Source organism: Vibrio sp. 10N.261.55.C5, assembly GCF_041470505.1.
Classification (GTDB): Bacteria; Pseudomonadota; Gammaproteobacteria; order Enterobacterales; family Vibrionaceae; genus Vibrio; species Vibrio crassostreae_C.
On the sequence record NZ_JBFRMS010000013.1, the window covers coordinates 1 to 57,671 of the forward strand.

The following is a 57,671-nucleotide window of genomic DNA, read 5'->3' on the forward strand; positions in this document are numbered from 1 at the left end:
TCGGCGCACCATAAAAAAGCCCGTCATCAAGACGGGCTTTATCATTTCAAAACAAGCTGTTGTTTAGCTTAAACCTGTGTGCGACCTAAAGAGATCACAACACGTCGGTTCTTATCTTTACCAATTGGCGAGTTATTGTCCGCAATCGGACGACGCTTGCCATAGCCTTGCACTTGGATACGATCTTCTGGCAGGCCTAGAGATTTGAAGTACTCTCTTAACGATTCTGCTCTGCGCTCTGAAAGGTTTTGGCTAATCCCTTTGCTGTCGACAGAGTCGGTGTACGTTGCCACCAGCACAAGGTCGATGTCTTGGTTATAGCGAACGTAATCGGCAATCTGGCTCAGCCTTTTGCGCGACGACTTGTTCAGCTGGTCGCTGTTGCGGTCGTAATGCAAAATAGTGAAAGAGATATCTTCAAAGCTGTAAGGCAGCAGGTTAGCAACACAGTCACTGAACACATTGTATTTTTCTTGGAACAACACCGACGACAACGACACTTCGATACGTTGATCTCGGCTCTGCCACTCTTGGTAGCTGAATGTCGGATAACGCCCTTTCTCCAACTCACTCAAGATGCCCCAAGCTGTTTGACCGCCGACATAGCCGTCAAATTGCTGGAAGAACTTAATGGTTGTCATACGATCAGCACTTTCACCCGGACGCCAAGGTGGCGGCATAGAGATCAAGTTTACATTGCGCGTCGCACCCATTGGACGGCGCATTTTAAGCTCAAAGTCCAAAATGATTTTTTTACTCGCGCGAGATGAGAACTCAGCATCACCAAAGTTTGGAATTGGGTGGACCAAGCGACATTCAAGTGGCGTGTTGGCTACCATCTCCCATGTCGACTGTTGAGGAGATGCTCCGTAACGCTTTTCTTGTGCCATGACCGATGACGACACAAGTAGCGAAAATAGCATTGAACCTGTTATGAGTTGTTTCTTCATAAAGTGGAGTATCTCTTAAGCAATTCGTTTAACAATGCAGCCAATTGCCGCATTTTTCTCTCACGTTTAAATATGCAATTATCAAGCCGCAATGGGTTAGGTAATTTAAGATTTATTGCCCTTCCCTAGTTTTTATCACTGCTATTATCTGCAATAATGCAGCCTTAATCACACTTATTTGGGCTAACATGACTGTAGAAAACGAAGCTCTGACCCTAAAAAAACGCTTTCGCGGCTATTTTCCAGTGGTCATCGACGTGGAAACCGCAGGGTTTAACGCTGAAACCGATGCATTATTAGAAATCTGTGCCATTACATTAAAAATGGATGAGAACGGAGATCTGCACCCTGCATCAACGCTTCATTTTCACATTGAGCCTTTTGAAGGCGCAAATATAGAGCAGGCAGCATTAGACTTTAACGGAATTAAAGACCCATTTAGCCCATTACGTGGTGCTGTGTCGGAACAAGAAGCCCTTAAAGAAATCTACAAGCTAGTGAGAAAAGAACAAAAAGCTTCAGATTGCAGTCGCGCAATCATGGTTGCTCACAACGCTACATTCGATTTGAACTTCGTTAATGCGGCAAGTGAGCGCTGTAAGCTTAAACGCGTCCCTTTCCATCCATTTGCTACTTTTGACACTGCAGCTCTTAGTGGTCTTGCCTACGGTCAAACCGTTTTGGCTAAAGCTTGCCGCACTGCAGGGATGGAATTTGACAACAAAGAAGCACACTCTGCTTTGTATGATACGCAAAAAACCACAGAGTTATTTTGCGGCATTGTAAACAAATGGAAAGCCCTTGGTGGTTGGCCTCTTGTTGACGAAGAATAAAAAATAGAGTCGGTAAACGTTTTTTCGTATTGCCTTCATAAAAAACACAACATCCCGAGAATAATATGAATCCTGTTGTAATTTCAGTTTGCATCATGCTTGTTTTAGCTTTGATGCGCGTAAACGTAGTCGTTGCTCTGACGTTCAGTGCAATTATCGGTGGCGTAGCCTCTGGTATGAGCTTGAACGACGCAGTCGCGGCTTTCGAAAGTGGATTAGGCGGCGGTGCAACGATTGCACTTAGCTACGCTATGCTTGGTACATTCGCTGTTGCTATCTCACGTTCTGGTATCACAGATCTCCTTGCTCAAAGTGTTATCAAACGCATTCACGGCAAGGAGAACAGTGCGGCATCGACTGGTCTTAAATACGGCATGCTTGCGTCGTTGATCTTAGTGACCATGTCTTCGCAAAACGTGATTCCAGTACATATCGCCTTCATCCCAATCTTAATCCCACCTCTACTAGGCGTATTCGCAAAAATGAACCTAGACCGCCGTCTAGTTGCGTGTGTACTTACTTTTGGTCTGATTACACCTTACATGGTGTTACCGATTGGTTTTGGTGGCATCTTCCTAAACAACATCCTGCTTAAAAACCTTCACGACAATGGTCTTGAAAAGGTTGTAGCAAGCCAAGTACCTATGGCAATGTTGTTACCAGCAGCAGGCATGATCTTCGGTCTCCTTACTGCAGTATTCTTTACTTACCGTAAGCCTCGCCAATACAAAGAAACCTCTCACACTGTTGTTTCAACAGAAGTGAAAGAGATCAACAAGAAGCACATCCTAGTAGCAGCAGCTGGTATCGTAGCAGCGCTAACAGTTCAACTGTCGACGGGCTCTATGATCATCGGTGCTCTAGCGGGTTTCATGGTATTTACCTTCGGTGGCGTAATTGCTTGGAAAGAGACACAAGATGTCTTCACCAAGGGCGTTCACATGATGGCAATGATCGGTTTCATCATGATTGCAGCAGCAGGTTTCGCGGCAGTTATGAAGCAAACAGGTGGCGTTGAATCTTTGGTTGAAGCACTTTCAACAAGCATCGGCGACAACAAGCCTCTAGCAGCACTACTTATGCTAATTGTTGGTCTATTGGTTACTATGGGCATTGGTTCTTCGTTCTCTACGATTCCAATCCTTGCAACTATCTACGTTCCACTAGCAGCAGCATTTGGCTTCTCGCCAATGGCAACAATCGCTCTAGTAGGTACAGCTGCTGCACTTGGTGATGCGGGCTCTCCGGCTTCTGACTCAACATTAGGTCCAACGTCTGGTCTAAATGCTGATGGTCAACACGAGCACGTATGGGAAACCGTAGTACCGACGTTCCTGCACTACAACATCCCACTGATCGTATTCGGTTGGATTGCAGCCATGGTTCTGTAATTAGGTTCTGTAGTTAAACAGTCCTACGCTCACTTTTATAAAGACCGCCTCGTGCGGTCTTTTTTGTCTCTGAGATTCATTCTACTCTTCCTTCCGCTCACTCTCATTGAACTAGCGACACCAAACAAAAAAGGCTTACTCTGATGAGTAAGCCTTAGAAATCATTGCGAATACAGATGACTCTCGCTGAATTACGCAGCGGGAGCATTACTCACTAAAATTTCGCGAATAGACTTAAGCGTCGCTTCCGTTGAATGATAATCCAATTCAACTTCACTAAAGATGCCGTTCACTTCAAGCATTAAGGTCGGGTAAGAAAATACACCCATCGCTTCTTTAAAGCCTAGCTGGTCATCTAACTCACTTTCCAATAACTTGCTAGAAAGGTCATTTTCAAACTGTTGAACATTCATACCTAGCTCTTCAGCCAACTGCAAATGTGTGTCTTGGCTATGTGGCAACATCGCACGAAGGTAGTAAGCATGTTTAATCGCTTCAAGCATCGCTTCGTAGTGGTCTTGAAAACCTGCAGCAATCACGGCACGGCACGCAGGGTAAGTACTGCGAACAGGTTGGCACTCTGTCCAAAAATCATGGTTAAACTCAGTACCCAACTTAGCTTCGATCTGCTTCCAAATCGCTTGCAGCTTGCCTTTCATCTCTTCTGACATTGGCTCATCAGAATCCGGGGCCAAACCACCCACTACATAGTTAAACTCAATGCTCGCAGGCAATTGTTGTTTCAATAACTCAAGTGTTGGCTTGTAACCCCAACACCAGCTGCACATTGGATCATGCACATAATGAAGTTTTACGTTCATTGTTCATTCCTTATCGAGTCAATGATTCGATCAATTCAAACAAAAAAGGAGCCTGATTAAGGCCCCTCATTTTAACTATTCAGCGCAAAGGCTAGAACTTATTCAGCGTCATCGCCAGCAACTTTAGCCGCTGCTTCTTTGATGATTGGCTGAAGTTCGCCTTTTTGGAACATCTCAAGAATGATGTCACAACCACCGATTAGCTCACCTTCAACCCAAAGTTGTGGGAAAGTTGGCCACTGTGCGTAAGCAGGAAGCTCTGCACGGATATCAGGGTTTTGTAGGATATCTACGTAAGCAAATTTTTCGCCACATGCCATTAGAGCTTGAGACGCTTGAGAAGAGAAACCACAGCTAGGTAGCTTAGGAGAACCTTTCATGTACAGTAGAATAGTGTTTTCTTCAATTTGCTGTTTGATTTTATCGATAGTTTCCATTGCTTCCTCGTTAATGGATTACGGCTTTTATTGCCTTTATTCTACCCCAAACTAAAAGAATAAAAACCATATAAAAAAAGCGGTTAACAAGCTAAGCTAACAATTCACACAAAAGTAATGAAATAAGCTTTTAATAAAGTAAAAACTTGCTAAACTATATCGCAAGTCAGCAAATTGACCATGGTTGGCAGTATAGCGAGCCATGAATAATAATATCACTGGAAGCAATCGAAAGAGTTAAATCTTTCATATCAATGGAGAATTGAGCAATGGCATTTGAACTACCGGCTCTTCCTTACGCGAAAGACGCGCTAGAACCACACATCTCAGCAGAAACGCTAGATTTCCACCACGGTAAGCACCACAACACTTACGTTGTTAAGCTAAACGGCCTTATCCCAGGTACTGAGTTTGAAGGCAAAACACTAGAAGAGATCGTTAAGACTTCTACTGGTGGTGTTTTCAATAACGCTGCTCAAATCTGGAACCACACGTTCTACTGGCACTGTCTTGCTCCTAAAGCGGGCGGCGAACCAACTGGCGCTGTTGCAGAAGCTATCAACGCTGCATTCGGTTCTTTCGAAGAATTCAAAGCGAAATTCACTGATTCAGCAATCAACAACTTCGGTTCTTCTTGGACTTGGTTAGTTAAGAAAGCTGACGGTTCTCTAGACATCGTTAACACTTCTAACGCTGCTACTCCTCTAACAGAAGAAGGTGTTACTCCACTTCTAACTGTTGACCTATGGGAACACGCTTACTACATCGATTTCCGCAATGTTCGCCCTGACTACATGGCTGCATTCTGGAACCTAGTAAACTGGTCTTTCGTAGAAGAGAACCTAGCTAAGTAATTATTGCTTACGCTGCGCTATTTATAGCGAGTTATCTATTGAAAGCTCATGCCTCGGCGTGAGCTTTTTTGTATCTGTCGTGTTCCACAAAATCTAAACATTTCGTAATAAACCCGCCAATAGCGCTTACTTCTCGAACTATTGATAGCCTTCTTCCCAACCCTACATAAATTCCCTATTTGCCTGTAATTAAACACTAAAGTTTGCCGACTCCATGCCGTTAAAGGTGTATCCAATGAGAGGCGACATGCAAATACATACTTTAGACAAAGCAGGAATCATCAACGAACTGAAGTTCGGCATCGGGATCAGCCAAGCGGTTGAGCAAGGTCGCCGTGCAGATTTCGCGTTGCTGTTATCTATGTTTTCTAATGATGTCCGTGATTGCACGCCAATTGACACCATTGAAATCAAAGAGACAAATGAAGATCGCCTGCGCAAACAATTTGGCGTAGCAGAACCTCAACAACTGCGTTCAAACCAGTCTTCATATGAGATTTCAGCTCAGCAATCTAATCATTTTCATCAAGCTAGCCTTGCCAGCGCCAAACTCAGCCATTACTTGAAACCTGAAGCGCTTGCCTTCATGCCTGAAGATACAGCCGACTTACCCGAAGAGGTTTACCAAAACCTTTCTGGTCATGACCGACGCAAACTCGAAAACAAGCATTTACCTGATTTGCCACATGCCACGCTCTACAATGAGCTAACCACCGCGCAACGTCGGTATCAAATTCAAGCTCAAGTATAGCGATCACCTACCTTTCCCTTTTTCGCTGTCTATCCATAGCTATTCTTCGACTAACTCGCACACTTCAAAGTATTCACACGAATGATATGAACCACTAGCCTTAGGCAACCTAAAAACACCTGATGTCGGTTACCGCTTGAAGTTACTACAAAATGTGACGTGCCACTAAGTTCATAAAAACTTATTAATTGGCACACCTTAGTTTGAACCAATTCACACCCGTTGTATAAATTTTAACCCATCCTTATCCGACATGGACGATTTGTTTAGGTACTGGGATGGAAATAAAAAGCTCAATCATATTGGTGACATCTGCCGGCTCGCGACTGGGGGGGGCGATTGCGAACCACTTTGTTAACCTTGGAGCCACCGTCATCCTTTGTGATAAAGACACGGAAGCACTTAAAGCGACGTATCTACAGTGTGCCCGGTTTTCTGACTCTGTTTACCACTACACGCTCAAAGGCAATGACAGCCAAGCGATTCTCAGCGTATATGATTTTATTCAAACCACCTTCAACACGACACCCGATGTGCTGGTCAATAACTGGATAAGCTCCCCAATGCCTAGCCTAATTGGCGATCAGCCTGTGAGCAGCTTTATTAATGATCTCTCATCGATGGCATCGACCCTGTTCGCATTTGGGCAAATCAGTGCTGAGAGATTGCGAGAGGAAGATAAGGAAGGCGTGATTGTGAATGTGATATCTCATGATGACTTTCACGATGTGTCTGGCTTAGAGAGCGCAAACTCAATGATAACTGGCTTTACCCATAGTTGGGCGAAAGAGCTGACTCCCTTTGGCATTCGAGTCGGTGGCGTTGTTCCCGCCGTTCATAACTCCGATGGCAAGCTCAACCGATGTCACTGGGCGCAGCTGCAAGACGAGCTGACCAGAACAACCGAATACATTGTCTCGAATGACTACTTCAGTGGGCGAGTTGTCGCGGCAGAGGTTTAACTCCCTATTCCAATTGAACATGACTGGCTCAGCTCATATTAAGTAGCAGAGCTATTGCCTCTCAATCCGTTTTACAAACGAACCAAACATAAAAAAAGCCCCAGTCTCTCGACTGGGGCTTTCATCTTTTCCCGATAGATAAGTATCGTGCTAGCGAAAACTTATCTCAAAACTAATGCTTACTTATTATGCGTTAGCTTTTTCTTTTTTAGCTTTTGGCGCTTTCGCTTCAGCTGGCTTTTGGTCTGCTTTCTTAAGGATAACTGTAGTACCTTCGAAAGTTTCGCCTTCAACGTATGGTTGGCCGAAGTAAGAAGTTGTTAGAACTTCTTTTAGCTCAGTGATTAGAGGGTAACGTGGGTTAGCACCTGTACACTGGTCATCGAACGCTTCAACAGCTAGCTCGTCTAGTTTAGCGATGAAGTCAGACTCGTTAACACCCGCAGCTTGGATAGATAGTGGGATATCTAGGTCAACTTTAAGCTCTTCTAACCAAGTCAGTAGACGTTCAATCTTCTGAGCTGTACGGTCACCAGCTTGGCTTAGGCCTAGGTGGTCAGCAACTTCAGCGTAACGACGACGTGCTTGTGGACGGTCGTACTGAGAGAATGCAGTCTGCTTAGTTGGGTTATCGTTCGCGTTGTAACGTACAACGTTTGAGATAAGTAGTGCGTTAGCAAGACCGTGTGGTAGGTGGAACTCAGCACCAATTTTGTGAGCCATTGAGTGACACACACCTAGGAATGCGTTCGCAAATGCTACACCAGCGATAGTTGCTGCGTTGTGTACTTTCTCACGAGCTATTGGGTCAGCCGCACCATTTTTGTAGCTTGATGGTAGGTATTCTTTAAGCATCTTAAGAGCTTGAAGAGCTTGACCGTCTGAGTACTCGTTCGCTAGAACAGATACGTAAGCTTCAAGAGCGTGAGTTACTGCATCGTAACCACCGAACGCTGTTAGAGACTTAGGCATGTTCATTACTAGGTTCGCATCAACGATAGCCATGTTTGGCGTGATTTCGTAATCAGCTAGTGGGTATTTAGCACCAGTCTTGTCGTCAGTAACAACAGCGAATGGAGTAACCTCTGAACCTGTACCTGAAGTTGTAGTGATACATACAAGCTCAGCTTTTTGACCCATTTTAGGGAACTTGTAGATACGTTTACGGATGTCCATAAAGCGCATTGCTAGTTCTTCGAAGTGAGTTTCTGGGTGCTCGTACATAACCCACATGATCTTAGCAGCATCCATTGGAGAACCGCCACCTAGAGCAAGGATTACGTCAGGTTGGAAGCTCTTCATTGCTTCAGCGCCTTTCTCAACAACAGATAGCGTTGGATCCGCTTCTACGTCGAAGAAAGTTTGAACTTCGATGCCTTGTGCTTTAAGCAAGCTAACTACGTCATCTGCGTAACCGTTGTTGAATAGGAAACGGTCAGTTACTAGGAATGCGCGTTTCTTACCTTCTAGGTCGCTCATTGCGATTGGAAGGCTACCACGACGGAAGTAGATAGACTTAGGTAGTTTGTGCCACAACATGTTTTCAGCTCGCTTCGCTACAGTTTTCTTGTTGATAAGGTGCTTAGGACCTACGTTCTCAGAGATAGAGTTACCACCCCATGAACCACAACCTAGAGTTAGAGAAGGTGCAACGTTGAAGTTGTACAGGTCACCGATACCACCGTGAGTAGTCGGGATGTTGATTAGGATACGAGCAGTCTTCATCTTGTCACCGAAGTAACGGATGCGGTCTGCGTTAGTATCTTGGTTAGTGTAAAGACCAGATGTGTGACCGATACCACCGATTTCAACCATAGTTACCGCTTGAGCAACTGCGTCTTCGAAGTCATCTGCGCGGAATAGACCTAGAGTTGGAGATAGTTTCTCGTGAGCGAATTCGTCATCGTAAGAAACTTTACCAAGACCTTCACCTACAAGTACTTTTGTATCAGCAGGAACTTTAACACCAGCCATTTCAGCGATTGCTGGAGCAGGTTGACCTACGATTTTAGCGTTTAGGTTGCCGTCGATAAGCAGAACTTTACGTACTTTATCAGCGTCAGCTTTAGATAGAACGTGAGCTTTGTGAGAAGCGAAACGCTCTTTAACTTCGTCATATACTTCGCTAACTACGATTGCAGCTTGCTCAGAAGCACATACTACGCCGTTATCGAAAGTCTTAGACATAAGGATAGATGCTACAGCACGTTTGATGTCAGCTGTTTCATCGATAACGACAGGAACGTTACCAGCACCAACACCGATAGCAGGCTTACCTGAAGAGTATGCTGCTTTAACCATGCCTGGACCACCAGTAGCAAGGATAAGTGCGATACCGTCGTGCTTCATAAGCGCGTTAGAAAGCTCTACAGATGGTTGGTCGATCCAACCGATGATGTCTCTTGGAGCACCAGCTGCAACAGCTGCGTCTAGAACTAGTTTCGCTGCGTCGTTAGTTGAGTTCTTTGCACGTGGGTGTGGCGAGAAGATGATGCCGTTACGTGTCTTAAGAGAAATTAGAGATTTGAAGATTGCTGTAGAAGTTGGGTTCGTTGTTGGAACGATACCACAGATGATACCTACAGGCTCAGCGATAGTCATTGTGCCTAGGTTGTCATCTTCTTCTAAGATGCCACATGTTTTTTCGTCTTTGTATTTGTTGTAGATAAATTCAGATGCAAAGTGGTTTTTGATAACCTTATCTTCAACAATACCCATTCCAGATTCAGCAACTGCTTGTTGAGCAAGTGGAATACGAGCGTGGTTAGCAGCAAGAGAAGCTGCGCGGAAGATTGCATCTACTTTCTCTTGAGAGAATGTTGCAAACTCTTCTTGTGCTGCTTTAACGCGAGCTACTAGAGCATCAAGTTCCGCTAAGTTAGTTACAGGCATGGTGGATCTCCTAAAATAATAAATATTAAAAACTTTTTATTAAACTCGCTGCTTGCCGTTAACCTTAAACACCAACGTTCTTAGTAAATTGCTTTCAGGGCTGAGTATATTATTTCACTGTGTGAAAAAAATTGACCCAGATCAGTTACCCAAAAAGAATTAACCAGAAAGTAGTAAGGCAATCGCAAAAATGAACTTAAGAGCATGATTCATATAGATTAAACTCACACTTTTCGTTCGCGAAAAAAACAAGCAAACAGACAACTTTTTTCTACATAGCGTAATAAACTGTAAAAAAGTTTCATTTTTAGTCCGTTAAATTACATGTATACAGCTATATTCGTGCTACTGAGAGTATATCCATACCGTTGTACGGGCTAGATTCTGACATAATTTTTATTAATTTCGTGCGTCGGTTAACAGTTACTCAATAATAAATTACAAAATCAAACACTACCAACTAGCTTGCAACAGGCTTAAAACAAAAGTGAGATTCAATTAGTTTTTCTAAAAAGAATCACCCATTTCAAGTTAGTTTTTTTCATTCGCGTAAATCGAGTTTGTCCCTTACATTACGCGCCTAAACTATTCACAGATCAACCCTTCAACCTTAAGTACGCTAACTGGAGATCGCTCTCATGCAAGGCTTAGAACTCGCAATTTTTATGCAATTCTTCCTTGGGCTTGTTGCTGCCGTAAACCCAATCGGCATCATGCCTGTTTTTGTTTCTCTTACTGCTCATATGCCGCCAGAAGAGAGGAACAGGACAGCCTTACAAGCAAACATTGCTGTTGCCGTGATCCTCATTGTCTCTCTTGTTGCGGGGCAAATGCTGCTTGATATGTTTAGTATCTCGCTGGACTCATTCCGTGTTGCAGGTGGTTTACTATTACTGAGCATCGCATTTTCGATGATGAGCGGTAAGCTCGGTGAAGATAAGCAGAACAAACAAGAGAAGTCTGAATACATCAGCAAAGAGCAGATCGGCGTTGTTCCACTTGCTATGCCGCTAATGGCAGGCCCAGGTGCAATCAGCTCGACCATTGTTTATGGTTCTCGCTACCCTGCTGCTATTGATACGGTCGGCATCGGCATTAGCATCATCGCATTCGCAACGTGCTCTTGGCTTTTGTTCCGTTCAGCGCCAGTTATCGTTCGCTTTTTAGGTCAAACGGGTATCAACGTGATCACTCGTATCATGGGTCTGATTCTTGGCGCATTGGGCATCGAGTTCATCGCCAATGGCCTACGTAATCTGTTCCCAGGCTTGGCATAACGTTTAACAACATTTCGGTTGCTCTATAAAGGGCAACAATATTGAAATATAGATGAGGCGAGTAAAGCAATTGGGCTTTCACTCGCCTCGTTATTATGAAGCTTGTATAATGACTGTTAATGCATTTAACAGAAGACGAACCTCTCCTTATGTCACGCAAGCCACTCAAGCATCATTTGTACGTCATTATCTTTGGTACTCACACGCCAGCCGGACGTGCATTTGATATAACTCTGATCGTTGCAATCTTGGCTTCGCTGTTGGTTCTGATCTTAGAATCCATCCCTAATGTGATGACCGAATGGTCACAACAGCTGCGTTATATCGAATACACCTTCACTGCACTCTTCACTCTTGAGTATTTGTTAAGGCTCTATTGCTCCCCAAAGCCAAAATCTTACGCCACCAGTTTTTATGGTGTCGTTGACCTATTGGCGATTCTTCCGACCTACCTAGCAATCATCTTCCCAGGCGCTTCATTTATGGGTGTGGTGAGACTGCTGCGTGTGATGCGTATCTTCCGAATTCTAAAGCTGGTTCGCTACCTGCAAGATTCCAATATTCTGTTGCGCTCACTATTAATGGCACGACGAAAGATAATGATCTTCTTTAGCACCGTCGGCATCTTGGTGGTTATCTTTGGCGCCTTGATCTTTGTTATTGAAGGTCCTGACAATGGCTTCACCAGTATTCCTCACAGTATCTATTGGGCCATCGTGACTATCACTACGGTAGGTTATGGTGACATGGTGCCGCAGACCGCGCTTGGTAAAGCCATAGCATCACTGACCATGCTATTGGGTTACTCTATCTTAGCAGTGCCAACCGGGATCATTACTGCAGAACTCAGTAATGAGATGAACTCGCACAAAGAATTGGTTAAGTGCCCGAACTGTAACCGAGCGGGTCATGATTCAGACGCCATGTATTGCAAGCACTGTGCTAGCGAATTAGCGGATCCAGACAAGCGTGTCGTCACCGACGAGAAATAAAAGCAGACACGAGATTCGAGTAGCGAGATGCGAAGAGATTTAAGGGCAGTTTCGAGGGCCGAATAACGAGGTAGCAATAAACTAAAAAGGGTTGACGTTTGTCGTCAACCCTTTCGGTTTATCAGCTAATAGAATTTAAGCAATCTTGCCTATTACGCTTTCTCAGCAAGGATAATGCGCAGAGTACGACGTAGTGGTTCTGCAGCACCCCAAAGTAGTTGGTCACCAACCGTGAAGGCGTTTAGGAAGTCGTTACCCATCGACATCTTACGCAGACGACCGACAGGTACAGACATTGTGCCTGTTACTTTCGCTGGTGTTAGCTCCTGTGCCGTGATGTCGCGGTCATTAGGAATAACTTTAACCCAATCATTGTGCGTTGCGATGATCTCTTCGATCTCGTCCATTGGCACGTCTTGCTTAAGCTTGATCGTTAGTGCTTGAGCGTGACAACGCATTGCACCGATTCGTACACAAGTACCATCAATTGGGATTGGCTGACCATCTAGACCAAGAATCTTGTTCGCTTCAACACCGGCTTTCCACTCTTCTTTACTCTGACCGTTTTCACGCTTCACATCGATCCAAGGAATCAGTGAGCCTGCAAGCGGAGCACCAAATTGGTCTGTTGGGAATGAAGATGAACGAATCGTATCAGCCACTTTCTTATCGATATCAAGAATTGAGCTTGAAGGGTTTGCTAACTCAGAACTTACGCTGTCGTTGATCACACCCATTTGTGAGATCAGCTCACGCATGTTCTTAGCACCCGCACCAGAAGCTGCTTGGTAAGTCATGGCACTCATCCACTCAACCATGCCTTTCTCGTACAGACCACCTAGAGCCATAAGCATTAAGCTCACAGTACAGTTACCGCCAACGAACGTGTTGGTGCCGCTGTGAATGCCTTGCTGGATTTGAGCCAAGTTAACAGGATCAAGAGTGATGATTGAATCAGCATCCATACGCAGAGTAGATGCTGCATCAATCCAGTAACCTTTCCAACCTGCTTGACGCAGTGCTGGGTATACTTTTGATGTGTAATCGCCGCCTTGACAGGTAATCACAGCATCAAGCTGTTTTAGGCTATCAATATCAAAAGCGTCTTGAAGTAGACCCGCATCTTTACCACCTAAAACAGGGGCAGGAATACCAATCTGAGATGTGCTGTAATAAACAGGCTCAATCAAGTCGAAGTCTTTCTCTTCAACCATACGTTGCATCAGTACAGAACCAACCATACCGCGCCAACCAACTAGACCTACTCTCATCGCTCACTCTCCATGTATAAATTAAAAATTGCTCTCCCCCATCTATAAGTTTTTCAGAAACAGAACTCAAGTGCTTTTTGTCAAAAAGTGTAACTTTTTCGTTTCTTTTAAGTGAACGTAATGAATCGTGCAGTTATCTCTGTATCGACATTCCATCTCCACCTCATTGATTAAGCGTCCATTATCGTCAAATTCAAACATTTACATCGCCAAAGTCGATTCAATCGACGCTCATCACAAACAGTAAATCCCTCTTTTAAACCAAGGTTAATCAGAGTTTTATTTTACAAAGCGAAAACAACGTGCGACAGATTTCAACATGTAACAATCATGAATGTAACAAAGATTTAGATTATGAAACCACAATTGATTGAGTTAACAGTCAAATATCACAACTTGGGCGTATTTTTTCGATATAATAAACTAATTACTGTAGTGTCCGTTTTGCACCACACACTATAACGAAGCACTATAAATGCTCGAAATCACAAGAGGCTTTTATGAAGCAGAGTAAAACTCGCCTACCGAACCTATTGCAGGTATTCATCGCGTTAGGACTATTTCTATCCCTTGCTTTTTCCTTTACTGCAAAGCTTGACCTTCCAATTCAACTTGCCTTGTATATTGGCTGGTTCATTATCATGGTTCTTGGTATTCGTCTTGGACACCAATACAAAGACTTAGAAAAAGCAGCACTCAAAGGAATATCCAATGGCTTAGGCGCGGTTTTAATACTTTTAGCCGTTGGCGCTCTTGTTGGTACTTGGATCTCAGGCGGGATCGTACCTACTATCATTTACTATGGTCTGAAAGCTATCCACCCTTCTATCTTCCTTTTAGCGACCATGATCATCTGTTCTCTAACTGCATTGGCGACCGGTACTTCTTGGGGTGCTGCGGGTACAGCAGGTATCGCGATGATGGGTATCGGCCAAGGCCTAGGTGTTCCAGCACCGATTACTGCAGGTGCCGTGCTGTCAGGCTGTTACTTCGGTGACAAGATGTCTCCTCTTTCTGATTCAGTGATTCTGGCTTCTTCAATGTCTGGTGTTGAAGTGGTTGAACACATCAAGGGCATGCTTCCAGTTGCGTTAATCAGCTACGTGATTACAGGCATCATGTTTACTGCGTTTGGTTTCCACTACGCGGGCAACGTTGACATGAGCCAAGTAGACTCTGTCATCAAAGCGATGGAAGTTCAGTTCTACATCACGCCTTACTCATTCGTTCCGGTACTTATCGTGCTTGGTCTGTTGGCTTTCCGTATGCCTTCATTCCCGGTCATCAGTTTTGGTTCTCTGCTGGGTATTATCTGGGCAGTCATGATCCAAGATATCGACTTCCTAACGGCATTCAACACTGCTTGGGCACCGTTCTCAATCTCATCTGGCGTAGAGTTTATTGATTCGATTCTTAACCGTGGCGGCATGTCTTCAATGCTAGGTTCAGTTGCGGTTATCGTATTTGGTCTAGGTTTCGGTGGCTTACTGGATAAAGTGGGCGTACTAGAGACAATCGCTAAGGTGTTTGAGCGCCGCGTAAACAGCGCAGGCTCACTAGCGACGAGCACAATTGGTACGGCCTTCATGGGTAACGTGTTCGGTTCTGCAATGTACGTATCGTTAATCCTTACGCCAAAAATCTGTGCGAAAAACTACGACCGTTTAGGCTACAAGCGTAAGAACCTATCTCGTAATGCTGAGTTTGGTGGCACGTTAACGTCGGGTATGGTTCCGTGGAGTGATAACGGTATCTACATGGCGAGTATTCTTGGTGTTGCGACGCTGTCTTACGCACCGTTCATGTGGTTAAGCTTCATCTGTATCATCGTGACTATCGTGACATCTTACATGGGTTGGTTCGTTGATAAGTGTGAACCAACAGCACCAGCGTTTGAAGCTGAAGAAGCAACAGAGTTAAGCAAGCAACAAGCTTAAGTTCAGGAGCTAACGCTTTCGAACATAACTCAAAACGTTAATGGTTAAATGCAAAAAGAGCGCCCTAGGGCGCTCTTTTTTGATCTGCTGATTTACTTATTTGTTGGCGGTTCGTTTACCCAACCAGTAACCGATGCCTAACGGTGCAAAGAACACTACTAAGATAAACAGGATGAAGTAGATAATCACACCTTTGATTAACTCCATCAGTTTATCAATCGCCAGTACCACCACCTCTTGAGAGACGCGATCAAGGTCTTGCGTGAACAGTTCTCTTTCTGAAGTCACAATGCCGGCAATCTCGATGCGCTCTTTCGCAATCATCTCTACTAGAGCTTCTCTCTCACGTGTCACCATTTTTTCTAATGCCACACGTTCATCGCTCAACATCGCCAGTTTTTGGTCTGTTTTGTCACTAAGATCATTGAGCAATGGCTGCATTTCTGTCGACATAATAGAGGCTAGCGTTTGCATGTATTCTGGGTTGTTCTCAATAAAGTCTTGCATGCTTGCTGATGTTAGACGAAGGCTTTCTAGCGTCATCGATAGGTCTTCACCCGTTAGCGAGCTATTCAATGCAACCAACTCAGCTTTCCACGTCATCAGTTTCGGTGTCTGGTCAGCCATTAAGCTTAAGCGGTCTGATGCATCGCTCATTGCTTCTGGCATGGTGCCTAAACTCTGGACGATTTGCGACTCGTCTTTACCAAGGTAACTTAGCCATTCACGGTAAGCAGGCGTGCTTCTGAATGTGAGATCTTTAAATGGGTGGCTAGCGGCAAACTGAGCAACGAACGCTTTGCTTTTTTTGAAATCACTGGAGTTCAATACACCCTTTGCCAATTTCTCTGCTTCTTGGTCAAGAAAACGAGCAGCCTCTACTGCATTATCCGTCACGAACAGATCCGCGCCATCGCCTTGGCTATAAAACTGATTCATTTGGGCAGTGAAAACCCACGAATCAATTAACGCAGACATTGGGGAAGTTTGGTAAGCCGCTTGTTGTAATCCCTGCTCTGCATGGATCTTCCAAAGCAACACATAAGATTGATGTAAAGTGTCATCAGCAGGATAAAATTGCGCGATTAAATCAGCCGAGTCTTCTACTCGTGTAAAAAACATCTTGGCGTATTCACGCGTCATGAGCCGAGCATTTAACTCTTGTTGAGTGAGAGGCGTCGTTTGACTATCTAACTTAACTTCTAAGAGAGAACAACCACTTAGCACAATGCTAAGCACCAACACCATCCAACTTCGACTCGAAACTCGTAACATATAAACCTCTGACAAAGACTAAGGGCGCTGATTGTATGAGCGCTTCGTCAGAGTATTGTCAAAAATCCTGTAAAAGTTAACGCTGACTGTCTAAATATTCATGAGCAGAATCCACAGAGGCTTTTATAGCCTGCTCTAGTTCAGCTAAATCATGTTCACTGATCGCTCTGGACTGCTTCATTGTCATTTCAATGGTTGCGGCAATGATGGCTAACCGAGACGCTTTAATACTGCCAGCCACGCCTTTTAAGCTATGTACAATGCGAGCCGCGGAGGTTTCATCTTTGGTCAACAAAGACTTAAACTTCTCGTAGTCACCTGCGTGGTCTTGTACAAACACACCAAGCAAGAGTTCGACAGACTCAGCATCACCATCGAGCGTTTCTAACATGTCTTCGATATCAATCGCAGGCTTTGAATCTGTGACACTGGCAACGTGTTTCTCTGCTACGGGTGCCTGTTCAGGGACTCGCTGAATAGAGTCTTGCGGTACAACGGGTTGGCTTTTAACGTTAACGCTCTGCGGAGGTTGAGAGTCGGAAGACTGGCGCGTTGGCCTGTTCTCGGATACATAAGCGTCACTATCTGCTTGTTTCACTGCTGAGGAAACAACATCGCTATAAGAAGCGTCTTCCTTACTTGAATTAATTTCTAGTTCAGAGCTGAGTTCTTGGTCTGCTTCTTTCATCGTTTTTGTGGACCTAACGCCCCAAAACACTATCCCGCTCATCGCCACCAAGCTTAAGCCTAGCATCACCAACAATAGGTTGAATTGACGATCATGGAACTCAGCTTCGAGTTTTATGATCTGTTCATTTACTGAGTTTTTCTTAATCTTATCAACCAAATAGTTAAGCTGAGCGTAATCACTCAACAATGCTGACGCATCAGCCAGTAGTTGTTGGAGTGCATCTTGTTCTTCGTTTTCTAAGGAATAAGATTTTTCTAGAATGGAATCAAAGGCGCGATAAGTCGCTGACGAACTTTGATTTTCAGAATACATGGCTTCAAATACCACAACACCGAATTCGTTGAGGAGCGGTTTTAGCTGAGGGGAAAGCTCTTTATCAGCACGCAAGATCTTAATGTTATCAACGATGTCTTGAACTTGGCTTTCTATTGGAATGAACTCATCGAACTTTTCTAGGAACTGATCAGCTACGTACAACAGTTGGTTGACATCAGGACGAAACAAGGCGTGTTGGAAATCAGATTCAATCTGCAGTCGGATCGAATAAACCAACTGAGCATCGAGTGCGAGATCATTGATACGAGAGACTCGAAGCGGTTCTGAGAAATAAAGCGATTGCCTCAATTCGTTGACTCGAATACCGAGCTCTTCGATTTGAGCTAGAGAATTGGTGTAGGAACGGCTTAGATTAAGAAGAGCCAATGAAGGAAGTAACCACAGAGCCAAGAGCACAACCAAAAAGGTGGCTGGTTTTTTAAAGCGTTTGGGCTTTGCTACTGATTGTTCCATCTATATTCCTTGTGCGTGTTAACTTGAAGCCATGACCGTAGCTAAAAGATTAAGCACAAAATAAGCGACAACGTCCTGCTGCCGCTTTTATCCGTTAACTTCGGACTATGACTTATTGCGAGTCAGTTGGTCACGTAAGTTCGGTGGAGTGCCTTTAATCGTTAGCGTGTCTGTCTCCGGATCGTAAAAGATACGTTCGCCTAGAAGCAGACTATCAAAACTAACATTCAAACCGCCACCAGCACCAACAAATTTTGTTAGTTTACGCATAGTTGCGCGATCGGCTGGGAAGCTGTCTTCTAACTCGTAGCCTTGCTCACTAGTATAGTCAAAGAAGCTTGTGCCATCTGTGCTTGCTGGCAACTCACCAGAAAGTTCACGAACTTGTACTTCATCGCCCGCTTTAAGTTGCTCGTTACAGTAATCCGCAACCTGCTTTTTGTAGCTGATCGCTTCTTCTTTCTCTAATTTAGAGTCAGAAACGAAGTCTTCTACCGCTTGCATCAGTACTTGGTTCTGCTGTTTCGCATCCAAACCGACTTCAGCTTGTAAGAAATCTAAGAAGAAATCCGCGACTTTACGGCCAACACGTCCTTTAATATAAGTTAAGTAACGGTTTGACTCTTTATCAGTCTCATAAGTAGAAAGGTCTAGGCGAGCCGCGATATCCATTTTTGAGATATCAAGGTAGTCAGTCGCACTAATATCAAGCCCTTCAGTTACCTTTAGGCTTTGGTTTGAAGGCAATAAACCAATGAAAAGGTAATCTGTTGCAAGTGACTGATATTCAGCCATTACCAAGATACCTTCGTCAGCGAATGGGTACTTTGATAGTTCGTCTTTTAGACGTTGCGCACTCTTTTGAGAAAAATCGTAAAAGTTTGTCTCACCAGCACGAAGTTGATGCAACCACTGCTGGAATTCGCTGTCAGATTTGAAAGAACCAAACCCTTTGCCTGCTTTTGAATTAAAAACACGGTGAAGTTCAGCAACTAGGCTTTCAGATGAAGCATCGTTTTCTAGAGATTCAGCACGATAGTTAACAATCAGCTCATCCTGATCGTTCTTGCTCAGCTGGTGTAAAATTACGTTGGAAAGGTGAAGGCTCATAGTGAAAATATTACCGTTCAGGTTTCAGTTGTCGTGCATAGTAGGTTATCATAAGCCGCTTTTACTATCATTATTAGAGTCCTTATGCCGATTATATCTAAATACACAGATGATCAAGTTGAAAAAATCCTAGCTGAAGTAGGTGCTGTACTAACTAAGCACAAAGCTTCGCCAGAACTTTCACTGATGATCGCTGGAAATATCGCAACCAATGTCTTAAATCAGAATGTTGCTGCTTCACAACGCAAAGGAATTGCTGAAAAATTTGCCGAGGCTTTAATTTCTTCTCTTGAAGATAAAAAGTCTCACTAAATTTGATTGACGGATAAAAGAATTATAAATGGTAGACAGCGCAAACTCATATAGCGATCGTGTATCTCGACTGGTTGGTTGGGGTCACTGGTTTGCATTTTTCAACATCATTGCTGCGATGTTGATTGGTACTCGTTATATTACTCAATCTGCTTGGCCAGAAACCTTGCTAGGCCAATTCTATTTGGCTGCATCGTGGGTTGGTCATTTTGGCTTTTTAGTGTTCGCGCTCTATCTATTAGTGCTGTTCCCGCTCACTTTTATTCTTCCGTCGAGGAAGTTATTACGTTTGGTTGCCGTTATCTTCGCGACCATAGGTTTAACTGTCCTACTGATTGATACCCAAACGTATCAAAATATAAACCTCCACCTGACGCCTGTCGTGTGGGAGGTTTTATTCAGTGGAGAGGAATCTGCATTCACGTCTGATTTGCAGCACCTCTTCATTGTTATGCCGCTTATCTTCTTGCTGCAACTCGGTCTATCTGAGTGGGTTTGGCGTAAGCAGCGTAAACTGTCTCATAAACACATTGGCCGTCCGATTACTGCCGTCTTCTTCTTGTGTTTCATCAGCAGCCACTTGACCTACATGTGGGCTGATGCGTACTTCTATAACCCAATTACTAGCCAGAAAGCGAACTTCCCACTGTCTTACCCAATGACAGCGAAAAGCTTTATGGAAAAACATGGCCTATTAGACCGTGAAGAGTACCTTGAGCGTTTAGAAGCGAACAAAGAGAATGTAAACCTAGTTAGCTACCCGCTAGAAAAAATTCAATACAACCGCCGCAGTGATGATCTTAATATCCTGATGGTGAGTGTGAACAACCTTCGCTCTGACGCTCTTAATGCGACAGCGATGCCAAACAGCTATGCCTACGCACAACAGTCGATCAACTTCACCAACCACTACAGTTCAAGTAACGATATGTTTGGTATTTTTGGCTTGTTCTACGGCCTACCGAGCAGCTACGCAAGCAGCATTGAAGCTCAGGGGTCAAGCGCAGTATTGCTCGATGTTTTAGAGAATCACGATTACAAGTTCGCTGCTTTCAGTGGCGACAACTTTAGCGATGCACTTTACTCGGATATTATCTTCCGAGGCCGTGATGTGATGCCAGAGCAAGCAACTTATGATGACCAGAGTGCCATAAAAGCTTGGTCTAACTGGATTCAATCACCGCAAGCTAAACGCCCTTGGTTTAACTTTATTGAATTAACCACACTGGATAACTTCGCCAGCTACGATTCAAGTTCAGAGTCGGACTCTACGCTAACGACAGCAGAGCGTTTTGCAGCAGACTATCAAAAGTCGGCGACAGCGGCCGATGCTCAGCTAGCAACTATCTACGCTGAACTGGAACGCTTAGAGCTTGCCGATAACACGGTGGTTATCATTACCTCTAACCACGGTACTGAGTTTAACGAAACCAAAACCAACAGCTGGGGTGCAAACTCCAACTACAGTCGTTATCAGTTACAAGTACCACTGTTTATCAACTGGCCTGGCAAGTCTGCTTCTGAATACACCCACCGTTCTAGTCATCTAGACGTGTCAGTAACACTGATGCAAGAGCTATTGGGTGTATCTTCGAACCCAACAGATTTCAGTAGTGGTCGCAGCCTGTTTAATGAACGTAACAGAAAGTGGATTCTCGCGGGCGACTCTCGTGAACTTGCTCTTGTTACTGACCAGCAAACAACGGTGTTGGATAAATTTGGTAACTACAAATTGTACGACCAAAATTACAAGCGCCTGAAAAACGTAAGCCCTCGCTTACCTGTGTTGATGCAAGGCCTGACAGAGCTACAGCGTTTCTACACAAAAAATGACTAAATAATCAGCAAACAGCAAAGGGAAGCCAATGGCTTCCCTTTTTTATTGCCGTGAATGATTAGAAAACAAGCAACAAAACAAAATTATGAAAATTAAGGGTTTACAAGATCCTCCACCCCTTATATTATTCACGCCACTGGAGGGATGGCTGAGTGGTCGAAAGCACCGGTCTTGAAAACCGGCAACCGTTAATAGCGGTTCTAGGGTTCAAATCCCTATCCCTCCACCACTTTAAAGAAAGCCGCTGAGAAATCAGCGGCTTTTTTGCATCTGAAGCTTTTTAAAATATAAAGCTCATCTAACAAAACTCTCTACAGTCCCAGTTTCAAACCCATTCACTTTATACCTAGTTTTAAATTCCGATCTCACCGTTCTAAACTAAAAGTTCATGCGCCTAAGCCACTCCCCTCATAACTTTACCTGCAAGCCAATTAGATACTTTCTTTTTTAATAGCACAGAAACACTTCACGTATAACAAAAGTTGGGAATACTTGGCTTATTGAATATTAGATTTTGTCGGCTTCTTAATAAACCGAACAATAAATAATCATTCAGAACAAAAATACCAAAAAGCGTTCATAAAAAAAGCAGTCAGTTAATAAGGGTATTTACAAGCGAAAGCCACCCTTATATTATACGCGCCACTGGAGGGATGGCTGAGTGGTCGAAAGCACCGGTCTTGAAAACCGGCAACCGTTAATAGCGGTTCTAGGGTTCAAATCCCTATCCCTCCACCACATTAAAGAAAGCCGCTGAGAAATCAGCGGCTTTTTTGTATCTGGCGTTTACGTAAAGAACTTACGTATTTTCCACTACGCCACCTTTCGGCTCACTTCAAAACGCCCAATCAATTGGTCTAAACGGCTCAATGCATTGCCCATCAAGGACACTCGACGTGCGAGTTGCTTAGTAGACAGTTGTAAGTCAGATATTGAACGTTGGGCTTTATCTGCCGTTTGTCCATTTTTCTGACTGTTTTCATCTAAGTTAGACATCGTGGTAAAGAGGTCACTCACCGCTGATTGAATTTGCTCACTGCGAGCATTTGAGTCGACTGTTAAGTTTCCTTTACTCACATTCTCGACACCTCGCTCCATGGACTCAACAGCACTGCGAGACTTACTATGCAGCTCTTTCATTAGGTCACTAATATGGTTAGCAGCTTGTGAAGTTCGGTCAGCCAGAGTTCTTACTTCAGAAGCAACGACAGAGAACCCTCTCCCGTGTTCACCTGCTCTTGCCGACTCAATGGCCGCATTCAAGGCCAAAAGGTTAGTCTGCGCGGTAATGTCAGTAATGATATCTATAATGTCAGACACCTTAGTCATTTCATTATTCACCTCATTCACGCTATGCGCCGAGCTTTCTACGATATTGCGAACAATCTCCATGCCTTCGACGGACTGATTGTACTCCTTCTCTGCGCTCAGGACGGCTTGTTTCATCACCGTGTCCATTTGCGTTGCTGAGACACTCGCATGAGTAATTTCGCTCTGTTGATACTGACTCAACTGAAGCATATTGCTTAACGCTTGTGATGCATCATCACTGGTTTGCTTCATCACGACACTGCGACGAAACATCGATTCCGAAACCTCTCTAACTTCGTGACTCGCATGGATCAACTCACTCACCGTGTTATCTAAATTGTCGATAAAACTGTTAGTCCAGCGCCCTAAGTTGCCAAGTTCATTATGACTGAATGTGGTGGGATCAAGTCTCCGACTTAAGTTGCCATCACCTTCGGCTAAGGTCTGCATTACCCCGGTCATTTCATGAATCTTCTTCGCTAGTGGTTTGGCGCTAACTAAACGGAATAAGCCCAATGAAAGCAACGCGCAAGCGAACATAATGCCACTCTGCATAAAAGGTGTGAGTGTATAAAGGTTGGCAAACAGTAATGGAACAAATAGAGGCAGTAGCATGCAGCTGATAAAGTGCTTAGATAAGGTATAACTTAGACTTCGGTCTCTGTAGACCTCTTCTAAATCGGACTCACACATCATGCCAAAGGTATCTGGTGAACCATCCAATTGAAAAGTGATACCTTTGCCAATAACGGGTATGTGGCGATAGTCAGAATACCCCGGATAACCAATAAACAAGTTATTGCCATTTTTAATGGTTTCTCTTACGCCTGGGTGAAGCTGATTAGTGGCTGGGTCTGTAAAGCGAATCTCAAATTCGGTGTGGTGCTGGATCTTAACCGTTCCCCAATCAGTATGAATCCCTTGCTTTAAGTTCTCGCCGTGTGAAAAGGTATTATCTTCAAAGCGAGAACGAGAGAGCGCAACACCCGGCTGAGTATTAGGATCATGAATGGGGTCGACCATAAAGATATAGTTATCACCCGACTCGCTATAAATATGCCCCGCTTCTCTTTGAATAATGTCACCAATAACATCATTTGGAACACGACCACATAGGAATTGCGGCGCCCCTTCATCCCGAGAAAAGGGGACATAAAACATCAGCGTTACTTGGTCATGAAACGATGAACTCGAAGCCCCTACGTTCAACGTGCGCTGATCCATATACGGCCCATGCAGATAACGCTTTGAAGCCCCTTCAACTAAAGCCTTCTTGTCTCCAAGGTTAACCCCTACATGCTCATGATAACTCGATGCTTGTGCTATCCCCTTAGCATCGACGATCGCCAACTCAGAAAAATCCGTACTGCGTTTAAGAAGGCTAGCTAACGTCCCCTGAGCTTGTTCTTCCGTTCGACTTGCTAAATAAACCGCAGAGTCTTCTAAAAAATCCCATTGATTCTTGACCCAGTTATGCAGAAGTTGAACTCGCGTGTGAGCAATACTTTCAAAAGCTTGTTCAAGCTCTTCCGTCCTACTTCGATTGAGGAAACAAGCTCTGCGCATAGCCAGTTTTCCTGTTGCGCCAAACCAATTAAGCCAACTACGCTCCTTGTCCGTCAGGTTCATTTTTATCCCTTGTGTTTTTATAGACACATGGGTAAAGCAATTTACAGACCACAATTAATCACACAAATACGTAACTAATTAATAAAAAAGCACTTTATATGAATCACAATGGTGCAACCGTGTCTTTTATGGTGCAAGATACGCTTATTTCACACCATCATTTCAATGAGCTATCAGGCGCTAATTTGAGAGGTTAACCGTGAACATGATAGGCCGCTTTTAACAGCTGCATGTGAATCGGCACCAGATCTTGGTGTTTAGTGCGGTACCCGCCACCGACTACGCAAGCCATCGGAATAGACTCTGATTTCGCTAATTCAATCATGAAACAGTCGCGCTCAAATATCCCTTGTGTCGAGACATTCAAATAACCCAGTTCATCGTCTTGATGAATATCTATCCCCGCATCATAAATAATCAGATCAGGTTGATGGTGAGCAATCGCTAACTTAGTGACTTGTTCAAAACAACGTAGGAACTCTTCATCTTCTGTTTCACGACTTAATGGCACATCTAAATCGGATAGCGGCTTTCGTGCAGGGAAGTTTTTATCGCAGTGGAACGACAGAGTAATGATGTCGTCGTTGTCTTGGCAAAGAGTTGCTGTGCCATCACCATGATGAACGTCGCTATCAACGATCAGCACTTTATCGATATGTTCAAAGGTCAGCGCGTGTTTTGCCGCTAAAACCAAATCGTTCAACAAACAAAAGCCACTGCCAAAATCATGATGCGCATGATGATAACCACCACTCAAATGAATCGCTAAACCAGTCTCTATTGCCATTTCAGCGGCCAAGCAGGTTCCACCACTTGAGTAGAGTGTTCTTTCGATAAGTTGCTCGCTCCACGGGAAACCGATACGTCTCATCTTTGCTGCAGGTAACTTACCAGACACGAGCAAATCAACATATTCGCTATCATGTACCTGTTTTACTTGCTCAACCGAAACCGGCGTTGGTTGGCACACTTCAAACTTGCACTTCCATCGAGGTTCGCTATTCATCAGCGCCTCAACAGCACTATGCAACAACTGATATTTGTTGATTGGGTAGCGATGACCTTCTGGTAAAGGTAACTGTGAATAGATTGGGTGGTAAATTAAAGGAATCATAATCAGGCTAATTGCGTATCTTTCTCAAAATCATAACAGCCTCAAACTTGGCGACAACCTTAATTAATGATAATGGTTATCATTGTTGTTAATTATAAAGTAGAGACCATAATGAAAAACGTAATACTCATCTTTGGGGTGATCTTCGGCTCAGCGGCAGCAGTAATGATTTTTGTAGGAATGCTAATGGCCAGTTGGTGGAGCGTTGATTTTCTCGTGTTAAGCCATCAAACTTAACTAATTGAACTGAAAAGGAATCACCATGAGCGTTATTTTTATTACTGGAGCGAACCGCGGCATTGGCTTAAGCCTGACTCGACAATACTTGGAAAGTAATCACAAGGTGTACGCGACTTATCGTGATGACAATTCAGCAAAAGAACTGCTCTCACTCGCAGACCACAACACCAACCTTACCTGTATTCAATTAGAGATAACCGATTACCAAGCAGTAAGCCAACTCCCTTCGCAAATAGAGTCGATTGATATCTTGATCAACAACGCTGGCTACTATGGCCCTAAAGGCTACGGGCTGGGTAATACCGATGTTGAAGAGTGGCGTCGTGTATTCGAAGTCAACACCATCGCTCCACTAAAGCTTGTCGAAACGCTATTGCCTTTACTCAAAGACAGCGATATCAAAAAGGTCGCTTGTTTATCCTCTAGAGTCGGCAGTATGTCAGAGAACACCTCAGGCGGCGGTTACATCTATCGCTCCTCTAAAGCCGCTCTAAACTCCGTGGTGAAGAGCCTAAGCAACGACTTAACCGATGATGGCTTTACGGTGTTAGCACTGCATCCAGGTTGGGTGCAGACTGAAATGGGTGGCCCTAATGCTCTGATCGACACCGACACTTCAGCTTCCGGCCTGATTGAAGTCATCGAGTCAGCGAATACCGAAGTGAGTGGTCACTTCTTCAATTTCGATGGCAGCGAAATTGACTGGTAATCCACAGATGAATGCAGGGCATCTCTCAAACCTAGTTAAGCACTCAACGCTGTTTTGTCTAACAGTGATGCTAGCTGGCTGTTTCAGTGATGGCCCCGGCGACTTGTTCGACGACTATCAAACAAAGATAGCCAGAGTACAAGATGCTGACGAGATAATAGAGGAATGGGAATTTGAAAGCCTACCGAGAAAACGAGAACTGCTGCTTGACGTGCCCTCACTCTCTATCGGCCTCATCGACAGCTACCAGCTTCGTCAGTGTGGATTGTTCAATCTGATTGCAGAAAGAAATTCGGTTCTGGGCAAGGTCGCGGATGAGTTTCGTAATTACGATTATCAAGTCGCGCTACTTGAAGGCGTGGGCAAATGTTTATCCAGTAATGAATTAGACCCAGAGATCGTAGAATTACTAAGAGAAATTGAGCAACAGAAACTCGCACAGTTTCCACTGCATCAATGGAATCTCATCTATGCCAGCGATGCTATGCAGTCACAAATGCGGGGTAGTCAGTGGTTACGCGCTGATATAGGCGATCAGGTACGACAAACCAGTGATGCGTTAGAACACATCAATCAAGCGTTAAACACATCGCTCGTTTCCGGCAAAACCACTGAGGTTCAAGAAGTATTAGAGAAGAGTTCGACCCTTGGGGATTTATACTACTCGCTCGCTCGGGCGTCAGTTGAGCTTGATACCATCACCAAACAGCTGACAACTTTTGATGACAAGATCATCTGTGGTAAACAACGAGACACCACTAAGTTCCGCTATCTCAACAATGTGTTCGAGCAACAATACATAGGTAAGGTTCAGCCTTACATGGCGCAACTGGATGGCTACTATCAGCACATAGCCCCGCAACTAGGAATGTTTGACGCGCAACCTGAACTGCACAGTTATTACTTTCCCATCCAAGATGCACATCAAGCCTTTCGATCATCCACTCGTCGCCATGTTGACTATTGGCAGCAACTGTTTAAACGTTGTGGCCGTAAAGTCGGTCGCTAATCCTAACCTCAATAAGTCTTAGCTTTTAGTGCTCTTTTTAGCGGAAGTACCTTTCTTAGCATACGTACCTGTCTTGGCGTAAGACTTCTTCGCCCCACCGCCTTTACGGCGTTTGAAGGCAGGTCTCTCGACTTTAGGAAGGTGGCGGAGTGATTCAGGAACTTCTCCCGTTTTTACTTTACCCATTAAACCATCAATCTTGCTTTCTAACGCTTGCATGAAAGGCTGATACGCTTGATTTCGTTCTGCCATGCCTTGCAGCTGGTGCTCCCAATGTGCCGTCATGTCTGGGAAGGTAGAATCCTCAGGTAAGGCATGAATCAAGCCTCTGCCCGCAGGGCTACTGTGAATACTCTTACCTTGGCGCGTTAGCAGCTGCCTTTTGAATAGAGTATCTAGAATACCCGCACGGGTTGCTTCTGTGCCAAGGCCATCGGTTTCTTTCAAAATGGCTTTGAGATCTTTGTTCGCAACAAAACGCGCGATACCTGTCATCGCTTGAAGCAATGTCGCTTCCGTGAAGTGTTTTGGTGGCTCAGTTTTCTTATCACCAATCACGCCTTCACGGCACGTCAACACCGTACCTTTATCCAATGGAGGAACCGTATCCGTGCCATCCCCTTTTTCTTCGGTATCCGTTTTACCCATCAACACCTTCCAACCCGGGTTGATAAGCTGACGCCCTTTTGCGATGAACACGCCACCAGCGATATCAAAGACCAGCTTAGCATCAGCAAAAACCGCAGGTGGGTAAAACTGCATTAGATACTGACGAGCGATTTGCTGATAGATTTTCATCTCGTTGGCAGACAGGCCGTTCACCGATGACTTCTTCGGAGTAGGAATAATCGCGTGGTGAGCATCGACCTTACTGTCGTTCCATGCTTTTGATTTAAGAGAAAGATCCGCACCTTGAGCACCACTTTGCAGCTCTTTGGCATTGTTAGCGATAGCGTCTACGATCGACTCTCGCTGTGAGTAGTGCTCTTTAGGCAAATAGCGGCTATCAGAACGTGGGTAAGTGATGAGTTTGTGTTTCTCGTACAATGACTGACACGTATCTAACACCTGTTGAGCACTCATACCAAAACGCTTAGACGCATCAATCTGCAAGGCTGACAGCGAGTAAGGCAGTGGCGCAGCTTGTTTACTTTGCTTTTGCTCTGATTCCGTCACCGTCGCGGGTTGATTCGCAATTCGGTTAGCCACATTCTCAACCAGCTTTCGATTGAGCACGCGCCCTTCTTCATCTTGCCATGGTTTACATGCTTCGCTTGGCTTCCAACGCGCACGAATATCAAAGCTCTGGCCGTGATTTTGATAAGGGATCAAAGCGTGCAAAGTGAAGTAATCTTTCGGAATAAAGTTTTCGATCTCTTCATCGCGCCTTACCACCAAACCAAGTACAGGCGTTTGTACTCGCCCGACCGACAACACACCTTGGTAGCCAGCCTTTTGACCGAGTAAGGTATAAGCACGAGTCATGTTCATGCCATACAACCAATCGGCTCTAGAGCGTGCTAAAGCAGAAATAGACAATGGAATAAAGTCTCGGTTACTGCGCATTTGAGAGAGCGCACGCTTCACGGCTGGTAAGTTCAAATCGCTGATCAGCAGCCTGTCCATCGACTCTTTCTTGGCCTTAGACACCTTGCAGTAGTCGATCACTTCATCAACTAGCAGTTGCCCTTCTCTATCCGGGTCACCCGCATGGACAATTTGGGTCGCGTCCTTCAATAGCTTTCGGATCACCGAGAGCTGTTTGCTTGACGTCTTGCGCGGTCTTAGCTGCCATTGCTCTGGCACAATAGGAAGATCTGCTAAGTTCCACTTCTTATAACGGTCATCATAAGCATCTGGCTCAACCTGCTCCAATAAGTGTCCAATACACCAAGTCACCACATCCCCATTGCCACATTTGATAAACCCTTGGTCTTTCTTTTGTGGATTAGGTAGTGCAGCGGCGATCGCGCGGCCGAGGCTTGGTTTTTCAGCAATAATAAGGCGAGACATGTTTTTCCAGATGCTACAAACAATTAGAGCCACATTATCTAATGTGGCTCTAATAAATCAAGAAAAACTGGTTGTTTATACAGTTAGCATTCCACTATTCAAGCTTCAGCTTTCTTTATAAAAACTCAACGAACTTAGAGAAGTCGCGCTCTGGCACTTTCATTGGTGTACAGCCTGGAGTGCCTAGGTATAGGAAGCCAACAATTTCATCGTCGCCTTCTAGGCCAAATGCTTGGTGTACTTCTGGGTGGAACATCCATTTACCTGAGCGCCAAAAGCCTTGGAAACCTTGTGCGACTGCGGCCATTTGCATCGCCTGTGCAGCACAACCCGCAGACAGATGTTGTTCGATAGCAGGCACTTTCTCGTGCTCAGTTACTTTGGCAATCACAGTAATCACCATCGGAGCTCGGAACGGCGCTTTTTTTACTTTCTCGATAACCGCTTCTTCGCTGTCATCCGCTTCAGCGGCGCGCACCAAGATGTCTGAAAGCTTTTGTAGGCCTGAACATTGCGCGATAACAAAGCGCCATGGTGTTAGTGCACCGTGGTCTGGAGCACGCAGCCCTGCTTTGATGATGTTTTCTAACGCCACACCTTCAGGTGCCGGATCAGAGAGTTTTGCGATTGAGCGTCTGTTGAGCAATAGATCCAAAGCATCCATTTGAAGTCCTTACTATTTCTTTATTATTTGTATACTTGAACTTTAGCACAGAATACAAACGATAATAAATCTCAACGGCTGTCCATTTAGGCTAGATTAGAAACAATAAAGGCTCCTAAATCTATGACTTAGGAGCCTTGTTCAAAATCTAACTCAGCAAATTAAGTAACAATATCTACTGATAAGATTACAGTTTGATAGCTGATTCTATAACTTAATCGCTAGCTCAACACCTTGACGAATTGCGCGTACTGCATCCAATTCACCCGCGTAATCGGCGCCGCCTATCACATGCAGTTTGCCACCAAACTCTTGCCACATGTCTTCGAATGGACGAACTGACACCTGACCTGCACATACGATAACCGAGTCAGCATCCAGCACCTGCTCTTTCTTACCAACGCTGATATGCAGACCTTGGTCATCAATCTTGTTGTAGCTCACGCCACCCAGTAGATTAACACCGCGTTTTTCTAGTGTGCGTTTGTGAATCCAGCCTGTAGTTTTGCCCGGACCTTTACCAACACGCCCCGCTTTACGCTGCATCACCCAAACCGTTTTGTCGCTGAATGAATCCGGGTAAGGATACAAACCACCTGGGTGTTCCATGTTCTTATCGATGCCCCACTCATGCAGCCAATCATCTAGGCTGTGTGACGCCGGCTCGGTGAGCATGGTTGCCACATCGACACCGATACCACCAGCACCAACAATCGCGACCTTTTCGCCTACTGGTGTCTTTTCGCGAATCAAGGTTTGGTAATCGACCACGTTTTCTTGGTCAATGCCCTCAATATCGAGCTTTCTTGGCTCTACGCCAGCAGCCATCACCACTTCATCGTACTTCAACAACATCTCAAACGTTGCTTCCGTATCCAGTTTCAGATTCACGCCGGATGCATCGATTTGGTTAGCAAAATAACGAATCGTTTCTCTGAACTCTTCTTTGCCCGGTATCTGCATTGCTAATCTAAACTGGCCGCCGATACGGTCATTTTTCTCAATCAAGTCAACCTTGTGTCCACGCTGGGCTAGTGTCGTCGCACAAGCTAAACCGGCTGGGCCTGCGCCGACAACCGCAATGGTCTTAGTCGCTTGCGCTGGCTGAACAACAATTTCAGTCTCGTAACAAGCGCGTGGGTTCACCAAACAGCTCGCACGTTTACCTTTAAACACGTTATCAAGGCAAGCTTGGTTACAACCGATACAGGTATTGATGAACTGAGCTTGGTCTTGAGCTGCTTTATTAACAAAATCCGGGTCTGCCAAGAATGGACGCGCCATAGACACCATATCAGCCTGCCCAGAGCTAAGAATACGTTCGGCCTCTTCTGGCGTATTAATTCGGTTACATGTCACCACTGGGATCGACACGTATGGTTTCACTTTTTCCGTCACCCAAGAGAATGCACCACGTGGTACTTGTGTCGCGATAGTCGGAACACGCGCTTCATGCCAACCGATGCCGGTATTGATAATAGTCACGCCTGCTTCTTCCAGCTTTTGAGCCAATAGAACAACATCTTCAAAGGTGCTGCCTTGCTCAACCAAATCCAGCATCGACAGTCGGAAAATAATAATGAAGTCGTCACCCACTGCTGCGCGAATCGATTTAACAATCTCCAGCGGGAAACGCATGCGCTTCTCATAAGAACCGCCCCATTCGTCGTAACGCATATTGGTACGTTTACAGATGAATTGGTTAATCAAGTAACCTTCAGATCCCATAATCTCAATGCCGTCGTAACCCGCGACTTGGGCGAGTTCGGCACTGTTGGCAAAGGCACCAATGGTCTTTTTAATCTGACGAGGGCTCATCTCACTTGGAGCGAACTTAGCGATAGGCGCTTTAATGCCAGACGCACTTTGCGCAAATGGGTGCATCGCATAACGACCTGCATGCAACAATTGAAGCGCAATTTTACCGCCGTGCTTGTGGACGGCTTCGGTAACAACTTGGTGCGCTTTAGCGTGCTTTACTTTACTGAATTCAGCACTGAATGGGGTTAATCTGCCACGTAAATTAGGAGAGAAACCACCAGTAACAATAAGGCCAACGCCTCCTTTTGCTCGCTCTTCATAAAACGCGGCGAGTTTGTGGAGACCTTCTTTATTTTCTTCTAAACCTGTATGCATTGATCCCATCAATACACGGTTACGTAACTGGGTAAATCCAAGATCGAGTGGTTCAAGTAAATGTGGGTACATGGCAGACATCACTTCTATTATTTTATCCTTGTGGTCTGACCACAGTATAGTTCAATTACCAAAAGTTCAAACAACCGTTTACATTTTTGTAACACCGATCATAATGCTGCACGTATTAATCGTTCAGAAGCCCTTAATTTGACTACACTTAATGAGAATATATATCGATTAACAATTCTTGGTGTAGTTTGAGCTTGGGAATTATCGTAGGATACTAAGCAGTTCATATTATTGAGATTAATGGTACTACGGCTTGTTAAAGCGACGTGATCTCACTGCGGAGACAGAATGAAAAAAATATTCAAATTTATAGGCATGTTCTTTAAAGGGATTTGGAAGCTCATTACGTTTGTACGTCTTGCGCTGGTTAACCTAGTCTTTTTACTCAGTATCGCCATCATCTACTTTGTGTACTTCCATTCAGATACGGCTCAACCGACGGTTCCTCAGGATTCGGCTTTAGTGCTTAATCTGTCTGGCCCTATTGTGGAACAAAGCCGCTATATCAATCCGATGGATTCGGTCACAGGTTCACTACTTGGCAAAGACCTTCCAAAAGAGAACATCCTGTTTGATATCGTTGAAACGATTCGCTACGCAAAAGACGATGACAAGGTTACTGGTATCGTTTTAGCTCTCAAAGAGCTGCCAGAAACCAACCTGACCAAGCTACGCTACATTGCTAAAGCATTGAATGAGTTCAAAGCAACAGGCAAACCGATTTATGCGGTGGGTGACTTTTACAACCAAAGCCAATACTACCTAGCCAGCTACGCAACTAAGGTCTTCCTATCACCAGATGGTGGGGTTCTTCTTAAAGGCTATAGCGCTTACTCGCTTTACTACAAAACGTTGTTAGAGAAACTAGACGTAAACACGCACGTGTTCCGTGTGGGCACTTATAAGTCAGCTATTGAGCCTTTCATTCGTGATGACATGTCAGACGCAGCGAAAGAGTCCGCTTCTCGTTGGTTAAGCCAACTATGGGGTGCGTACGTTGATGACGTCAGCAACAACCGTCAAATAGACGCTAAGACACTGAACCCAAGCATGGACACCTTCTTGAAAGAACTTGAGTCTGTGGACGGTGACATTGCAAAACTGGCCGAGAAACTTGGCTTAGTGGATGAGCTAGCGACACGCCAGCAAGTTCGACTAGAGCTTGCCGATGTTTTCGGCAGTGACGGCCAAGACAGCTACAACGCGTTTGGTTACTACGAATACCGTACAACCATGCTTCCAAACATGACTAGTGAATCACACGACGTTGCCGTGATTGTAGCGAGCGGCGCAATTATGGATGGCAAGCAACCACGTGGCACCGTTGGCGGCGATACCACAGCAGCCCTACTGCGCCAAGCACGTAACGACGATAAAGTGAAAGCGGTTGTACTTCGTGTCGATAGCCCAGGTGGCAGTGCCTTTGCTTCTGAAGTTATCCGTAATGAAATAGAAGCGATCAAGCAAGCGGGTAAACCGGTTGTTGTGTCGATGTCGAGCCTTGCTGCTTCGGGTGGTTACTGGATCTCGATGGGTGCGGATAAGATCCTAGCTCAGCCAACCACACTAACGGGTTCAATTGGTATCTTCAGTGTTATCACCACCTTCGAAAAAGGGTTGAACGATATTGGTGTTTACACTGATGGCGTTGGCACCTCACCTTTCTCAGGTCTTGGTATTACAACTGGACTTAGCGATGGCGCGAAAGACGCGTTCCAAATGGGCATTGAAAACGGATACCGCCGATTCATCAGCCTAGTTGGAGAAAATCGCGGTCTGGAAGTCGATGCTGTCGACAAGATTGCTCAAGGTCGAGTTTGGACAGGTCAAGATGCGATTCAGAAAGGCTTAGTCGATGAGATTGGTGATTTCGATGATGCGGTTGCAGCTGCGGCTTCACTTGCAGAGCTTGAAAGCTACAACATCTACTGGGTAGAAGAGCCACTTTCGGCCACTGAACAATTTATTCAAGAATTTATGAACCAAGTTCAGATGTCGATAGGCCTAGATATTCAATCGATGATACCAAGCAGTTTACAGCCTGTTACTCAGCAGTTAGCTCAAGATAGCCAGCTGTTAGGCAGCTTTAACGACCCACAAGGCCGATACGCTTTCTGCTTAAATTGCCAAGTTCAATAAGTTGAGCCAATAACTCAATGACTAAGGGGTACCTCTGTGTGAGGTGCCTCTTTTTATTGCATGATAATTCGCTATAATCGCCCCCCTGTTCCCTACATCACACTAAGTATTAATCGCCATGGAAAGAAAACACATCTATATCGCGTACACCGGCGGCACAATTGGCATGCAGAAGTCTATTGACCACGGCTATGTTCCAGTCGCAGGTTTCATGGATAAGCAGCTAGCTGGCATGCCTGAATTCCATCGCCCAGAGATGCCTAAGTACACCATTCACGAATACTCTCCATTAATGGACTCTTCAGATATGACGCCACTTGATTGGCAGACTATCGCTGATGACATTCGCGCGAACTACGATAAGTACGATGGTTTCGTTATCCTGCATGGCACAGACACTATGGCTTACACTGCCTCTGCACTGTCTTTCATGCTTGAAAACCTCGGCAAACCTGTGATTGTTACGGGCTCTCAGATCCCACTAGCAGAGCTTCGTTCAGACGGACAAGCAAACCTGCTGAATGCGCTACACATTGCCGCAAACTACCCTATCAACGAAGTGACACTGTTCTTCAACAACAAGTTGATGCGTGGTAACCGCAGCACAAAATCACACGCAGATGGCTTCAATGCGTTTACGTCTCCAAACCTGAATCCATTGCTAGAAGCGGGTATCAATATCCAACTTAGCAATAACGTAAAGGTAAACGAACAACCTAAAGGTGCTTTCAAGGTTCATAACATTACTCCGCAACCTATCGGCGTAATCACAATGTACCCAGGCATCTCACACGAAGTTATCCGTAACACGCTATTACAACCTGTTAACGCGATGATTCTGCTTACTTTCGGTGTGGGTAACGCACCACAAAACCCAGAACTGCTTCAGCACCTGAAAGATGCCTCAGAGCGCGGTGTTATTGTGGTGAACCTAACTCAATGTTTGGCTGGTAAAGTCAACATGGGTGGTTACGCGACAGGTTGTGCACTAGCAGAAGCGGGCGTGGTGAGTGGTTACGATATGACACCAGAAGCGGCACTGGCGAAGTTGCATTATCTATTAAGCCAAAACCTAGGCTACGAAGAAGTGAAGGCTCAGATGCAACAAGTATTGCGCGGTGAGATGAGCTTATAACCTGTTCAAGGATTCACGTTAAAGCCAGTTATTCTATGAAAGTAACGGCGGCTTAACGTGAACTAAATCGTTTTATTGCTTATAAATAAACGAGTTAAACTAAAAGGGGTGGCACATTGCCACCCCTTTGTTGTAATTTAAGCTTAATGATTCGGGTTAACCCTAACAATGTCTTCTTGATCTGACTTAAACTGTTTCTTTAGTTCAGACTTAGATTTAAAGCTAATCTCACCACCAGCTGCAATTGTCATATGTTGAGCTTCAGAGTTATGTTTAGATTGGTATAACATAACCGCTTGCATACACGAGTCGCGCTGTTCTTTTGAGAGCGCCGTACCTTCTGGCCATTTACCCGTTTCAACTGCGTAGGTTAAACGTTCGTAGACCTCGGGTGTCATTGCGCTAAGAAGTTGTTCTGCATCCATGGTAAAGCCTTAGTTTTAACAATTTTCACCAGAAAATAACCCGTAACAGAATTGAGTCAAGAACCTGACCAATAATAAGTGCACCTGATCACAAGTGAAGGAATATGAAAATTATGAAATGGTTGGCGATTAGCCTATTGCCTTTCACTCTGGTTGGGTGTCTTGAAGGGAACAAAAATACCGAACAACTGTGCCAAAGCAATCCGGGTCTTCAGTGTGAACAATTGAACATGAACGATGGGCAATGTCGTGTCGCACGTACCGACCTCATCTGGCATCGATTTGAAGTTCAGAAGCAACCCACCGAAATCAACAAAATTAAAGAATTCGAATTAGTCACTGCCTACAAAAAGTGCCTAGAGCTCGCGGCACAGATCGAAACGATCGATCAATCTAAGCTGCAAGAGCGTCGCTTTACCTCTTTAATGCACAGTATCGAAGAGTCTGAGCGCATTGTTGATGAGCTATCGAAATCTGATACACCGGAAACGCTTTACTTCTTGTGGTCGCAAACTGGGGACACCAATGCCAGACGCAGTTTCCTACAACTAGAAGGCTCTGAAGCGTTAAACACAGCTGAGATGCAATATGCCTTGGCAACCTTCTATACCACCCGCAATCATATAAAGACACTTAAGCTACTCAATAATGCGCTAACGCTTTCTAATGGCTCGGTAGCCAACACTGAAATCTTCAAGTCGATGGCCAGTATCAACCACAGCCTGGGACATATGGAAAAAGCGTACGTTTGGGCAATGGTTGCCAAAGACTTTGACGTGCCGATTGCTTCTGAAGCCGAGCTCACGGTGTTGTACCATTTCGACAAGGCAACCTATAAGAAGCTAAATAAAGACGCAGATAACATCGTCGAAGCGATTGAGGATGGAATTTACAGCCCTTCAATCGTCCCGAGTTACTGATCGCTTCATTTATAGTGTTCTTACTTAAGCTTCTTATTCACCTGCTTTCAAATAAAAACAGCTACCTTTTTGGTAGCTGTTTTTATTTGTACTAGAGTTAAATCTGAAATCTTGGGCGTTTCAGCATTCCTAAATCGACAAATGCGACCTGTAAGGATTAGACAATAGTTACAAGTTATTTCGTACTTTCGTCATTTTTGTTGAAAATTAACGACACTGAATTAACACAGAACCGTTCACCTGTGGTCTTCGGGCCATCTGGAAAAACGTGACCTAAATGGCTATCACAGGCGGTACAACGGATCTCTACACGCTTCATTCCGTGACTTAGATCTTCTATATAGCGTACTGCTTCATCATTCACTGGGGCATCAAAGCTTGGCCAACCACACCCTGAGTCATATTTGTTATCCGACAGAAACAAAGGGCTTTCACAGCATGTGCAGCTATAGACGCCAGTCTTATGGTTGTGCAGTAACTTGCCGCTATATGGGGCTTCAGTACCACGCTCACGACACACTGAAAATTCGTCGTCCGTTAGGCGCTCACGCCAGTATTCATCAGGCTTTATCATATTTCCTTCCTTTTGAATCACGTTAATATCTCTCCACATTCTCAGTTATTATATTTACTTTTTTCTATAAAGGCTTGCATATGAGTCGTTTTGTAGCACATACTTTCTCACCAGGAAACATTGTACATATACACTCATAAGTGAATCATCATTTAGGGGTATTTTACCCAACTGGAAGGGTACAGAGCCACTTGCAATGGTCAATTTTCAAGCACTTACACCCAATTGTTAAGAAAAGCGTCGCTTTTTTTTGACATTAAACAAGTTAAGTCGGATTATCTATTGCAGATGTATACTGGATTCTGTAATTTTACTACCAGTTATCTTTAATCAGAAATTAAGTTGTGGAGCAACTACAATGACTATCAAAGTAGGTATTAACGGTTTTGGCCGTATCGGCCGTTTCGTATTCCGCGCAGCTCAAGAGCGTGCAGACATCGAAGTAGTAGGTATTAACGATCTAATCGACGTAGAGTACATGGCATACATGCTTAAGTACGACTCAACTCACGGCCGTTTCAACGGTACTGTTGAAGTTGAAGGCGGTAACCTAATCGTTAACGGTAAAACTGTACGTGTTACAGCTGAGCGTAACCCAGAAGACCTTAAGTGGGATGCTATCGACGTAGACGTAGTTGCTGAAGCAACTGGTCTTTTCCTAACTGACGAGACTGCACGTAAGCACATCACTGCTGGCGCTAAGAAAGTAGTTCTTACTGGTCCTTCTAAAGATGCAACTCCGATGTTCGTAATGGGCGTTAACCAAGCATCTTACGCTGGTCAAGACATCGTTTCTAACGCTTCTTGTACTACTAACTGTCTTGCACCTATCGCTAAAGTACTTAACGATAAGTGGGGCATTGAGTCTGGTCTTATGACTACAGTTCACGCTACTACAGCAACTCAAAAAACTGTAGATGGCCCTTCTGCTAAAGACTGGCGCGGTGGCCGTGGTGCTTCTCAAAACATCATCCCATCTTCAACTGGTGCTGCTAAAGCTGTAGGCGTTGTTCTTCCAGAACTAAACGGCCTTCTAACTGGTATGGCTTTCCGTGTACCAACTGCTAACGTATCTGTAGTTGACCTAACAGTTAACCTAAAAGAAGCTGCATCTTACGAAGAAATTTGTGCTGCAATGAAAGAAGCTTCTGAAGGCGAAATGGCTGGCGTTCTTGGTTACACTGAAGACCAAGTAGTATCACAAGATTTCATCGGTGAAGTTCAAACTTCAGTATTCGATGCTAAAGCTGGTGTTGCTCTAACTGACAAATTCGTTAAAGTTGTATCTTGGTACGACAACGAAATCGGTTACTCAAACAAAGTTCTAGACCTAATCGCTCACATCTCTAAGTAATTTCTTTTTAGAAATCGCTTTAGATAAGCATTAGCGAAGACTGTTTTGAGCAGACTTTGAAAAAGGCGACCTTAGTGTCGCCTTTTTAATGCCTGCTATCTTTTAAACCGCGTCTGTCTAAGCTCATCAAGATAGCCCAAACGCAAAATTCAATTCTAATACTGACTCTGCTTGTTACTCATGAAAACACAAGCATCACTCTAGTCAGCATTTGAATTCAATTTCCTTAGAAGGATCATGTAATGGATTTATCTACTCTACCTGCACTGACGGTACTTTCTGACAACGTCACTATCGTTGAACACGAAGGTGTAAAACTGGTTCGCGTTATCCACGATAAAGCAAACGCAGCGATTTCACTGTTTGGCGGCCATGTGGTGTCATTCCAACCGCAAGGTCAAGAAGACCTAATTTGGATGAGCCAACAAGCTAAGTTCGATGGTAAAACGGCTCTGCGTGGTGGTATTCCAGTATGTTGGCCTTGGTTTGGCCGCATTGCAGCACCAGCACATGGTTTTGCCCGTTCAAGTGAATGGCAATTGGTTGAACACCGTGAAAGCGAAGCTGGCGTGATTGTTAGCTTAGGTCTGAAGCCAAGCGAAGAGACGCTAGCAGTATGGCCTCATCAGTTTGATGCTCGCTTGAATGTTGAGATCGGCGAACAACTAAAAGTAACGCTGGACGTGAAGAACACTGATTCTCAGCCATGGACTTTCTCTGGTGCACTACACACTTACCTAAACGTTGGCGATATCCACAACACAACCACCACTGGTATGGGTGCTGAGTACATTGATAGCCTGCAAGGTGGCAAGATCTGCCAAGGTGGATCTGAACTGGTACTGACCGACACGATTGACCGCGTTTACACGCAACCAGAAGCGCAAATCTTTGTTGCTGACAAGAAGCTGGATCGCACGCTAACAGTTGAAAACCACGGTCATAACTCTGCAGTACTGTGGAACCCGTGGGCAGAAGGCGCTGCAAGTATGGGCGACATGCAAGACGACGGTTACCTAACCATGCTATGTGTTGAATCAACACTGCACGCACCAAGCCTAGAAGCAGGAAAAACATTACAGCCTAGTGAAAGCCACCAGCTGATTACTGTGATTAGTGCCCAATAACCGTATAAATACAGTTATAAAAAACGATTTTTGAGCGGCTTTATGTCGCTCTTTTACTTTTTGGTTTTAGCTCGTTACACTTGCGCTGTCTATTCTCCTTTAGAGGTCTCCATGACTTACCAATGCCCTTTGTGTCACCAACCTTTATCTCAAAACGATCGTACGTTTAAGTGTGAAAAGAACCATCAGTTCGACCTAGCGAAAGAAGGCTACGTCAATTTGATGCCTGCGCACCACAAACGCTCAAAAGATCCAGGTGACAACAAAGAGATGATGCAGGCACGTCGTCGCTTCCTTGAAGGTAACCACTATGACCCAATGCGCCAAGCGGTGGTGACGTTGTGTTCTCGCTATCTACCAGAAGAGACGCCTAGCCTATTGGATATTGGTTGTGGCGAAGGTTATTACACCAACGAAATTGCTGTGAATCTTCAAGAAAAGAAAGGGGCTACTTTTGGCCTAGACATTTCTAAGATTGCTATCAAATACGCCGCTAAACGCTACCCTGCTGTCGACTTCTCAGTTGCATCAAGCCATCGCCTACCCTTTGCTGAAAACAGCTTAGACGGAATTCTACGCATTTACGCGCCTTGCAAGGCTGAAGAGTTACAACGCACCATCAAAGATAATGGTGTGGTGATCACCGTGACACCAGCTAGCCGACACCTGTATCAACTGCGTGATGCAATTTATGATGGCGTTCGCTTGCACGACGAAGATCCAGAAGTGATCGAAGGTTTTACGCTTGAGCATCAAGAGCAACTAAACTATATGATGGAACTATCGGGGTCAGATGCATTCGACCTGCTACAGATGACGCCGTTTGCTTGGAAGGCGAGTGAAGAGTTTAAACTACAACTCACCGAGGCAGAGCAATTCAACTGTGAAGCTGACTTTATGCTGCGAGTGTACCGCAAACAAATTTAATTGATATTGATTATCGTTTGCATTGAAATCTTATCTTGCCTCCTTTAGTATGCGTGTTCTTCAAGGAGGCATTTCATGCAACGTATTATTCTTATCGGATTAGCTACTCTTCTCACGGCTTGTGCTAGTCAACCTGCAAAAGACACTTCTCAAAAAGTGGCTCAAACGGAATCCGTTTCCACATTCTATGACTACCAGTTCGCTTCTCCACAAGGCGAAACACTTTCTCTCGATGCATTACCCGAGCAGCTGATTGACGCTGATGTGTTTCTAATTGGCGAATGGCACACGCATTCTGCCATTCACCGCTTCCAAACCGACTTCTTAAAAGCGCGCCGCAACGCAACATCAAACATTGCGCTTTCAATGGAACAGTTCACTCGAGAGCACCAAGCCACACTTGACCAATACTTAAACGGCGAAATTGGCGAACAAATTCTCATGTCTCAAGCGGCAGCTTGGCCAAATTACGAAAGTGATTACCGCGCGTTAGTTGAGTTCGCAAAAGCCAACGACGTCGATGTTATTGCGGCAAATGCACCAAAGCCATTCGTGCAGTGTATTGGCCGTAAAGGATTGCCTTACCTAGACCAATTATCGACCGAGCAACGCCAATGGATTGCTGCCGAAGTGGAAACTGGCGATAGCCCTTACAAAGAAAAGTTCATGGCTTCTATGCATCACGGTACGCCAGAGCAAACAGAAAAGCAGTTTGCCGCTCAGGTTACCTGGGACGAAACCATGGCTGAGTCGATTGTGGATTACCTAGCATCAAACCCTGATAAACAAGTGATTCACGTGGCTGGCAAGTTCCACACCGAGGGTGGTTTAGGGACGGCGGCATCAATTCTACGTCGTAACCCTGATTTAAAAATCGCCATCATCAGCCCGGTTGAAGCGATCTCATCGGATAGCGGTGATTATCAGCTTGAAGTGCTTTCGCCGCCGGCTCGCTTTGTAAAAAAAGAGAACCGAATGAAGGCATACAAGCATCTGTCAAAACGTAGCGCTAGCCTAGAGTGTGAGTAGGATCTGTTGATCCACTCTTCTAAGCTAAAGAGTCGATGGGCTAATCCTAGATAATTAGCCCATCGTCACAACTTGATCACGTTCCCGTCATTCATCCTAACTCTATCTAAAATCAAACATTCTTATCGGCACAAGACTTGCTTAGTAAATAGACGATTTAACAAGCAGACGAAAATGTAATGTGCGAATAAAAAAACATCACTATCGATGATTAATTGCACAAGTTTTTCACACCTCTGCCGATACTATATTTAAGGATAGGTAAGGAGAGCTATATGACGCCAGTAGGAACGAGTAATACTCAGCTGTATTCGCCTTCGCAGATGAACGCTAAGAGTTCAGCTAACGAAGCTGAAAAGCCTACACCGCTTAAGGTTGAGCAAAATACGGTTAAGCTTTCTGATGAAGGCAAAGCACTCTTATCTGCCCTAAAAGAAATTGATAAAGAAGCGAAGAAAGTCGAAGCAGAAAACGCGACAGTTACCGATAAAGTTGAGTCATTCGCTCATGGTGCCTTGGGTATGGATCACCCAGATAAGATTGAAGAAGAAGATGATGGTTCTTATTCAGCGGGGCAATACCTGTCCGCAGCGGCAACCGTAGGCGGTATTCTTCTCGCACTCATTTAGCCTTGCCAACCTATCGCATTCTCTAGAATAAAAGCGATTTATCGTTACGACAATAGACCCGATTAGGTCTAAAAAACGAGTTCATTCCATAATTCCGCTCTCATTTTAATGGAATAATACTCGTGAAAAACACTTTTGAGCTTATCGATAAGCCAACCTTTTTTGGTGCTATAGCACTCCTACTCACGATAGTTTTCCCGCTCATTTTGTTCCCTGCACAGGGCGCAGACTGGATTGCGGTTGCGAAAACATTCATGACTGATCAACTCGGATTCCTGTATCTTGCTCTAGGTCTCGCAGCCTGTGCATTTATGGTGTACGTAGTATTCAGTGATATGGGACAAATTAAACTAGGCGAAGCTGATGAAGAGCCTGAGTTTAAAACTGCATCATGGGCTGCCATGCTATTTTGTGGCGGTATCGGTGCAAGTATCTTGTATTGGGGCTGTATTGAGTGGGCTTACTACTACCAATCACCGCCTTTCCAACTAGAACCTGGCAGTGAAGAAGCAGTACGCTGGGCTGCGACCTACGGCCTATTCCACTGGGGACCAATCGCATGGTCTATCTACCTAATCCCGGCAATTCCTATCGCTTACTTCTTCTACGTACGTAAACAACCTGTTCTAAAGATTTCAAGCGCATTAATGCCTGTTCTTGGTGAACACCGTAGTAAAGGCGTACCAGGAAAGATCGTTGATATCCTATTCATTTTCGGTCTATTAGGCGGCGCTGCAACAACATTAGGTTTAGCCGCTCCTCTGATCACTGAAGGTCTAAATCACCTATTTGGTCTACCTAAAAATAACCTAACGCAAGTGATGGTGCTTTTAGTGTGTACTGCGATTTTTGCTTACTCATCTTATGCTGGATTGGAAAAAGGCATCAAGATCCTAAGTAACATCAACTTCTGGGGTGCGATGGGTCTACTGGCTTTCGTTCTGATCGCGGGTCCAACAATCTTCATGTTAGAAACAGGCTTAGACTCAATTGGTCGTCTACTGTCTAACTTCTTCGTGATGGCAACGTGGGCTGAACCATTTGGTGGTTACGGTACATTCGAAAACACTCACTTCCCACAAGACTGGACGATTTTCTACTGGGCATGGTGGCTAGTATTTGCACCGAGTATGGGTCTGTTTGTTGCGCGTATCTCTCGCGGCAGAACCATCAAACAAATGGTGTCAGGGTCGATCTTCTTTGGTTCTCTAGGTTGTTTCCTGTTCTTCATGATCTTAGGTAACTACGGCCTATCACTGCAGCTTTCTGGTGAGCTAGATGTCGTTGCCATTTTGAATGCGGAAGGCGCAACCAAAGCTATCTTCTCGATGCTTGCACAATTGCCAATGAGCACGCTGGTTATCGCTGTATTTACAATGCTGTGTATCATTTTCACGGCAACAACATTTGACTCTATCTCATACATCCTAGCGTCTGTTGTACAAAACAACGTGACCGAAGAGCCAATGCGCTGGAACCGTATGTTCTGGGCATTTACTCTGTCGTTCTTACCAACGATTCTAATGTTCTTAGGCGGTCTAAGTACGCTACAAACGGCGGCGATTGTTGGTGGCTTACCACTGCTTGCTATCTCTGTGATGCTGATGATTTCAGCGGTTCGTGCGACTAACCTCGACCTACGCCATCAAGATGCGTATATCGAGCCAACGATCAACATCGAAGAACTGCCAGACATGGACCCTTGGTCTGCTGAAGGTATGGCGTTGGCTCAGTTTGAGAAAGAAAGAGATGCAGCACAAGAAGCCGCAGAACTTGAGCGTGTTGCTTACACAGAACTTGCCGCAGTGAAGAAAGAAATTCGCGCTTATGTGTTAGAACAAGGTTCACAAATGGAAACTCACGAGTTACCAGAGAACCTACAACAAGCACTTGAGCAGGCCGAGAGTAATCTTAGTGCCGCACAAGCGAAAAAGATCGAGTTATCTGAGCAAGCTCAGAATGCTCGTATCACGTTCAATCAGGTGGTTGCAGACTTACCGCTTGCTTGACATTAGCCATGACACAGTCCATTGATTTGGACCCTCCTAAATACGACAAAGGCTCACAGAAATGTGAGCCTTTTTTTATTCGGGTGATTGACTAGTCTTCGTTAACTAGCGGTTCGGGTGGTTCAAGATGTGATCTTCCCAATCGACAACATCGATTTCGTATACCACTTTGTTACGAACGCTTTCACCTGCTGCATGCATCTCTGTTTTTGATCCGGTGATCAACGGGTGCCATTCAGGAATCGGCTTAGATTCTGATAAAAGGCGGTAAGCACAAGTGTCTGGTAGCCAGTGAAACTCATCGATCTTGTCACGAGTCAGCTTCAAACACTCTTCACCTGAAGTGAAGCGGTTCGGGTAATCTTTACACGAACATGTTTTGTCGTTTAACCAGCTACACGCCACATTGGTGTAGTAAACTTCATCGCTATCTTCATCCATTAGTTTATGTAGGCAGCACTTACCACAACCGTCGCAAAGTGATTCCCACTCATTCTCGGTCATCTGTTCTAGTGTCTTTTCTTGCCAAAATGGATTCGTCATAGGATTACTTCTTACTCTTTTACTGGGGTGCGTGTTATACCGCTAGCCCATAAAAAGTTCAAGGATAATAATTGTTCATTCTTTGATTCAATCAACAGCTGTCACTCTCATCATTTTTTGCTACTATCGCGCACCCTGTTATTTAGTGAGTTTAATTTGATGGAATGTCGCCTAGGTTGTGGAGCATGCTGTATCGCTCCAAGTATTACATCTGCTATTCCTGGAATGCCTAATGGTAAGCCTGCTGGGGTACGCTGCATCCAATTAAATGAGCAAGATCTCTGCAAATTATTTGGTCAACCTTCACGCCCGAAGGTATGTCACCAATTCAAAGCTTGCCCTGTCATTTGTGGTAAAACCGACCAAGAAGCCCTTGATAACCTGATCGAGTTAGAAGCCATTACCTAAGATTATCTGACCTTTTCTTCCTCCTATATATCTAAGATTTCACAATTCTTCGAAATCTAAACTATCTTGTTGATACTGGTACAGATTAATAAGGATCGTTATGAATAGGTATATCGCAGAAATATTCGGTACATTTTGGTTGGTGTTAGGTGGTTGTGGTAGTGCCGTCTTAGCCGCTGCTTTTCCCGATGTAGGTATCGGCTTACTCGGGGTTTCCCTCGCGTTTGGTTTAACCGTACTCACCATGGCTTTTGCTATTGGCCATATATCCGGCTGTCATCTCAACCCTGCTGTTACAATTGGTCTTTGGAGCGGTGGCCGCTTTGATGCCAAAGACGTCGCACCTTACATTATTGCCCAGGTCATTGGCGGTATTATCGCGGGTGGTGTGTTATTTGTGATTGCTTCAGGCCAAGCAGGCTTTGACGCTGCGGCATCTGGCTTTGCTTCAAATGGTTATGGTGAACACTCACCGGGCGGCTACTCGCTTACCGCTGCACTGGTCTGTGAAGTGGTCATGACCATGGTATTCCTATTCGTGATCATGGGCGCAACTGATTCAAAAGCGCCTGCTGGGTTTGCACCCATTGCGATTGGTCTCTGTTTGACCTTGATTCACCTTATCAGTATTCCTGTAACCAACACCTCTGTGAACCCTGCTCGAAGTACCGGCGTGGCTGTATTTGTCGGTGATTGGGCCGTTTCGCAATTATGGCTATTCTGGGTTGCACCGATTATTGGTGCCGTGATTGGCGCGATGATATACAAAGCGGTAAGAGGTTCAGATTAAGCGCTGAAAAACGTCTAAAGCAATAAAAGAAAAAACCGCTTAGTGATGCTTCACCAAGCGGCTTTTTTAGATCTTATGACGACCGAGTAAGGAGTGCGAAAGCGTGGTGCCATCCACCAGCTCTAGCTCACCACCAACGGGAACACCATGAGCGATACGGCTAGCGTTCACTTCATGGGCATTACATAGCTCAGCAATGTAGTGCGCTGTCGCTTCCCCTTCAACTGTTGGGTTAGTCGCTAGGATTACTTCCGAGATATCACCACGACGCAGACGGTAGTCCAAAACATCGAGACCGATGTCACTTGGACCAATACCATCAAGTGGTGAAAGATGACCCATCAATACAAAGTAACGACCTGAATATTGGCCAGTTGCTTCGATAGCTGCAATGTCTGCAGGGCTCTCTACTACACAGATTTGACCATTTTCCTGACGTTTAGGATTGGTACAAATGTGGCAAGTATCTTCTTCAGTAAAAGTACGGCACTCATTACAGTGACCAATTTCGGTCATTGCTTGGCTAAGAGCTTCAGCCAACTGTAGGCCGCCTTTTCTATCGCGCTGTAACAAATGAAAGGCCATACGCTGCGCCGACTTGGGGCCAACCCCAGGTAGACAACGTAAGGCCTCCATCAAATGCTCCAGCATATGACTGGTACGCATATTTAACCGTTCTAATGTTCAAGTAATAGCCTGTTCAACACAAACCACCACCTGAATTAACCTTTAAGAATAAGTTACTTAGAAAGGCATCTTCATACCTGGTGGAAGTTGCATTCCGCCAGTTACGCTAGCCATTTTCTCTTTTTGAGTTTCTTCAACGCGACGAGCCGCATCGTTGAAAGCAGCAGCGATAAGATCTTCAAGCATCTCTTTATCGTCTTCCATTAGGCTTTCATCGATATCAACACGGCGAACGCTGTGGCTACCAGTGATCGTTACTTTTACAAGGCCAGCACCTGACTCACCTGTAACTTCCATATTTGCGATTTCTTCTTGAAGCTTTTGCATGCGCTCTTGCATTTGCTGGGCTTGCTTCATCATGTTGCCCATACCGCCTTTACCAAACATGTTAATACTCTCTGGTCTAATTGGTTTATTAAAATTAATTAAGCTATACGAGCTTAAATGGGGGTTAAAACAGTGTGATTCAACCCCTCGATGTTCAGTTCTCAGATTTGCTTATCTGGGATGATATGCCGGTCACTAAACAAGAAAACGTTCTAGATAGGACGAACGCTGTCTCTGTCGAGTTCAGCGGCAAAACGTCTTTCAATGAACTGTACGTTGGCATCGTTTTCTAAAGCGGTAAACGCGTCTTTCAACTTACCTTGATACAGTCGTTCTCGTAATTCTAGCGGCGTTTCTCCACCATCACCGATTTCAACACTCAAATGACACTCTTCTCCAAGCACAGTATTGAGAGACTGCAATAACTCACTCTGCGCGCGGTCGGTATTCAAGTGAGCTTGGCTCGCTCTTAACGTTAAAGTGATTGATGTGTCGTTTTTAGCAAACACTGAGTTCAATGCTAACTGTTCAACAAGCTTGGCTGTGTCTAGCTTTTGAATCGTGGCTGACCATTCATCTTGAGCAATCGACTCTTGAAGCAATTTATCGACCATTTCTGGTGTCTTAATATGCTCCAACGCACGTTTGATCTGAGTAGGTGTAAGCTCTTTGCTCACCTCTTTCACTACAGGTTTAGACGGTTTCCAGCGATAAGGTTCATTATCGTTGGTCACATTTTCTGTCGAAGAGGCTGATAAAGAAGCTGGCGACACCCGCTCAGAACCACCGTGTTGCTGAGCAACTCGATCAAGAACTGAAGTTTTAGCTGGTGTCGCTTTAGCCTTTTTTGGCGCCGAGCCTTTGTTTTCTGTTGCCGAACTGCCTCTACGTTGAGAACGTAATTGGTGGCGTAAACCACTCATAGGCGAAGTTGCACGCGCTGGCTGCTCTTGCGGAGCAGAAGGTGCAGCGCTTGGCTGTTGAACCGGACTCTGGTTTTGATAATTCGTTTGTTGCTGCTGAGGCTGCTCTGCACCGTAGCTTGGACGCTCATCATAAGCAGGAGGCGCGTCATACTGGCTATGCGGGTAATCCTGCTCAGGATAACCTTGGTTGCCTGAATGTTCAGCGTAACCTTGCGAATCTGAATACTGTGCTGGAGTCTGTTGCACGGGTGGCTGCTGCATAGCTTGCTGTTGAGGCGCCTGTTGTTGCATCTGAGGCTGTCTCGGAGCTGCCATTGGCGCAGGTTGACTCACTGACTGAGCAACGTTCTGAGCTTGAGCTGCTGGAACTGGCGCTGGGCTTGCCGACTGAGTCGAGATTGCCGTAGCAACCGCTTGTTCAGCTGGTCTAAATGCCAACATACGTAAAACCACCATCTCAATACCAACGCGAGCGGTTGGCGACAATGGTAAGTCTTCACGACCTTTCAACACGATCTGGTAGTAGAGTTGAATGTCTTGTGGGCTAAGCGCTTTGCTCAATAGTTCAAGCTTCTCAGCGTCAGGCTGTGCCTTATCTAGTGTGGATGGCAAAGCTTGGAACATCGCAAGACGATGCAGTTGAGTCGCAAGCTGATTCAGCAAACCATCCCACTCGACACCGTTCTCAGCAAGGCTTTGGATACACGCCATCGCTTGCTGTGGCTGCTTACTGCTAATCGCTTCAAGCAAGTGGATAGCTTGGTCGGTATCCAGTGTTCCGAGCATGTGAGCAACAGTATCTGTTACGACATTGCCATTACCCAATGCGATAGCTTGGTCTGTAAGGCTTAGCGCATCACGCATACTGCCATCAGCAGCATGAGCAATCATTCCAAGCGCACGAGATTCAGACGTCACATCTTCTTGTTCAAGAATATGATCGAGCTGCTCGTGAATATTATCAACGCTGATCGGCTTAAGATGGAACTGCAAACAACGCGACAAGATCGTTACTGGAAGCTTCTGTGGATCCGTTGTTGCGAGCAAGAATTTCACATACTCAGGCGGCTCTTCTAAGGTCTTTAGAAGCGCATTAAAGCTGTGCCTAGAAAGCATGTGGACTTCATCGATTAGGTAAACCTTGAAGCGACCACGTGCAGGCTTGTACTGAACATTGTCCAGAAGCTCGCGGGTATCTTCTACCTTAGTACGTGAGGCAGCATCGATCTCGAGCAGGTCAACAAAACGACCTTCATCGATCTCTTTACAGGTTGCACACTCACCACAAGGGGTTGCAGTAATGCCTGTTTCACAGTTGAGTCCCTTCGCAAACAAACGGCCGATGGTCGTTTTACCGACACCTCGTGTACCGCTGAATAGGTAAGCGTGATGCAACCTATTTTGGCTAAGGGCATTCTCTAATGCTGTTAAAACATGGGCTTGACCAACCACTTCTTTGAATTTGGTTGGTCGCCATTTTCGCGCTAACGCAAGATAGCTCATGAATAATTCCGAAAAGGATTAATGACCGTCGAATTCGCAGATGCTAAACACTTCTAGACCTAAGCCTTGTAAGCGCTTGTCACCACCGATTTCTGGAAGGTTAATAACAAATGCAGCGTGTTCTACCACACCACCAAGCTGACGAATCAACTTTGTTGTTGCTTCAATCGTACCGCCCGTTGCTAGCAAATCATCAACCATCAACACTTTATCGCCTTCAACGATAGCATCAGTATGGATTTCTAGAGTGTCGGTGCCGTACTCAAGCTCATAAGATTGTGCCACAGTTTGACGAGGCAGCTTGCCCGGCTTACGAACAGGAATGAAGCCAACACCTAGCTCAAGTGCCAAAGGCGCACCAAATAGGAAACCACGAGCTTCAGTACCAACGATCTTAGTAAAGCCCATGTCCTTGTATGTTTCCGCTAGCAGGTCGATAGTCGCTTTGTAAGCTACTGGATCTTCCATCAAGCTTGTTACGTCACGGAACAAAATACCCGCTTTAGGGTAATCAGGAATGCTTTTGATGCTTGCTTTGATCAGAGAGATTTTTTCTGTGTTCATAATCTTATGCACTTCATTAGGCCGCTTTCCAAACTCTCGTTAACGAATCAAACATCAACGCTCGGAATTAAGGAAAGGTACGATTGGTATTCATTGCAACGAGAGTCATAACTCTGATTGCTGAAATAATAAACGCCCGCTATACAAGCAGGCACACTGGCTTAATGGTAGTGATTTTCTTTGCTGTCAGCAACCAACTCATGGGTTGGAAGTCGCATAAACCATGTGAGAAGAATAACAAGTACACAAATTAGGAAAGCCTTGACCCAAATGATAGGGGCAAAGTAGATGGATAACGCAAAACTCAACAAGATAAAGAATACGCCACGCGTTTTAACTTGTTTGGTGACGGCACCGTGTTGATACCAATTGTTCAGCAAAGGACCCAGCGTTTTGTGCTCATGCATCCATTTATGAACTTTCGGATTGCTTCGCATGAAGCATGCGCTGGCAAGAAGGAGAAAAGGAGTGGTTGGCAGAACGGGCAAAACTATCCCTAGAACTGCGAGAAATATACAAAGGCCACCAGCAATATTGAGGCTTAAAACTCGAACGCTAATTGTGGCCTCCTTGAGTTAGCTATCACCAATCGGCGACGACAGCTTAACTAGAATGTTGCGTAACCATTGAATACACGGATCAACGTAAGTGTTGCTGGTAGCAATGGAATCATTAAAAATGCGGCTAAAAATCCTAAAAAGTAGAATACATTAAACGGGTCTTGAAAGTCTTTGTTATCTGCCATGATTGCTTCTTGTTTTTGTTAGTGAAGGTAAGTATCCGGCGAACCAAACCCGCTTTGCTAAATCGACATTTAACAAAAAAGGCATAGCCACACCATTTGCGCAACTATACCTTAATCAATTATTCACAAAAACCGAGGAAATATAGGGTTAATCAGTAGACCCTTGGTGTATGTCTAAACTAAAACTTGCCGCTCCAATTAGGCTCAACGACAGTTGGCAGCCCTGTTCGATCGGAAGGTCCCGCGTAATAAAGTTCTTCTTGCAGTTCTCACCCAAGCGCTCACCTGCTGCAATATATTGATTCAATTCACCATTCGACCATTGCCCGTCTAGACCCGCAGGCAAAATGGAGATGGTTCCCTCGGCAAGGTCAGCAACACCAAACAAGGCATTCACTGGGGTGGAGCATTTAGAGCAACGAATCCCCTTCTCTAAGATTTCAGCAATATCTTTGAGATCAACATTAAAATCTTTTCTGTTTCTTATGTAATCGTGGAACAGCGCTCTCACTAACAATGTTGTCGCGGAGCCGCCATTATCAGACGACGATGAATCGACGAGGTAAAAAGCAAACTGCCCGTTCATCATCCACGCATAGTCAAACACAAGTGGCATCATCTCTGTTGATTGCAGTAACCGGTAACTGCAACGCCATGAGCCTTGTCGCGTATCTTTCTCTGGAAGCAGCGCATGCAGTAAGTCTTTTGCTGCGCTTGGGTTATCTTGAAGGTAATTCAGGTGCCAATGCAGTTCTTGGTCTTCAGGGATCTCTCCCCCATCATCCACACAGAACCATTGGCTCGAAAAATCTCGTTGGTCTGAAATGTTATCGAACGAATCTGTCAATGTATTCGCAATCGCACTTCCTAGGTGACGGTGATCCTCTAACGGCTTCGCCAAGAAGTCTTTAATACCAAATCGCAAGGCTTTCGCCACGTCTGACATATCATCAGTGCCAGACACAACGATCATAGGCAGTGACGGGTACTCTAAACTGAGCTCTTCCACAAGCTCTATGCCATCAAGTATTGGCATTGATAAGTCACACACAATTAAATCTGGCGCTGAGTCTCTAAGTTTCTGCAAAGCGTCCAGTCCATTTTCAGCCTCAACCACTTTATAACCGACCTTGTCTAGGTACGCGCTGGTTATACGGCGAAAAATAGGATCATCATCAACCAACATCACGCATTTTTGGTTAATTACTTCCTGAGCCGAGGTCATTACTGGCTGACTGTGAGTTTTGTACATAATCTATAACCTCACAAAACTAAGTCGAATTATTATTGTTATCTGTTCTAAGAACTAATATAAAACTTAGTAATAAAATGCTAAATACACAAATTTGCACTCTTTACTGGTAATTCGTGACGAGGGTTGGAATACTTGTAAATAGTGCAACGAGTTGACGTAACGCAAACATTGATCTCACTGTTACGTATAAATTAGATGAGATTGTAAACAAATGTGTCTGGATTTATGAAATTAGATGACTTAAACCTCTTTCGACTCGTCGTTGAAAATGGGAGCTACACCGCAACATCGCGCAAGACTATGATTCCGGTTGCGACCATCACACGACGCATCCAAGCCTTAGAAGATTCTTTGAACCTTAGGCTTCTCAATAGACACGCGCGTAAACTTTCTTTAACAGAGGCAGGCGAACGTTTCTTCAATGAATGCTCTCCGCTGTTGCAACGTCTCTCTTCTACTGCAGAAGAGTTAACTGACGTGTGCAAAGGCGCTTCCGGTAAGATTCGTATTACGGCACCCTCAAACCTGACCAAGCGCATGATGATGCCAATGTTCAGTGAATTCATGATTCAATACCCTGATATCAATATTGAGCTGATGATGAACAACCAAGCGGATCAGCTGGATCCAACGGAGTGGGACGTAATTTTCCGAGTCGGCCCTCAGCGTGATTCAAGCCTAATCGCTCGAAAAATCAGTGAAGTCAAAGATATTCTTATCGCGAGCCCTGAGTACTTAGCGAAGAACCCAGCTCCAAGCCATGCTGAAGAGCTAGCGAACCATTCGCTACTCAAAGGCTACCCGCTGATTAAGTGGCAGCTGAGTAATTCGAATGAAGAGACGGTGGTGAATAGCGAGAAAGGCCGTTTCAACGCCAATGCGCTTAATGTCGTAAGACAAGCGTGCTCAGAAGGCCTAGGTATCACCCTGATGCCTGACGTGATGATTCGTGAATACATTGAAGATGGCAGCTTAGTGCAAGTCTTAGAAGACTGGAGCGCTAACCCTCGTGATATTTACATGCTTTATAACCACAAAGACCATCTACCAGAGAAAGTGAGATTGTTTATTGATTTTGTGATCGCGTACCACATTCATTAAGGTCAATCCCCTTCTCTATAAACAAAAAACCAGAGCCGATGCTCTGGTTTTTTATTTTCTGTATCGCTAGCGAAACTCTGTATGGCTAACGAAACGCTAGTTAAGCGCCTTCGTTGTGTAACTCTAAGTTAGCAAGATCTTGTTGAATCTCACGTTGAACCTTTGAGTCGTCATTACGCAAAGAGTCTAGGAAATCTAGGTACACTTGGTCGATATCGCCCGTTACATACTCGCCGTTAAATACAGAAGTATCAAAACGAGAGATGTCTTGATTGCCCATGCCCACTGCAGAAATCAGATCTGGTAGCGTTTGGAAAATCAAGGCGTCTGCGCCAATCTGCTTACAAATCGTTTCGTTATCACGACCATGAGCAATCAACTCTGTCGCGCTCGGCATATCAATGCCGTAAACGTTAGGGAAGCGAACCTCTGGAGCAGCTGAAACCATGAAGACCTTATTTGCGCCAGAATCACGAGCCATCTCAATGATCTGCTCTGATGTTGTGCCGCGAACGATAGAATCGTCAACCAGAAGAACGTTCTTACCTTTAAACTCAGAGCGAATTGCGTTGAGCTTACGGCGAACCGACTTCTTACGTTGTTGCTGACCTGGCATGATGAATGTGCGGCCAACATAGCGGTTTTTCACGAAACCTTGACGGTATGGCTTATTGATCGCTTGAGCGATTCGTAGCGCAATATCGTTTGATGTTTCAGGGATTGGAATAACTACATCAATGTCTAAGTCTGCGTACTCTTCTTTAATACGCATACCAAGCATCTCACCCATCTCAACGCGTGCGCTGTAAACCGAGATTTTGTCGATGAATGAATCTGGGCGTGCAAAGTATACAAACTCAAAGATACATGGGTTTAGTTGTGGGTTGTCTGCACATTGCTTAGTGAAAAGCTCACCGTCAAACGTTGCGTAGATAGCTTCACCTGGTGCTACGTCGCGCATGAAGTCGAAACCAACAGCATCGAGTGCTACCGATTCAGACGCAACCATGTACTCTGTTTTACCTTGAACTTCACGCTTACCAAGACACAATGGACGAATACCATGTGGGTCACGGAATGCGATCATACCGTGGCCGATGATCATCGCCGTTACGGCGTAAGCACCACGAATTGTACGATGCACATTTGCCACAGCGCGGAAAACGTCATCTGAAGTTACGTTACCTTTAACAGTATCGATCTCATGAGCTAATACGTTCAGTAGAACTTCAGAGTCAGAGGTTGTGTTTACATGACGACGGTCTTTTTCGAACAACTTCTCACGAACTTCGTTTGCGTTCGTCAGGTTACCGTTGTGCGCCAACGTAATGCCAAAAGGAGAGTTTACGTAGAAAGGCTGAGCTTCAGACGCACTTGAACTACCCGCAGTAGGATAACGAACATGGCCAATACCAACTTCACCTTGTAGGCGCTGCATGTGTTTTGCTTCAAAAACATCTTTTACTAAACCGTTCGCCTTACGCAGACGGAAACGATTGCTTTCTATGGTACAAATACCAGCGGCATCTTGGCCACGATGCTGCAATACCGTTAAAGCGTCATAAATAGACTGGTTTACAGGTGTTGAACCCACGATTCCAACAATACCACACATGTCCTAATCCTCGATTTTTCGACATTAACTGGCGCTAGAGCGCGCCAGATAAGAAACTAGATGTTGCTTGTAAATGCTCGAAGAACGGCGCAATGATTCGACTAAATTCTGGAACCAATTGCGAATTCTTCCACCACTCAGAACTTGGGAATGCAGTAAACGCATCCATGAAAAACAACACTGCAGAAACAATCAAAACACCACGTAAGCCACCAAAGACGACACCGAGGATTCTGTCTGTACCTGACAGGCCTGTTTTCTGAACTAGTTGACCGATGACATAGTTAACTAAGGCACCCACAACTAACGTTGCAACAAACAATGCTGCTATCGCAGTTCCGTTTCGAAACATCTCATCTTCGATATTGGTGAAGTACATCGCTAATTTAGCGTAGTACTGGCTAGCAATAAAAAATGCTCCAAACCAAATAACGAGTGACAAGGCTTCTTTAGCGAAACCACGAACTAAACTGATCACGGCAGAGAAGCCGATCACGCCTAAAATGACAAAATCTAACCAATTCATGAATTCTTCATCTTAAGTTGGCGCGCATTTTAACAGAAAAAATGCTGACGCAAACGTTTTCTTATGGATTTAACGGTTTAAATTTGAGCAACTGGCCTTTTGAACCCGTAATTTTTTCTAATTCCTTAATTTGTCGCTCAAGTTTGGATTTAGAGACATCCGGGCCAATAATTACTCGCGTAAAAGTTTTTTCTTGCTTGGTGTGAGCCTGATAACCGCGCTTTTGCAGATCCTTAACAACGTTTTTTGCGTTGTCAGCATTCTTCAAAGCCATCAATTGAATAATCCAAGCACTGTCTTGGTATTCATTTTTTTCAGGTACCGGCTTAACCACAACTGCCACTTTGTCTGCTTCTTTATCATTAGAAGAAGACGCGGTTTGCGTGTTTGAATTATCAGTACGACCACTTTCAACCACTTGCTCAACCGGAGAATCCGGTAGCGCTATCTGATCTTCAACGGGATCGAGTACTTCAAACACTTCAACATTACTATCAAGCTCAGGCTTAATTGGAATGCTTGCAAACTCTTCTTTGTAGTGGAGCTTCTTACCATCTAGTACATCGGGCAATACAATCACGCCAATGGCCACTAAAATGATGGTGCCGACTAACCGGCTTTGGAATTTACTTGCCATTTAGTTTCCTTTTTTCTGCCAATGCTCCAACACTTCACCCACTGTATGGAAAGAACCGACAACCAACACAACATCGTCACCTTTAACAGAAGCTAAAGCCGCTTCAAACGCTACAACAGGGTTTGAATACCGCTCTACACCTTCAGGTAAGCTTTGACACAATTCAGCGGCTGTTGCGGCTCGTGGGCCGTTCAGCGAAGCTGGGTACCAATGTGTTGTTATTGGCGCTAATACTTCCAATGTCGCGGGGATATCTTTGTCATGAAGCATGGCGACTACAACGTGTAAATTTTTGCCTGCATACTTCTTCGCGACTTGCTGCGCAAAGTACTCAGCAGAATGCGGGTTGTGTGCTACATCAAGCACAATCACCGGTTTTTCGCTAATTTGCTGCATACGCCCAGGAAGCTGCGCATTCTTCATGCCGTTAACCACGTTCACGTCGCTAATACTAAGCTCTGATGTGCCCAATGCCATCAACGCTGTTGCAGCGTTAGGTAACGGCAGGCTTGGAATAGGTAGCGATTCTAGTTGGAATGCACCACTGCGCCAGTTCCACGTATCACCGTCAACATCATAAGTGTATTGAATACCGACTTGGTAGAACTCAGCCTTAATGTCATCAGCGTGCGCTGCAACCGTAGCCGGTGGCTTGGGTTGACCACAGATAGCGGGTTTACCGCTACGATAAATGCCCGCTTTCTCAAAACCAATCACATTGATGTCATCACCTAGCCAGTCAACATGGTCGACAGCCAAACTAGTAATCACAGAAACATCATGCTCAACGATATTGGTCGCGTCTAAACGCCCGCCTAAACCCACTTCTAAAAGCACAACATCAACCGCTTCAGTTTGAAATGCACGTAACGCCGCTAAAGTGCCATATTCGAAAAAACTCAGGCTGATTTCGCCACGCTCTTTCTCAATGAAATCGAAAGACTGAACCATCTTTTCATCAGATAGATCTTGGCCGTTGATACGAACACGTTCGTTATAGCGAATTAAGTGAGGAGAGCTGTAGACACCAACTGAGTAACCAGCATCCAATAGAATCGCTTCCATCAGTGCACATGTTGAGCCTTTGCCATTGGTTCCGGCAACAGTAATAACATGTTGAGCAGGCTTGGTGAGGTTTGCCTTAGAGGCGACGGCCTGAACTCGGTCTAATCCAAGATCAATAGCGCTTGTGTGGATGTTTGATAAATAATCAAGCCACATCTCCAAAGAGGATGTGGCTTGAGGAATAGGTTGTTGACTCATCTAACTCATAACCATAATTAAGTTGGTTTGTTAGAAGGTACTTTACCCTTTTTCTGGCGCTTCTGGTACTTCATAAGTAGCTTCATTCGGTGAATCGTTCACAGAAACTACTAATGGTGAAGGCTGGTTGGTCATTTTAGCAACAAGGCTTGCAACGCGCTGACGCATCTCACGACGGTCAACAATCATGTCGATAGCACCGTGGTCTAGTAGGAACTCACTGCGTTGGAAACC

At 44.9% G+C, this 57,671-nt stretch carries 52 protein-coding genes and 2 tRNA genes (1 of these 54 running past the window's edge); 26 read left to right on the plus strand and 28 right to left on the minus strand.

Annotated features, from left to right (window positions below; translation table 11 throughout):
- Positions 1-68: 68 nt before the first annotated feature.
- A complete protein-coding gene (gene motY, locus AB4263_RS06250; RefSeq protein ID WP_372097899.1) occupies positions 69-950 on the minus strand; it encodes a flagellar protein MotY in 882 nt (293 codons plus the stop codon).
- 188 nt (positions 951-1,138) lie between these two features.
- Here motY and rnt point away from each other — a divergent pair, with 188 nt between their 5' ends.
- Together rnt and AB4263_RS06260 are read left to right on the plus strand one after the other, a co-directional pair.
- A complete protein-coding gene (gene rnt, locus AB4263_RS06255; RefSeq protein ID WP_017061178.1) occupies positions 1,139-1,783 on the plus strand; it encodes a ribonuclease T in 645 nt (214 codons plus the stop codon).
- A gap of 65 nt (positions 1,784-1,848) precedes the next feature.
- On the plus strand, positions 1,849-3,174 hold the full coding sequence (locus AB4263_RS06260) for a Na+/H+ antiporter family protein (protein ID WP_372097901.1): 1,326 nt from the start codon (positions 1,849-1,851) through the stop codon (positions 3,172-3,174).
- 191 nt (positions 3,175-3,365) lie between these two features.
- Here the strand turns inward: AB4263_RS06260 and AB4263_RS06265 are convergent, their stop codons facing one another.
- Positions 3,366-3,995 (minus strand): DsbA family protein, encoded by a 630-nt coding sequence (locus AB4263_RS06265; RefSeq protein ID WP_372097903.1) that lies wholly within the window; start codon positions 3,993-3,995, stop codon positions 3,366-3,368.
- A 98-nt stretch (positions 3,996-4,093) separates the two neighbouring features.
- Positions 4,094-4,432: a Grx4 family monothiol glutaredoxin gene (locus AB4263_RS06270; protein WP_004741702.1), complete on the minus strand. Its 339-nt coding sequence runs from the start codon at positions 4,430-4,432 to the stop codon at positions 4,094-4,096.
- A gap of 269 nt (positions 4,433-4,701) precedes the next feature.
- Between AB4263_RS06270 and sodB the strand changes: the two genes are divergently transcribed.
- The 3 genes from sodB (at position 4,702) to AB4263_RS06285 (ending at position 6,999) form a co-directional block, all read left to right on the plus strand.
- Positions 4,702-5,286 carry a superoxide dismutase [Fe] gene (sodB, locus tag AB4263_RS06275; RefSeq protein ID WP_004734050.1) on the plus strand — a complete coding sequence of 195 codons (585 nt, stop codon included), beginning with the start codon at positions 4,702-4,704 and terminating at the stop codon, positions 5,284-5,286.
- 247 nt (positions 5,287-5,533) lie between these two features.
- Positions 5,534-6,037 (plus strand): VC2046/SO_2500 family protein, encoded by a 504-nt coding sequence (locus AB4263_RS06280; RefSeq protein ID WP_372097904.1) that lies wholly within the window; start codon positions 5,534-5,536, stop codon positions 6,035-6,037.
- Between the two features lie 278 nt (positions 6,038-6,315).
- Entirely contained in the window at positions 6,316-6,999 is a 684-nt protein-coding gene (locus AB4263_RS06285; RefSeq protein ID WP_017061182.1) for an SDR family oxidoreductase, read from the plus strand.
- A gap of 186 nt (positions 7,000-7,185) precedes the next feature.
- On the opposite strand, the gene adhE is transcribed toward AB4263_RS06285, so the two are convergent.
- Entirely contained in the window at positions 7,186-9,891 is a 2,706-nt protein-coding gene (gene adhE / locus AB4263_RS06290; RefSeq protein WP_017061183.1) for a bifunctional acetaldehyde-CoA/alcohol dehydrogenase, read from the minus strand.
- 638 nt (positions 9,892-10,529) lie between these two features.
- On the opposite strand from adhE, the gene AB4263_RS06295 reads away from it, so the two are divergent.
- Both AB4263_RS06295 and AB4263_RS06300 read left to right on the plus strand, forming a co-directional pair.
- Positions 10,530-11,168: a YchE family NAAT transporter gene (locus AB4263_RS06295; RefSeq protein ID WP_004734056.1), complete on the plus strand. Its 639-nt coding sequence runs from the start codon at positions 10,530-10,532 to the stop codon at positions 11,166-11,168.
- A 149-nt stretch (positions 11,169-11,317) separates the two neighbouring features.
- On the plus strand, positions 11,318-12,160 hold the full coding sequence (locus tag AB4263_RS06300; protein WP_372097979.1) for an ion transporter: 843 nt from the start codon (positions 11,318-11,320) through the stop codon (positions 12,158-12,160).
- Between the two features lie 152 nt (positions 12,161-12,312).
- On the opposite strand, the gene asd is transcribed toward AB4263_RS06300, so the two are convergent.
- Positions 12,313-13,431, minus strand: coding sequence for an aspartate-semialdehyde dehydrogenase (gene asd, locus AB4263_RS06305; RefSeq protein ID WP_017629874.1), 1,119 nt, complete (start codon positions 13,429-13,431; stop codon positions 12,313-12,315).
- Between the two features lie 500 nt (positions 13,432-13,931).
- Between asd and nhaC the strand changes: the two genes are divergently transcribed.
- Positions 13,932-15,368: a Na+/H+ antiporter NhaC gene (nhaC, locus tag AB4263_RS06310; RefSeq protein WP_017063453.1), complete on the plus strand. Its 1,437-nt coding sequence runs from the start codon at positions 13,932-13,934 to the stop codon at positions 15,366-15,368.
- Positions 15,369-15,464: 96 nt separating this feature from the next.
- Here nhaC and AB4263_RS06315 read toward each other — a convergent pair whose 3' ends face one another.
- The 3 genes from AB4263_RS06315 to yejK form a co-directional block, all read right to left on the minus strand.
- On the minus strand, positions 15,465-16,643 hold the full coding sequence (locus tag AB4263_RS06315) for a chemotaxis protein (RefSeq protein ID WP_372097906.1): 1,179 nt from the start codon (positions 16,641-16,643) through the stop codon (positions 15,465-15,467).
- Between the two features lie 76 nt (positions 16,644-16,719).
- Entirely contained in the window at positions 16,720-18,123 is a 1,404-nt protein-coding gene (locus tag AB4263_RS06320; protein ID WP_372097908.1) for an Hpt domain-containing protein, read from the minus strand.
- Positions 18,124-18,228: 105 nt separating this feature from the next.
- Positions 18,229-19,233, minus strand: a complete 1,005-nt coding sequence (gene yejK / locus AB4263_RS06325; protein ID WP_017061190.1) for a nucleoid-associated protein YejK — start codon at positions 19,231-19,233, stop codon at positions 18,229-18,231.
- Positions 19,234-19,317: 84 nt separating this feature from the next.
- Between yejK and AB4263_RS06330 the strand changes: the two genes are divergently transcribed.
- The 4 genes from AB4263_RS06330 to AB4263_RS06345 all read left to right on the plus strand — a co-directional run bounded on the left by AB4263_RS06330 (position 19,318) and on the right by AB4263_RS06345 (position 22,120).
- Positions 19,318-19,545, plus strand: a complete 228-nt coding sequence (locus tag AB4263_RS06330) for a YejL family protein (protein WP_004734063.1) — start codon at positions 19,318-19,320, stop codon at positions 19,543-19,545.
- A 28-nt stretch (positions 19,546-19,573) separates the two neighbouring features.
- Entirely contained in the window at positions 19,574-21,382 is a 1,809-nt protein-coding gene (locus AB4263_RS06335) for a DUF3413 domain-containing protein (protein WP_372097910.1), read from the plus strand.
- 138 nt (positions 21,383-21,520) lie between these two features.
- A tRNA-Ser gene (locus tag AB4263_RS06340) sits at positions 21,521-21,611 on the plus strand.
- Positions 21,612-22,029: 418 nt separating this feature from the next.
- Positions 22,030-22,120, plus strand: a tRNA-Ser gene (locus tag AB4263_RS06345).
- A 75-nt stretch (positions 22,121-22,195) separates the two neighbouring features.
- Here the strand turns inward: AB4263_RS06345 and AB4263_RS06350 are convergent.
- Positions 22,196-24,322 (minus strand): methyl-accepting chemotaxis protein, encoded by a 2,127-nt coding sequence (locus AB4263_RS06350; protein WP_372097911.1) that lies wholly within the window; start codon positions 24,320-24,322, stop codon positions 22,196-22,198.
- A gap of 193 nt (positions 24,323-24,515) precedes the next feature.
- Positions 24,516-25,436 carry a histone deacetylase gene (locus AB4263_RS06355; RefSeq protein WP_136973525.1) on the minus strand — a complete coding sequence of 307 codons (921 nt, stop codon included), beginning with the start codon at positions 25,434-25,436 and terminating at the stop codon, positions 24,516-24,518.
- 262 nt (positions 25,437-25,698) lie between these two features.
- Here AB4263_RS06355 and AB4263_RS06360 point away from each other — a divergent pair, with 262 nt between their 5' ends.
- A complete protein-coding gene (locus AB4263_RS06360) occupies positions 25,699-26,385 on the plus strand; it encodes an SDR family oxidoreductase (RefSeq protein ID WP_017059372.1) in 687 nt (228 codons plus the stop codon).
- Entirely contained in the window at positions 26,363-27,394 is a 1,032-nt protein-coding gene (locus tag AB4263_RS06365) for a DUF3080 domain-containing protein (protein ID WP_017063445.1), read from the plus strand. Before AB4263_RS06360 ends, AB4263_RS06365 begins: the two co-directional genes overlap by 23 nt.
- An 18-nt stretch (positions 27,395-27,412) precedes the next feature.
- Here AB4263_RS06365 and AB4263_RS06370 read toward each other — a convergent pair whose 3' ends face one another.
- The 3 genes from AB4263_RS06370 to AB4263_RS06380 all read right to left on the minus strand — a co-directional run bounded on the left by AB4263_RS06370 (position 27,413) and on the right by AB4263_RS06380 (position 32,288).
- A complete protein-coding gene (locus tag AB4263_RS06370) occupies positions 27,413-29,407 on the minus strand; it encodes a DNA topoisomerase III (protein WP_372097914.1) in 1,995 nt (664 codons plus the stop codon).
- Between the two features lie 115 nt (positions 29,408-29,522).
- Positions 29,523-30,071 carry an NAD(P)H nitroreductase gene (locus AB4263_RS06375; protein WP_372097916.1) on the minus strand — a complete coding sequence of 183 codons (549 nt, stop codon included), beginning with the start codon at positions 30,069-30,071 and terminating at the stop codon, positions 29,523-29,525.
- Positions 30,072-30,278: 207 nt separating this feature from the next.
- Positions 30,279-32,288: an FAD-dependent oxidoreductase gene (locus AB4263_RS06380; protein WP_372097918.1), complete on the minus strand. Its 2,010-nt coding sequence runs from the start codon at positions 32,286-32,288 to the stop codon at positions 30,279-30,281.
- 279 nt (positions 32,289-32,567) lie between these two features.
- Between AB4263_RS06380 and sppA the strand changes: the two genes are divergently transcribed.
- Both sppA and ansA read left to right on the plus strand, forming a co-directional pair.
- Positions 32,568-34,418: a signal peptide peptidase SppA gene (gene sppA, locus AB4263_RS06385; protein WP_029235699.1), complete on the plus strand. Its 1,851-nt coding sequence runs from the start codon at positions 32,568-32,570 to the stop codon at positions 34,416-34,418.
- 118 nt (positions 34,419-34,536) lie between these two features.
- Positions 34,537-35,553 carry an asparaginase gene (ansA, locus tag AB4263_RS06390; RefSeq protein WP_017063439.1) on the plus strand — a complete coding sequence of 339 codons (1,017 nt, stop codon included), beginning with the start codon at positions 34,537-34,539 and terminating at the stop codon, positions 35,551-35,553.
- A gap of 143 nt (positions 35,554-35,696) precedes the next feature.
- Here ansA and AB4263_RS06395 read toward each other — a convergent pair whose 3' ends face one another.
- Positions 35,697-35,978, minus strand: a complete 282-nt coding sequence (locus AB4263_RS06395) for a YeaC family protein (protein WP_010437067.1) — start codon at positions 35,976-35,978, stop codon at positions 35,697-35,699.
- Between the two features lie 113 nt (positions 35,979-36,091).
- Between AB4263_RS06395 and AB4263_RS06400 the strand changes: the two genes are divergently transcribed.
- Positions 36,092-36,898: a DUF2989 domain-containing protein gene (locus tag AB4263_RS06400; protein WP_372097980.1), complete on the plus strand. Its 807-nt coding sequence runs from the start codon at positions 36,092-36,094 to the stop codon at positions 36,896-36,898.
- Between the two features lie 175 nt (positions 36,899-37,073).
- Here the strand turns inward: AB4263_RS06400 and msrB are convergent, their stop codons facing one another.
- Entirely contained in the window at positions 37,074-37,511 is a 438-nt protein-coding gene (gene msrB / locus AB4263_RS06405) for a peptide-methionine (R)-S-oxide reductase MsrB (protein WP_136981678.1), read from the minus strand.
- A 319-nt stretch (positions 37,512-37,830) separates the two neighbouring features.
- On the opposite strand from msrB, the gene gap reads away from it, so the two are divergent.
- From gap to AB4263_RS06435, 6 genes are all read left to right on the plus strand, one after another.
- Entirely contained in the window at positions 37,831-38,826 is a 996-nt protein-coding gene (gap, locus tag AB4263_RS06410) for a type I glyceraldehyde-3-phosphate dehydrogenase (RefSeq protein ID WP_017059382.1), read from the plus strand.
- Between the two features lie 242 nt (positions 38,827-39,068).
- Positions 39,069-39,953, plus strand: coding sequence for a D-hexose-6-phosphate mutarotase (locus AB4263_RS06415; RefSeq protein ID WP_136981677.1), 885 nt, complete (start codon positions 39,069-39,071; stop codon positions 39,951-39,953).
- A gap of 111 nt (positions 39,954-40,064) precedes the next feature.
- Complete coding sequence (gene rlmA, locus AB4263_RS06420; RefSeq protein ID WP_017059384.1) at positions 40,065-40,880, plus strand: 23S rRNA (guanine(745)-N(1))-methyltransferase; 816 nt, start codon at positions 40,065-40,067, stop codon at positions 40,878-40,880.
- A gap of 75 nt (positions 40,881-40,955) precedes the next feature.
- Positions 40,956-41,909, plus strand: a complete 954-nt coding sequence (locus AB4263_RS06425; RefSeq protein WP_136981676.1) for a ChaN family lipoprotein — start codon at positions 40,956-40,958, stop codon at positions 41,907-41,909.
- Positions 41,910-42,184: 275 nt separating this feature from the next.
- Entirely contained in the window at positions 42,185-42,538 is a 354-nt protein-coding gene (locus AB4263_RS06430; protein ID WP_017070749.1) for a hypothetical protein, read from the plus strand.
- Positions 42,539-42,660: 122 nt separating this feature from the next.
- Entirely contained in the window at positions 42,661-44,547 is a 1,887-nt protein-coding gene (locus AB4263_RS06435) for a BCCT family transporter (protein WP_017063436.1), read from the plus strand.
- A gap of 105 nt (positions 44,548-44,652) precedes the next feature.
- Here the strand turns inward: AB4263_RS06435 and AB4263_RS06440 are convergent, their stop codons facing one another.
- Positions 44,653-45,090 carry a YcgN family cysteine cluster protein gene (locus AB4263_RS06440; RefSeq protein WP_017059388.1) on the minus strand — a complete coding sequence of 146 codons (438 nt, stop codon included), beginning with the start codon at positions 45,088-45,090 and terminating at the stop codon, positions 44,653-44,655.
- A gap of 159 nt (positions 45,091-45,249) precedes the next feature.
- On the opposite strand from AB4263_RS06440, the gene AB4263_RS06445 reads away from it, so the two are divergent.
- Positions 45,250-45,498, plus strand: coding sequence for a YkgJ family cysteine cluster protein (locus AB4263_RS06445; RefSeq protein WP_017059389.1), 249 nt, complete (start codon positions 45,250-45,252; stop codon positions 45,496-45,498).
- Positions 45,499-45,598: 100 nt separating this feature from the next.
- Positions 45,599-46,288 (plus strand): aquaporin Z, encoded by a 690-nt coding sequence (aqpZ, locus tag AB4263_RS06450; RefSeq protein WP_017070744.1) that lies wholly within the window; start codon positions 45,599-45,601, stop codon positions 46,286-46,288.
- A 66-nt stretch (positions 46,289-46,354) separates the two neighbouring features.
- On the opposite strand, the gene recR is transcribed toward aqpZ, so the two are convergent.
- The 7 genes from recR to AB4263_RS06485 form a co-directional block, all read right to left on the minus strand.
- Positions 46,355-46,954: a recombination mediator RecR gene (gene recR / locus AB4263_RS06455; protein ID WP_019823189.1), complete on the minus strand. Its 600-nt coding sequence runs from the start codon at positions 46,952-46,954 to the stop codon at positions 46,355-46,357.
- A gap of 78 nt (positions 46,955-47,032) precedes the next feature.
- On the minus strand, positions 47,033-47,362 hold the full coding sequence (locus AB4263_RS06460; protein ID WP_017062338.1) for a YbaB/EbfC family nucleoid-associated protein: 330 nt from the start codon (positions 47,360-47,362) through the stop codon (positions 47,033-47,035).
- Positions 47,363-47,514: 152 nt separating this feature from the next.
- Positions 47,515-49,731: a DNA polymerase III subunit gamma/tau gene (gene dnaX, locus AB4263_RS06465; RefSeq protein ID WP_372097920.1), complete on the minus strand. Its 2,217-nt coding sequence runs from the start codon at positions 49,729-49,731 to the stop codon at positions 47,515-47,517.
- Positions 49,732-49,749: 18 nt separating this feature from the next.
- Positions 49,750-50,295 carry an adenine phosphoribosyltransferase gene (gene apt / locus AB4263_RS06470; RefSeq protein WP_017062340.1) on the minus strand — a complete coding sequence of 182 codons (546 nt, stop codon included), beginning with the start codon at positions 50,293-50,295 and terminating at the stop codon, positions 49,750-49,752.
- A gap of 161 nt (positions 50,296-50,456) precedes the next feature.
- Positions 50,457-50,828 (minus strand): YbaN family protein, encoded by a 372-nt coding sequence (locus AB4263_RS06475; protein WP_029225617.1) that lies wholly within the window; start codon positions 50,826-50,828, stop codon positions 50,457-50,459.
- A gap of 74 nt (positions 50,829-50,902) precedes the next feature.
- Positions 50,903-51,040 carry a hypothetical protein gene (locus AB4263_RS06480; RefSeq protein WP_017067606.1) on the minus strand — a complete coding sequence of 46 codons (138 nt, stop codon included), beginning with the start codon at positions 51,038-51,040 and terminating at the stop codon, positions 50,903-50,905.
- Between the two features lie 148 nt (positions 51,041-51,188).
- On the minus strand, positions 51,189-52,292 hold the full coding sequence (locus AB4263_RS06485; RefSeq protein WP_017062343.1) for a response regulator: 1,104 nt from the start codon (positions 52,290-52,292) through the stop codon (positions 51,189-51,191).
- A gap of 228 nt (positions 52,293-52,520) precedes the next feature.
- On the opposite strand from AB4263_RS06485, the gene AB4263_RS06490 reads away from it, so the two are divergent.
- Entirely contained in the window at positions 52,521-53,396 is an 876-nt protein-coding gene (locus tag AB4263_RS06490; protein ID WP_017062344.1) for a LysR family transcriptional regulator, read from the plus strand.
- 100 nt (positions 53,397-53,496) lie between these two features.
- On the opposite strand, the gene purF is transcribed toward AB4263_RS06490, so the two are convergent.
- The 5 genes from purF to accD form a co-directional block, all read right to left on the minus strand.
- Positions 53,497-55,011 carry an amidophosphoribosyltransferase gene (gene purF / locus AB4263_RS06495; RefSeq protein ID WP_017062345.1) on the minus strand — a complete coding sequence of 505 codons (1,515 nt, stop codon included), beginning with the start codon at positions 55,009-55,011 and terminating at the stop codon, positions 53,497-53,499.
- A gap of 34 nt (positions 55,012-55,045) precedes the next feature.
- On the minus strand, positions 55,046-55,537 hold the full coding sequence (locus AB4263_RS06500; RefSeq protein ID WP_009848678.1) for a CvpA family protein: 492 nt from the start codon (positions 55,535-55,537) through the stop codon (positions 55,046-55,048).
- 61 nt (positions 55,538-55,598) lie between these two features.
- A complete protein-coding gene (locus AB4263_RS06505) occupies positions 55,599-56,174 on the minus strand; it encodes an SPOR domain-containing protein (RefSeq protein WP_017063432.1) in 576 nt (191 codons plus the stop codon).
- Entirely contained in the window at positions 56,175-57,437 is a 1,263-nt protein-coding gene (gene folC, locus AB4263_RS06510; protein WP_372097922.1) for a bifunctional tetrahydrofolate synthase/dihydrofolate synthase, read from the minus strand.
- 42 nt (positions 57,438-57,479) lie between these two features.
- Positions 57,480-57,671, minus strand: partial view of an acetyl-CoA carboxylase, carboxyltransferase subunit beta gene (gene accD, locus AB4263_RS06515; protein ID WP_017062348.1) — the 3' end only. Its footprint extends 735 nt past the window's final position; 192 of the gene's 927 nt are visible here — the last part of the coding sequence; its start codon lies beyond the right edge, outside the window — the gene reads right to left on this strand; the stop codon is at positions 57,480-57,482.

Coding starts and splice junctions, on each gene's coding strand:
- AB4263_RS06480 (WP_017067606.1), bottom strand. CDS start 51,040: ATGGCAGATAACAAAGACTTTCAAGACCCGTTTAATGTATTCTACTTT.
- adhE (WP_017061183.1), bottom strand. CDS start 9,891: ATGCCTGTAACTAACTTAGCGGAACTTGATGCTCTAGTAGCTCGCGTT.
- gap (WP_017059382.1), top strand. CDS start 37,831: ATGACTATCAAAGTAGGTATTAACGGTTTTGGCCGTATCGGCCGTTTC.
- recR (WP_019823189.1), bottom strand. CDS start 46,954: ATGCGTACCAGTCATATGCTGGAGCATTTGATGGAGGCCTTACGTTGT.
- AB4263_RS06440 (WP_017059388.1), bottom strand. CDS start 45,090: ATGACGAATCCATTTTGGCAAGAAAAGACACTAGAACAGATGACCGAG.
- sodB (WP_004734050.1), top strand. CDS start 4,702: ATGGCATTTGAACTACCGGCTCTTCCTTACGCGAAAGACGCGCTAGAA.
- asd (WP_017629874.1), bottom strand. CDS start 13,431: ATGAGAGTAGGTCTAGTTGGTTGGCGCGGTATGGTTGGTTCTGTACTG.
- AB4263_RS06360 (WP_017059372.1), top strand. CDS start 25,699: ATGAGCGTTATTTTTATTACTGGAGCGAACCGCGGCATTGGCTTAAGC.
- yejK (WP_017061190.1), bottom strand. CDS start 19,233: ATGAGCCTTCACCTTTCCAACGTAATTTTACACCAGCTGAGCAAGAAC.
- rlmA (WP_017059384.1), top strand. CDS start 40,065: ATGACTTACCAATGCCCTTTGTGTCACCAACCTTTATCTCAAAACGAT.
- AB4263_RS06415 (WP_136981677.1), top strand. CDS start 39,069: ATGGATTTATCTACTCTACCTGCACTGACGGTACTTTCTGACAACGTC.
- AB4263_RS06505 (WP_017063432.1), bottom strand. CDS start 56,174: ATGGCAAGTAAATTCCAAAGCCGGTTAGTCGGCACCATCATTTTAGTG.
- AB4263_RS06300 (WP_372097979.1), top strand. CDS start 11,318: ATGTCACGCAAGCCACTCAAGCATCATTTGTACGTCATTATCTTTGGT.
- sppA (WP_029235699.1), top strand. CDS start 32,568: ATGAAAAAAATATTCAAATTTATAGGCATGTTCTTTAAAGGGATTTGG.
- AB4263_RS06270 (WP_004741702.1), bottom strand. CDS start 4,432: ATGGAAACTATCGATAAAATCAAACAGCAAATTGAAGAAAACACTATT.
- folC (WP_372097922.1), bottom strand. CDS start 57,437: ATGAGTCAACAACCTATTCCTCAAGCCACATCCTCTTTGGAGATGTGG.
- dnaX (WP_372097920.1), bottom strand. CDS start 49,731: ATGAGCTATCTTGCGTTAGCGCGAAAATGGCGACCAACCAAATTCAAA.
- AB4263_RS06315 (WP_372097906.1), bottom strand. CDS start 16,643: ATGTTACGAGTTTCGAGTCGAAGTTGGATGGTGTTGGTGCTTAGCATT.
- AB4263_RS06500 (WP_009848678.1), bottom strand. CDS start 55,537: ATGAATTGGTTAGATTTTGTCATTTTAGGCGTGATCGGCTTCTCTGCC.
- AB4263_RS06355 (WP_136973525.1), bottom strand. CDS start 25,436: ATGATTCCTTTAATTTACCACCCAATCTATTCACAGTTACCTTTACCA.
- AB4263_RS06395 (WP_010437067.1), bottom strand. CDS start 35,978: ATGGATGCAGAACAACTTCTTAGCGCAATGACACCCGAGGTCTACGAA.
- AB4263_RS06460 (WP_017062338.1), bottom strand. CDS start 47,362: ATGTTTGGTAAAGGCGGTATGGGCAACATGATGAAGCAAGCCCAGCAA.
- AB4263_RS06375 (WP_372097916.1), bottom strand. CDS start 30,071: ATGGATGCTTTGGATCTATTGCTCAACAGACGCTCAATCGCAAAACTC.
- aqpZ (WP_017070744.1), top strand. CDS start 45,599: ATGAATAGGTATATCGCAGAAATATTCGGTACATTTTGGTTGGTGTTA.
- AB4263_RS06430 (WP_017070749.1), top strand. CDS start 42,185: ATGACGCCAGTAGGAACGAGTAATACTCAGCTGTATTCGCCTTCGCAG.
- nhaC (WP_017063453.1), top strand. CDS start 13,932: ATGAAGCAGAGTAAAACTCGCCTACCGAACCTATTGCAGGTATTCATC.
- AB4263_RS06285 (WP_017061182.1), top strand. CDS start 6,316: ATGGAAATAAAAAGCTCAATCATATTGGTGACATCTGCCGGCTCGCGA.
- AB4263_RS06380 (WP_372097918.1), bottom strand. CDS start 32,288: ATGTCTGCCATGTACCCACATTTACTTGAACCACTCGATCTTGGATTT.
- AB4263_RS06485 (WP_017062343.1), bottom strand. CDS start 52,292: ATGTACAAAACTCACAGTCAGCCAGTAATGACCTCGGCTCAGGAAGTA.
- AB4263_RS06490 (WP_017062344.1), top strand. CDS start 52,521: ATGAAATTAGATGACTTAAACCTCTTTCGACTCGTCGTTGAAAATGGG.
- AB4263_RS06365 (WP_017063445.1), top strand. CDS start 26,363: ATGGCAGCGAAATTGACTGGTAATCCACAGATGAATGCAGGGCATCTC.
- AB4263_RS06330 (WP_004734063.1), top strand. CDS start 19,318: ATGCCGATTATATCTAAATACACAGATGATCAAGTTGAAAAAATCCTA.
- AB4263_RS06260 (WP_372097901.1), top strand. CDS start 1,849: ATGAATCCTGTTGTAATTTCAGTTTGCATCATGCTTGTTTTAGCTTTG.
- motY (WP_372097899.1), bottom strand. CDS start 950: ATGAAGAAACAACTCATAACAGGTTCAATGCTATTTTCGCTACTTGTG.
- AB4263_RS06370 (WP_372097914.1), bottom strand. CDS start 29,407: ATGTCTCGCCTTATTATTGCTGAAAAACCAAGCCTCGGCCGCGCGATC.
- purF (WP_017062345.1), bottom strand. CDS start 55,011: ATGTGTGGTATTGTTGGAATCGTGGGTTCAACACCTGTAAACCAGTCT.
- AB4263_RS06295 (WP_004734056.1), top strand. CDS start 10,530: ATGCAAGGCTTAGAACTCGCAATTTTTATGCAATTCTTCCTTGGGCTT.
- AB4263_RS06425 (WP_136981676.1), top strand. CDS start 40,956: ATGCAACGTATTATTCTTATCGGATTAGCTACTCTTCTCACGGCTTGT.
- AB4263_RS06265 (WP_372097903.1), bottom strand. CDS start 3,995: ATGAACGTAAAACTTCATTATGTGCATGATCCAATGTGCAGCTGGTGT.
- rnt (WP_017061178.1), top strand. CDS start 1,139: ATGACTGTAGAAAACGAAGCTCTGACCCTAAAAAAACGCTTTCGCGGC.
- ansA (WP_017063439.1), top strand. CDS start 34,537: ATGGAAAGAAAACACATCTATATCGCGTACACCGGCGGCACAATTGGC.
- AB4263_RS06445 (WP_017059389.1), top strand. CDS start 45,250: ATGGAATGTCGCCTAGGTTGTGGAGCATGCTGTATCGCTCCAAGTATT.
- AB4263_RS06400 (WP_372097980.1), top strand. CDS start 36,092: ATGAAATGGTTGGCGATTAGCCTATTGCCTTTCACTCTGGTTGGGTGT.
- AB4263_RS06350 (WP_372097911.1), bottom strand. CDS start 24,322: ATGAACCTGACGGACAAGGAGCGTAGTTGGCTTAATTGGTTTGGCGCA.
- AB4263_RS06335 (WP_372097910.1), top strand. CDS start 19,574: ATGGTAGACAGCGCAAACTCATATAGCGATCGTGTATCTCGACTGGTT.
- AB4263_RS06280 (WP_372097904.1), top strand. CDS start 5,534: ATGCAAATACATACTTTAGACAAAGCAGGAATCATCAACGAACTGAAG.
- apt (WP_017062340.1), bottom strand. CDS start 50,295: ATGAACACAGAAAAAATCTCTCTGATCAAAGCAAGCATCAAAAGCATT.
- msrB (WP_136981678.1), bottom strand. CDS start 37,511: ATGTGGAGAGATATTAACGTGATTCAAAAGGAAGGAAATATGATAAAG.
- AB4263_RS06320 (WP_372097908.1), bottom strand. CDS start 18,123: ATGGAACAATCAGTAGCAAAGCCCAAACGCTTTAAAAAACCAGCCACC.